Raw genomic sequence first — 52,751 nt, forward strand, 5'->3', positions numbered from 1 at the left:
GACCTCCGCGGTGCTGCTGGCGTATGCGGGGCTGAAAGAGCGGTTCGGACAGGCGAGACAGTTCGCGGCGTTCGCGGGACTGACGCCGCGGCAGCACGACTCGGGGAGCAGTGTGCACAGGGCGAGCCGGATGAGTAAGGCGGGTCATGTGTCGCTGCGCAGGGCGCTGTATATGCCGGCGATGGTGGCGCTGTACAAAACGGCGTGGGGAAAAACGTTCAGGGAGCGTCTGGAGAAGAACGGCAAGGGAGCGAAGCTGATAATCGGGGCGATGATGCGTAAGCTTGCCCAGGTGGCGTATGGCGTCCTGAAATCAGGACGCCCGTTCGATGCCACGCTGCATGAGGAAAATGCTTGCATGGCATAACAGTATCTACATCCGGGCATGTGTCGGGTGGCGGCTGCGCCTTACCCGGCCTACACTCGGGTATGTGCCGGGTGGCGGCTATGCGCGTCATTCCCGGCCTACGTAACATGCCGTTGTAGGCCCGGCAAGCACAGCGCCGCCGGGCACACCGTTACTTCAATAAATGCTGCGCATGGAAGCGCAGATGATCTTCAATAAAGGACGCAATAAAGTAGTAGCTGTGATCATGACCTGGCTGCACGCGCAGGGTCAGCGGCCAGCCGGTCTGGCGTGCCGCTTCCGCGAGGCGTGCAGGCTGGAGCTGATCGGCCAGAAACTGATCGCTGTCACCTTGATCGATAAGCGTCGGGATTGCCTCATCCGGCTTGCTGTTTAACATCAGCGCACAACTGTCCCATGCCAGCCAGTCGGCAACATTATCGCCCAGATAAGCGCTAAAGGCTTTCTGCCCCCACGGCACCTGGCATGGATTCACGATTGGGGCAAACGCCGACACGCTGGTATAGCGGCCCGGATTTTTCAGCGCCATGATCAGCGCGCCGTGACCGCCCATCGAATGTCCGCTGATGGCGCAACGATCGCTGACGTTAAATTGCGCGCGGATCAACGCCGGCAGCTCATCGCGCAGATAATCATACATCCGGTAATGCGCCGCCCACGGCTGCTGGGTGGCGTTCAGGTAAAAGCCTGCGCCTTTGCCCAGATCATAGCTTTCGCTGTCGGCGACATCATCGCCGCGCGGACTGGTATCCGGCATCACCAGCACAATGCCCAGCTCTGCCGCCACGCGCTGCGCCCCGGCTTTGGTGGTAAAGTTCTCGTCATTACAGGTCAGGCCGGAGAGCCAGTAGAGCACTGGCGGCGGCGTTTCCCGGCGTTCTGGCGGTAAAAACACGCTGAACGTCATCGTACAGTTCAGTACGGCGGAGTCATGACGCCAGCGCTGCTGCCAGCCGTCAAAACAACGGTGTTCTTCAAGCATTTCCATGCGAAATTCCTCTACTCGTCATACGCAAAAAGAAGGGGTTATCATACAGACATTCACTTTGCCGTGAGTAACTTTCACTTCCGCATATCTGCAACATACTGCATCATAAACACAACTTTACATTAACTTATGGGATGCAGATGGCGCTCAGAATTGCGCTCAGTGGATTTGTGGCGTTGATTGTGGCGATGGGGATTGGTCGTTTCGCTTTTACCCCGCAGGTACCGCTGATGATCCGCGACGCTCAGCTCACCCTGACCAGCGCCGGGCTGGTGGCCGCCATGAACTACCTCGGTTATCTGCTGGGGGCGTGGGATGCCATGCGCGCGCACCGGCACGTGGAAAGCCGTCTGTACGCCGGTGTTTTTGGTGCCGTGGCGCTGACGTTTCTTTCGGCGTTGGCGGATAACGCCATTGCCCACGGCCTGCTGCGGCTGGTGATCGGCATGATGAGCGGCTGGGCGATGGTGCTGACCGCTGCGTGGATCACCGACCAGCTGGCCCACGCGGGTAAGCCTGGCCTGAACGCCGCCGTGTTTGCCGGGCCGGGGGCGGGCATCGCCCTGAGCGGCCTGCTGGCGATCGGCATTCAGTCTGAAGCGTTATCCGCGGCGGCGGGCTGGCAGGTCTATGGCGTACTGGCGCTGGTATTGATCGCACTTATCGCTCGCTGGCTACCGCGACCGGGACAGCTTCACCGCAGCGGCGAAAAGCCGCAGCCGTTGCAGCTCACCCGTGACATTAAACGGCTGGTCTGGAGCTACAGCCTCGCGGGCTTTGGCTACATCCTTCCGGCCACCTTCTTATCGCAGATGGCGGCCCAGCGCTTCCCTGGCAGCGTTTTCGCCCAGTTTGTCTGGCCGGTATTTGGCGCGGCGGCGGTGCTTGGCATTGCGCTGAGCATCGCCTTACGCCACGTTGGACGCAGCCATCAGCGGCTGGCCGTCGTGCTCTGGCTACAGGGGGCAGGGGTGATTGCCGCCTGGCTGCTGCCGGGGATGGCCGGGCTGGTGAGCGGGGCGCTGCTGGTGGGCGGCGGTTTTCTTTGTGCGGTGCAGCTGTCGCTGGTGTGTGGACGTGAGCTGGCCCCGACGCACGCGCGCTATATGGCCGGACTGTTGACCACCGGTTACGCGATCGGGCAATTAGTGGGGCCGATGACCTCCGCGCTCTCTACCTGGCTGACCCGGCAACTGGAGCCGGCGCTGGGTCTGGCGGGGATGGCGCTGTTTATCGGCGGCGGGCTGGTGTGGAAACGTCAGCAAGAAAGGTCGTAACGATTTCAATAATTATCGCGGTGAATACACTGGATTATGTGCGTGACCTCACGCACAATGACTGCGCACTTTGTCTGCTAAGCGGCAAAGGATAGCGACACCTGCAGGAGAATAAAGAGATGCCATCACTGAGTAAAGAAGCCGCACTGGTGCATGAAGCCCTGGTCGCCCGCGGCCTGGAAACCCCGTTGCGCGCACCGGCCGACATCGACAACGAAACCCGTAAGCGTCTGATTGCCGGGCATATGACCGAGATCATGCAACTGTTAAATCTCGATCTAAGCGACGATAGCCTGATGGAAACCCCGCAGCGTATCGCCAAAATGTACGTGGATGAGATCTTCTCCGGCCTTGATTACGCCAATTTCCCGAAGATCACCGTTATCGAAAACAAAATGAAAGTCGACGAGATGGTGACGGTACGTGACATCACGCTGACCAGTACCTGTGAACACCATTTTGTGATCATCGACGGCAAAGCGACCGTGGCCTATATCCCGAAAGATGCGGTGATCGGCCTGTCGAAAATTAACCGCATTGTGCAGTTTTTCGCCCAGCGCCCGCAGGTGCAGGAGCGCTTAACGCAGCAGATCCTCACCGCCCTGCAAACGCTGCTTGGCACTAACAATGTGGCCGTTTCTATTGATGCGGTGCATTACTGCGTCAAAGCGCGCGGCATTCGTGATGCCACCAGCGCCACCACCACCACCTCGCTGGGCGGATTATTCAAATCCAGCCAGAACACCCGCCAGGAGTTCCTGCGCGCGGTACGTCATCACAACTAATTGAGGCAGGCAACATTCATGGAACGTCATGTCACGCTGGATTTTATTCGTGGCGTTGCCATTCTGGGGATTTTGCTGCTGAATATTAACGCCTTCGGTTTACCGAAGGCGGCTTACCTTAATCCGGCGTGGTACGGCGACATCACCTTGCGGGATGCCTGGAGCTGGGCGCTGCTCGATGTCTTCGCACAGGCTAAATTCCTTTCGTTATTTGCCATTCTGTTTGGCGCCGGGCTGCAATTATTGCAGGGGCGGGGCAAACGCTGGATCCAGTGCCGCTTAACGCTGTTAGTGCTGTTGGGTTTTATGCACGGTCTGCTGTTGTGGGACGGCGATATTTTGCTGGCCTATGGTCTCGTCGGGCTGGTGTGCTGGCGCATGATCCGCGATGCGTCATCACTGAAAACGCTGTTTAACACCGGCGTCGCGCTGTATCTCATCGGAATAGCGGTGTTGTTGCTGCTGGGGGGTATCGCCGGGAATGAGCCGAACCGCTCGTGGATCCCGGATGCCGCTAATCTGCAATATGAAAACTGGTGGAAAACCACCGGCGGGCTTGAAGCCATCAGTAACCGGGCAGACATGTTGTCCGACACGCTGCTCGCCATCGGTGCGCAATATGGCTGGCAGCTGGCAGGATTGATGCTGGTGGGCGCGGCGCTGATGCGCAGCGGCTGGTTGAAAGGGCAGTTCAGCCTTAGCCACTACCGCCGTAGCGGGTTGCTGCTGATCGCCGTCGGCCTGCTGATCAATATTCCGTCCGTGATCGCCCAGTGGCAGCTTGGCTGGGATTATCGCTGGTGTGCTTTTTTACTGCAGGCCCCCCGCGAACTGAGCGCGCCGCTGCAAACCCTGGGCTATGCTGCGCTGGCTTACGGCTACTGGCCGACGTTAAGCCGCCTGAAGCTGGTTAATGCGGTGGTGTGTGTCGGACGCATGGCGCTCAGCAACTATCTGCTGCAAACCCTTATCTGCACCACGCTGTTCTATCACTTCAATCTGTTTATGAAATTCGACCGCCTGCAACTGCTGGCTTTTGTGCCCGTTATCTGGGTGGTGAATCTGTTGTTCTCGGTGTGGTGGTTGCGCCGTTTCCGCCAGGGCCCGGTTGAATGGCTGTGGCGACAGCTTACCGCGCGTGCGTCAGGCGTTTCATTGTCCCATACATCCAGATAACGATCTGGATCACAATCATTAACAAAACGGATGTAACCGTTTCCATCTGTGTGATGTTCTTCACGCTGGATCCCGCCGCCGACTGACAGAATACCCCTCTTGCTAAACACAGGGGGTGTCTGTGAGCTGTTGCAACCTGAGAAAAGAAAATGTCTATGATCACCATTCGTGACGTGGCTCGCCTCGCGGCCGTTTCCGTCGCGACGGTATCCCGTGTGCTCAATAACAGCGCGCTGGTCAGCCCGGAAACGCGGGAAACCGTGATGAAGGCTGTGGCGCAGCTGGGTTATCGTCCGAATGCCAACGCCCAGGCGCTGGCGACGCAGGTCAGCGATACCATTGGCGTGGTGGTGATGGATGTCTCCGATGCCTTCTTCGGCGCGCTGGTTAAAGCGGTGGATATGGTCGCCCAGCAGCATCAGAAATATGTGCTGATCGGTAACAGTTATCACGAAGCGGAAAAAGAGCGCCATGCCATTGAGGTACTGATACGTCAGCGCTGTAACGCCCTGATTGTGCACTCAAAAGCCCTCAGCGATGAGGAGCTGGCGGGCTTTATGGAGCAGATCCCCGGCATGGTATTGATCAACCGCGTCGTGCCCGGTTATGCCCATCGTTGCGTGGCGCTGGACAACGTCAGCGGCGCGATGATGGCGACGCGCATGATGCTGAGTCACGGCCATCAGCGCATCGGCTATCTGGCGTCCAGTCATCACATTGAAGATAACGATCTGCGCCGCGAAGGCTGGCAACGGGCGCTGGCAGAGCAGGGGATTGTCGCCCCGGAAAGCTGGACCGGCACTGGTGAGCCAGATATGCAGGGCGGGGAGGCGGCGATGGTTGAATTGCTGGGCCGCAACCTGCAACTGACCGCGGTATTTGCCTATAACGACAGCATGGCCGCCGGCGCGCTGACGGCGCTGAAAGACAACGGCATTGCGGTGCCACAGCATTTATCACTCATCGGCTTCGATGATATTCCCATTGCCCGCTACACCGATCCCCAGCTCACCACGGTGCGTTATCCCATCGCTTCCATGGCGAAACTGGCGACGGAACTGGCGTTGCAGGGGGCGGCAGGAATGCTGGATCCTGCTGATTCTCATTGCTTTATGCCGACGCTGGTGCGGCGGCATTCAGTGGCGGCGAGGCAAACTGTGTCGTCGATCACTAACTTATAACGATCTTGTATGTAACCGTTTTCAATCTGTGAGTAAATTCACAGTATCTTAACATCGCCATGACTATGATGTCAGCGTTCCAGGGGCTGAAACAGAATGTAACGGTAAGGAAGCTGATTCGTCGTACCGTTGCCCCACAAACGGCGAACAGATCGAACACTGGAGCGTTACCGAACACGGAAGACAATAATTTTAAGTGACCTTCGGCGACAGTAACGTTTCACCAACCTGCTGCCCTGCCGATCATTATTCACAAGAACTACCCTGCATAAACCCGGAGATACCATGAATAAGAAGGTTTTGACTCTGTCTGCTGTTATGGCAAGCATGCTTTTTGGCGCGGCTGCAAATGCTGCGGATACCCGTATTGGTGTGACCATTTATAAATACGACGACAACTTTATGTCTGTTGTGCGTAAAGCCATTGAGAAAGATGCTAAAGAAGCGCAGGGCGTTGAACTGCTGATGAACGACTCGCAGAACGACCAGTCCAAACAGAACGACCAGATCGACGTTCTGCTGGCGAAAGGCGTGAAAGCCCTGGCCATTAACCTCGTTGACCCGGCAGCGGCGGGCACGGTTATCGAAAAAGCACGTGGTCAAAACGTTCCTATCGTTTTCTACAACAAAGAACCTTCACGTAAAGCGCTGGACAGCTACGACAAAGCGTATTACGTCGGTACTGACTCTAAAGAGTCCGGTATTATCCAGGGCGATCTGATTGCCAAACATTGGGCAGCAAACCAGGGCTGGGATCTGAACAAAGACGGCCAGATCCAGTTCGTCCTGTTGAAAGGCGAGCCGGGCCACCCGGATGCTGAAGCACGTACTACCTACGTTATCAAAGAGCTGAACGACAAGGGCATCAAAACCCAGCAGCTGCAAATGGATACCGCCATGTGGGATACCGCAATGGCGAAAGACAAAATGGACGCCTGGCTCTCTGGCCCGAACGCTAACAAAATCGAAGTGGTTATCGCCAACAACGATGCGATGGCAATGGGTGCGGTAGAAGCACTGAAAGCTCACAACAAATCCGCTGTTCCGGTATTTGGTGTGGATGCCCTGCCAGAAGCGCTGGCACTGGTTAAATCTGGCGCACTGGCCGGTACCGTGCTGAACGATGCCAACAACCAGGCGAAAGCGACCTTCGATCTGGCGAAAAACCTCGCCGACGGTAAAGAAGCCACTGCCGGCACTGACTGGAAACTCGACAACAAAGTTGTTCGTATTCCTTACGTCGGTGTTGATAAAGAAAACCTGTCTCAGTTCAGCAACAAATAAGAACGTTCCACTGGGCGCATTCATTTGCGCCCTTTTATAACGCGATGTGCCAGGCCAACAAGGTATAAATATGGTCAGCAATAATACTCAGTCGTCAGGCGAATTCTTGTTGGAAATGAGCGGTATCAACAAGTCGTTTCCTGGCGTTAAGGCGCTCGATAATGTGAATTTAAAAGTTCGTCCACATTCCATCCATGCATTAATGGGTGAGAACGGGGCGGGCAAATCCACATTATTAAAATGCCTTTTTGGGATCTATCAAAAAGATTCCGGCAGCATACTTTTTCAGGGGAAAGAGATCGATTTCCATTCCACCAAGGAAGCACTGGAAAATGGTATCTCAATGGTTCACCAGGAATTAAACCTGGTATTACAACGTTCTGTAATGGACAACATGTGGCTGGGGCGTTATCCCACCAAAGGCGTGTTTGTCGATCAGGACAAAATGTATAAAGACACCAAAGATATTTTCGACGAACTGGATATTGATATTGACCCGAAAGCGCGCGTCGGTACGTTATCTGTTTCGCAAATGCAGATGATTGAAATCGCGAAAGCGTTCTCCTACGACGCTAAAATCGTCATCATGGATGAACCCACTTCATCGCTGACGGAAAAAGAAGTTAATCATCTGTTCAAAATTATCCGTAAGCTGAAAGATCGTGGCTGCGGCATTGTCTATATCTCGCACAAAATGGAAGAAATATTCCAGCTGTGTGATGAAATCACTATTCTGCGCGACGGACAGTGGATTGCCACCCAGCCGCTGGAAGGGCTGGATATGGACAAAATCATCGCCATGATGGTGGGTCGCTCGCTGAACCAGCGTTTCCCGGACAAGCAAAACGTACCGGGCGAAACCATTCTGGAAGTGCGCAACCTGACCTCACTGCGTCAGCCGTCCATTCGCGATGTGTCCTTCGACCTGCGCAAAGGCGAAATTCTCGGTATTGCCGGGCTGGTAGGGGCGAAGCGTACCGATATTGTGGAAACCTTGTTTGGTATTCGCGAAAAATCATCCGGTACGATCAAGCTGCACAATAAGTCGATTAATAACCATAATGCCAACGAAGCCATTAATAACGGCTTTGCGCTGGTTACCGAAGAGCGCCGCTCAACGGGGATTTACGCCTATCTGGACATCGGATTCAACTCACTGATTTCCAATATTCAGAACTACAAAAATAAAGTCGGCTTGCTGGATAATTCCCGCATGAAGAGTGATACCCAGTGGGTTATTGACGCTATGCGCGTTAAAACGCCGGGTCATCGCACGCAAATTGGTTCTCTGTCGGGTGGTAACCAGCAAAAAGTGATTATCGGCCGTTGGTTGTTGACCCAGCCGGAAATACTGATGCTTGATGAACCGACGCGCGGTATCGACGTAGGTGCGAAATTCGAAATTTATCAGCTCATTGCAGAGCTGGCTAAAAAAGGCAAAGGGATCATTATCATTTCGTCTGAAATGCCGGAATTGTTAGGGATCACAGACCGTATTCTGGTAATGAGCAATGGCCTCGTTTCCGGAATTGTTGACACTAAAACGACAACGCAAAACGAAATTTTGCGTCTTGCGTCTTTGCACCTTTAAGATCAGGGGCTCCTCATGAGTGCGTTAAATAAAAAAAGCTTTCTCACTTATCTGAAAGAGGGCGGTATTTACGTCGTTCTTTTAGTGTTACTGGCCATTATTATTTTCCAGGATCCAACATTTTTAAGCCTGCTGAACTTAAGTAACATTCTTACCCAGTCATCGGTGCGTATTATTATCGCGCTGGGTGTGGCAGGGCTGATTGTCACCCAGGGTACTGACCTGTCAGCGGGGCGTCAGGTGGGTCTGGCGGCGGTGGTGGCGGCAACGCTTCTGCAGTCGATGGAAAACGCCAACAAGGTGTTCCCGGAGATGGCGACCATGCCGATTATTGTGGTCGTGGCTATTGTCTGCGTCATTGGCGCGATCATTGGCCTTATCAACGGCATTATCATTGCGTACCTGAACGTAACGCCGTTTATCACCACCCTTGGCACCATGATCATCGTTTACGGTATCAACTCCCTGTACTACGACTTCGTGGGCGCGTCGCCGATTTCCGGCTTTGATTCCGGCTTCTCGACCTTTACCCAGGGCTTTGTGGCACTTGGCACATTCCGGTTGTCGTACATCACCTTCTACGCGCTGATTGCGGTGGCGTTCGTCTGGGTGCTGTGGAACAAAACCCGCTTCGGCAAAAACATTTTTGCTATCGGGGGTAACCCGGAAGCGGCGAAAGTGTCTGGTGTGAACGTGGCGCTGAACCTGCTGATGATCTATGCGCTGTCCGGCGTGTTCTATGCCTTCGGCGGTATGCTGGAAGCGGGCCGTATCGGTTCGGCAACCAACAACCTCGGCTTCATGTACGAGCTGGACGCCATCGCAGCCTGCGTAGTGGGCGGCGTTTCCTTTAGCGGCGGTGTGGGTACCGTGTTCGGTGTGGTGACCGGTGTGATCATCTTCACCGTTATCAACTACGGTCTGACCTATATCGGCGTGAACCCGTACTGGCAGTACATTATCAAAGGCGGCATCATCATCTTCGCCGTGGCGCTGGACTCCCTGAAGTACGCGCGCAAAAAATAAGTATCGTCACAAACAAAAAACCCACGGTAACGTGGGTTTTTTTATGGCTGGATTGCCCGGCGGCACGAGGCTTGTCGGGCCTGCAGGCAGTACCATGCAGGCCGGGTAAGCGCAGTACCGCCCGGCACCTTAATGTTTGGCTTCAAGGGTTTTATACAGCTGGATGGCTTCGTTAATATTATTCGTTTCGAGAGAAGCGATCTTTTCTTCGTTGGTGTACACGTCATACTTCTCGCCGTTCAGGCGGAATAACACCGACTGACCGCGATAGCGAACAACTTTTTCTCTGACGCCAATGCCCCGGCGACGCAGCGCGATTTTGGCTATTCTGTCGATGGTGATCCCCTTCCTGCTTTCCTGAACGTGGTGGCTCGGTGTAAAAATAATGTTAAAGCCATAGAGAGTATAGTGCTTATCAGCTTAAAGTAACCTTAAGAATTCGCCTCCCGGCTCATGAAACTCAGACAGCGAAAGCGTCAATATGTGCCCACGTCAAACGAGAATAGCGCATTTTCCCCCTGGGTTGTGAAGATGAAAAAGACCACCCCCTGCACAGGCGCGATTAACCCCGCCAGGCTATGCTTATTAATTATGAAGGCGCGTCACAGCGCCTGCCGGGAATAAATTGCAAAATCATGTTATAAGATTAAGCAAGTTTTAGAGGGCGGATCGCGACAGTCATTTCCGTCAATGCGCATACGCCATGGAGGCTGTTTCATGTATTCATTCATCGCCCGGCAACCGGTATTTGACAAGAGCATGTCGACCGTCGCCTATGAGTTGCTTTTTCGCGACGGCATGACGAATCGTTTTCCGGATGTTTCGCCGGAATATGCGACTAAACAGATCATCGCCGATCTGTTTCTTTCAACCTCGTTGCCCAAACTGGTCGGCAATAACAACTGTTTTATCAACTTCCCACCCGAGATGATCGTCCAGGGTTTTGCGGATACGCTGCCGCACGACAAAGTGGTGATTGAAATCCTCGAAACGGCGAAACCCACTGATGAACTGCATGATGCGGTGCGTCGGTTGTATGGCTGGGGCTTTAAAATTGCCCTCGATGACTTCACGCTGGAGAACGGCTGGGAACGTTTTATGCCGTACATCAGCATTGTGAAGTTCGACATCCGTGCCTATTCCTTCGAGGAAATAACCCAGTACATTAACCAGCATAAGAAATACCTTAGCAAAGTAAAATTACTGGCGGAAAAAGTCGAAACCGCGGAAGAATTCGAGCGCTACAAAGCTTTTGGCTTCGATTTATATCAGGGCTATTTTTACAGCAAGCCGGAAATTATAAAAAATAAACGCCTGTCCCCTGGTAAAGTATTACAGCTACAGCTTATTCAGGAAGTAAACACCCCCGATCCGGATCTGTCTAAGGTTGAGAATTACCTCAAGCGTGATTTGACCCTCTCCTATACCCTGATGCGCTACACCAAAAACGTTCTGTTCAATAATCGCGGTATCGTGCTGGGTAAAAACGCTACCCTCCGGGACACGCTGCTTTATTTAGGCATCAACGAAGTGCGGCGCTTTGTCTCGATCTCCTGCCTGACCAACATGGCGGATGTGAAAACCGATCAGCTTTACCATATGAGCCTGGTGCGCGGCATGTTTTGTGAACTGATGGCGAAAAAAACCGGCAACGCCAGGCTGGCCAGCGATGCCTTCTTCTGTGGACTGTTCTCGCTGCTCGACACCATCCTGGGTATTTCGATGGAAGATCTGTTCCTGCAAATTCTGTTGCCTGAAAATGTGATGGATGCGCTGACGAAGCAGGAAGGGGTCAGCTGGCAATTCCTGATGCTCGCCCGTTTCTATGAGGAGCAGGACTGGGACAACGCCACGGCGCTGATGGACAGTTTCAGGCTGGATCAGGCGACCGTCATTGACGCGATGAAACAATCCATCGCGTGGGCCGATAAAATTTCCGCTTAACGTCCTTTGGGTTTGCTCAGCTGGTCGCTGAGCTGCTCCGGTGTCACCGCCGGATAACCCTGGGCGTCATCGGAGGGTTCACTGATATTTGGGATCGGCACCAGCGGGCCGAGAAAACGCGGCTCGCGTTTGAAAATATACAGATCCGCCAGCGCGCCGAGCCGCGCACCGAATTCACGCACGCGCACGGTCAGCATATCTTTTGGCGATGGCACCGCATAACACTGCGCCTGGATCCCCATATGCAGCGCGATAAACAGCGCCCGTTCGCAGTGAAAACGCTGGGTGATGATGATGAAGTCGTTGGTATCGAAGACTTTACGCGTGCGCACAATAGAATCCAGCGTACGGAACCCGGCATAATCCAGCACGATGTCCTGCGGATCGACGCCGCCGCCCATCAAATCCTTACGCATCGTCACCGGTTCGTTATAGCTCTGCTGGGCATTATCGCCGCTCAGCAACAGGTAATTCACCTTGCCGCTGTTATAGGCGTTGAGCGCCCCCTGAATACGGTAACGGTAATACTGGTTGATGACGCCGGTGCGGTAATATTTGGCGGTGCCGAGCACCACCCCCACCTGGCGGTAAGGCAAATCTTGCAGATCGTCGTAGATATAAGGCGCGGTTTTCCAGCTTATCCAGCGGTCCAGTCCAAGCGCAGTAAACACCAGTAAGCCGATGAAGACTAACAGGCTGTAAAACAAACGCTTCAACATGCAGATAGCTCAATAATGGGGGAAATTTCACTCAGGCTACTTTACGCGTCGGTTTTGCGCAAGAAACGGTGATTCGATTGCGGGGATTTTCATCACTGCGGACCTGAACGCCCGCAGTGAAAGGGAATCAGGCAAGCAGTACGCGCTCGATATTCTGGCAGCCAAGGGCTTTCAGCGTGGCGGCGGTTGCATCCCATTGGGTGAGTGTCGCTTCGGCTTTTTCCGCCAGCACCGCGCGCTGAATGTCCGGGTAATCATACCCGTTCAGGCTGAGCAGGTTCAGCGCACTCTGTAGCGGTGGCAGAGACGGGTTAAAGGCGGCGTTCTCGGCGTAACGACCGGCAAACAGCGTACCGTCGCGGCACTCCAGCGCCAGCCCGGCCGGGGCCTGACTGTACGGCGCATGGCTCTTGTTCGCCGCGGCGATCGCCGCCTGCGTCAGCGCATCGCCGGTAACCGCAAAGCCGTGATTTTCGTCGTCCATCAGCAGCGTTTTAATATCCAGATCTTTCGGTCCGAACGCGTCCGGCAGGTAATCTGCCAGCGTATGCGGATCGCGACCCGGCAGATTAATACGCAGCGACAGGCCGCTGTTCAGTTCGTTCATAAACTGACGGCAATGGCCGCAAGGCGTGTAATTAACGGTGACGGAGGCGAGGGATTTCTCCCCGCGCAGCCACGCGTGGCTGATGGCGCTCTGCTCGGCATGCACCGTTTGCTGCATGGTCGCGCCGATAAATTCCATATTGCCGCCAAAATACCAGGTACCGCTGACGCCGCGCGCAATGGCACCGACGTTAAAGTGCGACACCGGCGTGCGGGCGCAGGCTGCGGCAAGGGGTAACAGCGCGAACGCCAGTGCGTCTTCGTCCAGTCGCGTTGCATTTTTAAGCATGGCGACCTGTTCCGCGGTCAGCAGGGCAGGGAAGTGCTCATCCGCCAGAAGGGGGGCCAGGGCGGATTGCAGATCCGCCGCGAGACTTGCGAAAGCAGCGTGAAAACGTGAATGCATGGCATTGCCTCATAACAGTGTAATGGGAGCGTAGTTTACGGGCCGTTAAGGCCTTTATATGTGATTATTATCACACTGTGTATGCAACTTATGAAATTCAAATGAAAATTGCGCGACGCATCGCAAATTTTAGCCCATTACCGCGAGGATCAACGGGAAGATAAATGGCGCTAATAGCGACGTGATAATGCCGCAGATCACCAGTGCCAGCGAACTGAATGCGCCTTCCTGATAATCCAGCTCCGCACAGCGGGCGGTACCCAGCGCATGCGAGGCTGTACCCATCGCCAGACCGCGCGACGCTTTGGTGCGAATACGCATCACATTGAGAAGGGAGTGGCCGAATACCGCACCCAGAATGCCGACAAAAATCACGCACATGGCGCTGATGGCGGGAATACCGCCGAGGCTGCCGCCCACCGCCATCGCAATCGGCGTGGTCACAGATTTTGGCAGAATAGAGGCGGCGATTTCCGGCGTCGCCCCCATTAACAGCGCAATAGAGGTGCCGGTCACCATCGCCACCAGGCTGCCGACAAAGCAGATGGTAATAATGGATTTCCAGCGGGCGCGGATCTGATGCAGCTGCTCGTAGAGCGGATAGGCCAGCGCGACGACCGCCGGTTGCAGTAGATCATTGAGGATTTTACTGCCCTGAAAATAGCGTTCGTAAGGAATGCCGGTCAGCAGCAGGAACGGAATGATCACCACCATCGAAACCAGCAGTGGGTTCAGCAGCGCAATACGCACGCGGGTCGCCAGTTTGCGCGCGGCGAAAAATACCGCCAGCGTCAGCGGCAAAGACCACCAGATGGAAGCCATCATTGTTTCTGCTCCTCCTCGCCGACGATTTTGCGTTCACCATGCACAATGTGCGAACTCCAGCTGACCACCAGAAACACCACCAGCGTACTGACGGCGCAGGAGACCACCACCGGGCCAAACTGGGCGATCAGCACGTCATAATATTGCATCACCCCGACGCCAATCGGCACGAACAGCAGCGCCATATAACGGATCAGCACATAGCAGCCGGGGTTCACCCATTTTGCCGGCAGAATTTGCAACGCCAGCAGCAGGAACATAATTAGCATGCCAATAATACTGCCGGGAATGGTGATCGGCAGCAGCGAGGCGATAAAGATACCGGCATACAAGCAGGCATAAATCAGGACAAACGCACGCAGATATTGCCAGACAACAGTGAGTGATTTATTCATGGTGACTACCTTTGATGAGACGCATTCATCATACAATTAAATTCTGAAATGTGCTACCGGTCACAACCTGCAGCCGAGCATAACAAACAAACCCGTGATTAACGTTATGCATTCACACAAGATTAGGCGTAAAACGGCCGTTCATCCGGCGGCTTGACCCTTTCATCACCGGCCCGGAGACGCTACCATACGCGCCTCTTAATCATTGGGTATTGTTATGCGTGTATTACTGGCTCCGATGGAAGGCGTGCTCGATTCGCTGGTGCGCGAGCTGCTGACCGGGGTAAACGACTACGATCACTGCATCACCGAATTTTTGCGCGTGGTCGATCAACTGTTGCCGGTAAAATCGTTTTATAAAATCTGCCCGGAATTACAGCATCAAAGCCGCACTCCCAGCGGCACACCGGTGCGCGTGCAGCTACTGGGACAATACCCACACTGGCTGGCAGAGAACGCTGCCCGCGCCGTCGAGCTTGGCTCCTGGGGCGTCGATCTCAACTGCGGCTGCCCGTCCAGGCTGGTCAACGGTAGCGGCGGCGGCGCCACCTTACTCAAAGATCCCGATCTGATTTACCGTGGCGCAAAAGCGATGCGTGAAGCGGTGCCTGCGCATCTGCCGGTGACGGTAAAAATCCGCCTCGGCTGGGATTCCGGCGATCGCCAGTTCGAAATCGCCGATGCGGTCCAGCAGGCCGGGGCCAGCGAGCTGGTGGTGCATGGCCGTACTAAAGAAGATGGTTATAAAGCCGAGCGCATCAACTGGGCGGCGATTGGCGAGATCCGCAAACGCCTGCGTATTCCGGTAGTAGCCAATGGCGAGATCTGGGACTGGCAAAGCGCGCAGGATTGCATGGCGGTCACCGGCTGCGATGCGGTGATGATTGGTCGGGGCGCACTCAACGTACCGAACTTAAGCCGCGTGGTGAAATACAACGCACCGCGCATGCCGTGGCCGGAAGTAGTGCAGCTGTTACAGCGCTACAGCCAGCTTGAGAAGCAGGGCGACACCGGGATGTATCACGTGGCGCGTATCAAACAGTGGTTAGGCTATTTACGCAAAGAATATGTTGAGGCCACTGCGCTGTTTGAACAGGTGCGTACCCTGAAGCACTCATCCGCCATTGCGGCGGCGATTGATTCGGTAGCCCTGTAAATGACTTGCCCCCATAACGGGGGCAATTTTTAGAAAATCATTTTAAACACGCCGGTCACCACCAACAGCCCAATCAGAAAAATAATCAAAACCGCCCATAATAAAATTTTCATCGTCCTTTCCTTTTAAGAGTCATATGCCTGCACGCATTAGTGTAGGCAAACATTTCCGGCTTTGCCTGGTCAGCGGGCAAGATCGTTTGTGCATCAGGCTTTTACCCTTCGCGAACCTCCTATACTTACCTCTTTGCCGTTCCCGGCATATTTCCCCGGAGGAGTTCCACATGGTTTCGACGAACAAAGTAGCCATTGTTACGGCGTCAGATTCAGGTATTGGCAAACAATGCGCGCTGGTGCTGGCTAAACAGGGCTTCGATATTGGTATTACCTGGCATTCCGATGAGGAAGGGGCAAAAGCCACGGCGAGGGAAGTAGAAGCCCTGGGGCGTCGCGCAGAGCATGTGCATCTTGATCTGGGGCATCTGCCGGAAGGCGCTGAGGCCATCAACACGCTGATCGAACGTTTCGGACGTATTGATGCGCTGGTAAACAACGCCGGGGCGATGAGCAAAGCGCCGTTTCTCGACGTGGAGTTTAACGACTGGCGTGCGGTCTTTACCGTTGATGTGGATGGTGCGTTTTTGTGCTCGCAAATTGCCGCGCGGAAAATGGCGCAGCAGGGGCAGGGCGGGCGCATTGTGAATATCACTTCGGTGCACGAGCACACGCCGCTACCGGAGGCCAGCGCCTATACCGCCGCTAAACACGCGCTGGGCGGGCTGACCAAATCTATGGCGCTGGAGCTGGTGGATCACCGTATTCTGGTCAACGCCGTCGCGCCTGGTGCCATCGCCACCCCGATGAATGACATGGACGATGAGGACGCCAAAGACGGTTCGCTGCCGATTGTGCCGCTCACCCGTCCAGGTAAAACCCAGGAGATCGCAAGCCTGGTGGGGTGGCTGTGCTCGGAAGATGCGAGCTACACCACGGGCCAGTCGTTTATCGTCGATGGCGGCTTTATGCTGGCAAACCCGCAATTTAACGCGAAATAACGTTACCGCGCCGGGCCGTTGCCCGGCTTAGTCGTCCTCATCCTTAGCGTGGCGGTGCGTGAACCAGTAACGCAGCGCCAGCGCAATCGCCACCGCCAGCACGATCCACACCCCATGCTTAAGATGCTGATTCAGGTTATGCAGCCACGGGCTTATCACCTCACCACCAACATAGCCCAGCGTGGTGAAAATCAGCGCCCAGACAATGGCACCGAGAATATTAAGCGGCAGAAAGAGTTTCGGCGGCAAATGACTTGCGCCAATCAGCAGCGGGCCAATGATGCGAAAGCCGTACATAAACCGCGATCCAATCACAAACAGGTAGGGCCGATGCTGGATCAACTTCTGCGCGCGGCGGATTTTTTTCTGATGGCGGGAAAAGCGCCGTAAAATGCGCTCGCCATAACGCCGCCCCAGCAGGTACAACAGCTGGTCGCCAATCGTGCCGCCGAGCGCCACCGATACCACTACCAGCCAGAAACGAAGCAATCCCTGATGCGCCGCCACACCGCCGAGCAGGGTAATGGTTTCACCTTCCGCCACGCTGCCAATCACCAGCGCCGCATAGCCGTACTGCGTTATCAGACCGTTTATATCCACGACAAACTCAACTCATTGTTTATATCCATTATTTAAAGCATACACCTTCAAAAGCGAATGGGATCGCCACGAGGGGCCTCAGATTATTTATCAGACTTATCGGTTCGCTCAAAAAATAACCAATATCTGCATTATACTTACAGGGTCGACGTTCGGCTGACTGTGAGGGGGCGTTATGAACCATGTCTGGGGACTCTTTTCCCATCCCGATCGTGAAATGCAGGTCATTAAACGCGAAAACGAAACGGTTTCGCACCATTACACGCACCACGTATTACTGATGGCCGCCATTCCGGTGATTTGCGCCTTTATCGGTACCACGCAGATCGGCTGGGATTTCGGTGATGGCAATGTCATGCAGCTTTCGCTGTTCAGCGGTTTGTATCTCGGCATTCTGTTTTATGCCCTGATGCTGGCGGGCGTGGCGATCATGGGCAGGGTCATTTACTGGATGGCGCGCGGTATACCGCAGCGACCGTCGCTGGCGCGCTGTATGGTGTTTGCCGGTTACGTCGCCACGCCGCTATTTTTAAGCGGCATCGTCGCACTGTATCCGCTGGTCTGGCTGTGCGCGCTGGTGGGCACGGCGGCGCTGGTGTGGACCGGTTATCTGCTGTATCTCGGCATCCCCACCTTCCTGAATATCAGTCGTGAAGAAAGCCTCAACTTTTCCGGCTCGACGCTCGCCATTGGCGTGCTGGTGCTGGAAGTGCTGCTGGCGCTCACGGTGATCCTCTGGGGCTACGGCTATCGGCTGTTCTGAGGCGCTCCTCCGCTGATTGCATTGCTGGTGTGAATGCCAGCAATGCAAACTTATGCAACGATTCTTCTCTGGCGACAACCGGGGCGGGCGGCTATCATGCCTTTGCCAGCTTTTGTCATTATTTTATTGCCGACAACAGCGGTGCGCCTTATTACGCGCGTGAATCATTATCAGAAGCCTCACCATGCTGAAATTTCGTGTTTCCTTATTAAGCCTTGCGTTATTACTGAGCGTGCCTGTGGTTCCCCAGGCGCTGGCAAAAGCGTCTGCTGTCGCGACCGCAGCCCAGCCCGAGATCGCCTCCGGCAGCGCGATGATTGTCGATCTGAACACCAATAAGGTGATCTACTCCAGCCATCCCGATCTAGTGCGACCGATTGCGTCTATTACCAAGCTGATGACGGCGATGGTGGTGCTGGATGCCAGCCTGCCGCTGGATGAAAAACTGAAAGTCGATATTAGCCATACGCCGGAGATGAAAGGTATCTATTCCCGCGTGCGGTTAAACAGTGAAATCAGCCGCAAGAACATGCTGCTGCTGGCGCTGATGTCCTCGGAAAACCGGGCGGCAGCGAGCCTCGCGCACCATTATCCGGGGGGATATGACGCGTTTATCCGTGCGATGAACGCCAAAGCGAAAGCCTTAGGTATGCGCAACACGCGCTTTGTGGAGCCGACGGGGCTGTCGATCCATAACGTCTCTACGGCGCGGGATCTGACACGTCTGCTGGTGGCGACAAAACAGTATCCGCTGCTCGGTCAGTTAAGTACCACGCGGGAAGAGATGGCGACCTTTAGTAATCCGCCGTACACGCTGCCGTTTCGCAACACCAACCATCTGGTCTATCGCGATAACTGGAACATCCAGCTGACGAAAACCGGCTTTACCAATGCTGCCGGTCACTGTCTGGTGATGCGTACCGTGATTAACGGCAAATCGGTGGCGCTGGTGGTGATGGATGCGTTCGGCAAATACACCCACTTTGCGGATGCCAGCCGTCTGCGTACCTGGATCGAAACCGGTAAAGCCCAGCCTGTACCGGCAGCGGCGCTGGCCTACAAGCGCCAGAAAGCGGCGCAAATGGTGAGCAGTGGCGGCAGTGCCGCAGGCGAGCAAACCGCGCAGAACGATTAATTATTCCGGCAGCGTCCAGTCACCGTCGTTGAGTGGGCGCTGCATAATCAACGTATCCCGCCAGTCACCCATTTTATATCCCACGCTGCGCAGCTGACCGGCAACGGTGAAACCGTGCTTTTCATGCAGACGCAGGGAACCGGCATTGTTATGGCCGTCGCCGACCACGGCGATCATCTGCCGCCACGGGCCTTCCTCGCAGCGGGCGATCAGCGCATCCATTAGCGCCCCGCCGATGCCATGACCGGTCATGCTGGCATCAACATAAATCGATTCTTCAAGAGTAAAACGGTAAGCGTGGCGCGGGCGGTAGGGTTTGGCATAGCAGTAGCCGACCACAATGCCGCGATACAGCGCCAGCAGCCATGGCAACCCTTCAGCGGTGACGGCCTCAATACGTTCACGCATCTCCTCCACGGTGGGCGGGATTTCTTCAAAAGAGGCGCGCCCGTGCAGCACATGCCATGCGTAGATGGCGGCCACGGCATGCGCATCGTCAGGCCCTGCGTCGCGGATCTCCACTTCGGTTCCCGTTAAAACATCAATAACAGACATGGGTATAGGCTCCAGAGTGGCAGGCCATAGAAACGTTTCTATGGCGTAGTGGCGCTACTCTAGTACGAAAAAGGAACACAGAATACCCTGTGCATCACAGTGCGACACACAGCGCCAGGCCTGCGCTGTGTGGTTCAGCTTTCGGTTTGCATTACACCCAGTTTTTCAGCTTGGAAGTCTTGCCGATGCCGGGGTTCATGCTGTTTGTCGGGTCATTGCTGCGATAAAATTGTTTTAGACTTTCTGCTGCTTCATACAGGTGACCGACGTTGTGTTCCGCCGGGTACTGCGCCCCACGGGCGTGCAGCAGCGCCAGCATCTGATCTTTCAGCGCATGGGCATCGACGCCCTTTTTCACGATGTAATCTTGATGGAAGACGTAGCACAGGAAATGCCCGTAATAGAGCTTATGCACCAGCTGGCTGTCGATCTCCGGCGGCAGCGTTTCAAACCACTGCTCGTCATTGCGGCGCAGGGCAATATCCAGCGCCAGAATATCTTCCACTTCCTCCGCATGTACCGCCTGATACCGGATCGCCGCCCCCGCCGCCGCAAAGCGGTGCAGGAAGGCTTTATTCCCTTCTTCGGTGGTACAGGCGAAGAAATCGCCTTCTGCATCAGCGAAATAGGATTTCAGCCAGCTTTGCGCTTCGGCAATGCCATCGCCGGACATTTTCAGCAGCAGATGATGTTCATATTTATCCCGCCAGGTTTTCATACGCGGCGGCAGATGGTTCGGGAACAGGTTGCCAAGCTTCTGCATCGCCCGGTCAGTGAAGTGGGGTTTCACCAGCGGCACTTTTTCCAGCATCGCATCGGTGCGACCTTTCAGGGTAAAGAACAGCGGCATTTTGTCGGTGCCGAGTTTATCGATCATCAGGAAGGTATCTTTCCCGTAGCGCTCGGCGATGTCGTAAATATCGCGATGCATATACTCGCCAGCCACCGGCAAATGGGTGAAGTTGGCCAGAATATGACGGCGGATCTCCGTCAGCACCGCCGGCTGATTGGTGCCGATATAAAACACCTGCTGGCGTTTTTCTGCCGGGAAGGTGTCCAGACGCACAGCAAACACCGCGAGCTTGCCCGCGCAGCCGGAGGACTCAAACAGGCGATCCGGATCGGCGTTATAGCGCGCCGGGGTGTCTGCGGTGATGTCGCGCACGCGGGTAATGTAATCGTGGTCATGGGCATGGCGACCGTCATGACGCACCTCGGCGTCGCTGATGCGATCATCGTCCAGCTTGCTGAGGATCTGCTCCGGCGTGGTGCCCAGATCAATGCCCAGATGGTTCACCAGCTGTAACTGACCCTCTTCATTAATACGCGCAAACAGCGACATTTCGGTGTAGGCCGGGCCGCGCTGCACCAGCGAGCCGCCGGAGTTATTACAGATGCCGCCGATCACCGACGCGCCGATGCACGATGACCCTATGACCGAATGGGGTTCGCGCCCCAGCGGCTTGAGCGCTTTTTCCAGCGAATACAGCGTGGTACCCGGATACGCCAGCACCTGCTCGCCTTTTTCCAGCAGATGCAGCTTATCAAGACGCAGCGTACTGATGATCACAATCTCGCGGTCATAATCATTGCCGTCCGGCGTTGAACCGGCGGTCAGGCCGGTATTGGCCGCCTGCATCAGAATAATTTTATCGGCGCGCACGCAGGCGCTCAGCACGTGCCACAGCTCCAGCAGCGAGCCGGGGAACACCACCGCCAGCGCATCGCCCTGGCCTGAGCGGAAGCCTTTACGGTAGCGGGCGGTTTTCGCCGGTTCAGTCAGCAGATGGGCATGGCCCACGAGGCGGGTAAGTTCTTGCAGAAAAGCAGCGTTATGATCAGCATGATGACCAGACATGATCCACTCCTTGTGGCGGGGCAAAATTGACGCTTTAAAGCATAGCGCGGGAAAATGCATCACGCGGAACTAATCGTCAGAAAAATAAGAGAATAACCCTGCAACAGCTACTACGATTATGGCACACTGCGTTTTTCGCACGCTCTGCCGCCGGTATGGCGGTAATTACGAGAGATATACGACATGAAATGGCTATGTTCTGTAGGTGTCGCTGTGAGCCTGGCGCTGCATCCCGCGCTGGCGGAAGAAACGACCGGCAATCATCCCCTTACGCCGGAAGCGCGTGATGCCTTTGTCACCCAATTACTCGGCAAAATGACCACCGATGAAAAAATCGGTCAGCTGCGTCTTATCAGCGTCGGGCCGGATAACCCGAAAGAAGCCATCCGCGACATGATCAAAGCAAGCCAGGTAGGGGCGATTTTTAACACCGTCACCCGCCAGGATATTCGTGCCATGCAGGATCAGGCGATGCAGCTTAGCCGCCTGAAAATCCCGCTGTTCTTTGCCTACGACGTGGTCCACGGTCAACGTACCGTCTTCCCGATTAGCCTTGGCCTGGCGTCCTCGTTTAACCTCGACGCGGTGAAAACCGTCGGCCGCATTTCCGCTTATGAAGCGGCGGACGATGGTCTGAACATGACCTGGGCGCCGATGGTTGACGTCTCGCGCGACCCGCGCTGGGGCCGGGGTTCCGAAGGCTTCGGAGAAGATACCTATCTCACCGCCAGCATGGGCAAAACCATGGTGGAATCCATGCAGGGCAAAAGCCCGGCGGATCGCTATTCGGTGATGACCAGCGTGAAACACTTCGCCGCTTATGGCGCGGTGGAAGGCGGCAAAGAGTACAACAGCGTCGACATGAGCTCACAGCGCCTGTTCAACGACTATATGCCGCCGTACAAAGCGGCGCTGGATGCGGGCAGCGGCGGGGTGATGATCGCCCTGAACTCCCTCAACGGTACGCCTGCGGCCTCCGATACCTGGCTGTTAAAAGATCTGCTGCGCAAGGAGTGGGGCTTTAAGGGCATCACGATTTCCGATCACGGCGCCATTAAAGAGTTGATCAAACACGGCACCGCCGCCGATCCGGCTGACGCGGTGCGTGTGGCCCTGAAATCCGGCGTCGATATGAGCATGGCCGATGAGTACTACAGTAAATACCTGCCGGATCTGATCAAAAACGGCAAGGTGACGATGGCCGAGCTGGACGACGCCACCCGTCACGTGCTGAACGTGAAATATGATATGGGGCTGTTTAACGATCCGTACAGTCACCTCGGCGCGAAAGAGACCGATCCGCAGGACACCAACGCCGAAAGCCGTCTGCATCGCAAAGAAGCCCGCGAAGTGGCGCGCGAAAGCCTGGTGCTGCTGAAAAACCGCCTCGATGCGCTGCCGCTGAAAAAGAATGCGACCATCGCGGTGGTGGGGCCGCTGGCTGACAGCAAGCGTGACGTGATGGGCAGCTGGTCTGCGGCAGGCGTGGCGGATCAGTCCGTGACTGTGCTGACCGGCATCAAAAATGCCCTCGGCGATCAGGGCAAGGTGATCGTCGCTAAAGGCGCGAACATCACCGACGACAAAGACATCGTGACGTTCCTGAATCAGTACGAACCGGCGGTGCAGGTGGATGAACGCACCCCGCAGGCGATGATCGACGAAGCGGTGAAAGCGGCGAATCAGTCTGACGTCGTGGTGGCGGTGGTCGGGGAAGCCCAGGGCATGGCTCATGAAGCGTCCAGCCGTACCGATCTGACGCTGCCGCAGAGTCAACGCGATCTGATCGCGGCGCTGAAAGCCACCGGCAAACCGCTGGTGCTGGTGTTGATGAACGGCCGCCCGCTGGCGCTGGTGAAAGAAGACCAGCAGGCTGATGCGATCCTGGAAACCTGGTTTGCGGGCACCGAAGGCGGTAACGCCATCGCCGATGTGCTGTTTGGCGATTACAACCCGTCCGGTAAGCTGCCGATGTCCTTCCCGCGCTCTGTGGGGCAGATCCCGGTGTACTACAGCCATCTGAACACCGGTCGCCCGTATAACGCCGATAAGCCGAACAAGTACACCTCACGCTACTTCGACGAAGCAAACGGCCCGCTGTATCCGTTCGGCTATGGCCTGAGCTACACCACGTTCAGCGTGTCGGACGTGAAACTCTCTGCGCCGACCATGAAGCGCGATGGCACGGTGACGGCTAGCGTTGAGGTGACCAACACCGGCAAACGCGAAGGCGCAACGGTGTTGCAGATGTATCTTCAGGACGTGACCGCCTCAATGAGCCGTCCGGTGAAACAGCTGAAGGGCTTTGAGAAAATTACCCTGAAACCGGGTGAAACGCAGACCGTCAGCTTCCCGATCGACATTGAGGCGCTGAAGTTCTGGAACCAGCAGATGAAATACGACGCGGAACCGGGCAAATTTAACGTCTTTATCGGTACCGATTCGGCCCGCGTGAAGCAGGGCGAGTTCGAACTGCTGTAACCGATTTATCGCGATACCCAACGCCACCCTCCGGTGGCGTTTTTTTTGCCTGCGCTGCATCGCGCATTCTGCCGGGTGGCGGCATTTAACCTGGTCCGGGAGTGGTAAGTCTGTTTTGTAGGCCCGGCAAGCTTGCGCCGCCGGGCAATGCATTGCTCGCGCTGAACAGCCTATCCTGCCGGCTACTCGCTCACCCGTGCCATGATCCTTTCCAGGTACTCACTTAACTGGTGCTTTTGCAAATAAGTCCCCAACTCCCGCGCCCAGCCCGTACCCTCGCCGAGGATCGCCCGGCTGTGGGTGGACGCGTACAGATAGCGGGTATCATAAAGATTAATTAACGTCTGATTGATCCCCTCAACGTTAAACCCCGGATTACGCCGCTGCTGCATTTCTAATGCCTTAACCACCCGCGCCTGCTGGTCCGGATCCGGCGTAAACGTCCGCTCATTCAGCTCACTGAGCACCACAAATTGCGGAGGAATACCCTCATCAATGGCGGCCTGCAGGCGATAATGCCCGTCGAGGATCACAAAGGAGGCCAGCCCGGCAATGTACCAGACCAGCACCGGCGGCAACGTCCCTTCACGGCTTTTTTTACGCCACCATTTCAGGCGTCCCGCGTCACGGTCGATCGGGTAGCGTCCCAGCAATAAATTGCCTCCCCACCACCAGTCCACCAGCCTGACTTTTAGCGGATCCGCTAACTCAGGGAAATCTTCGCCATAGAGCACCCAGTCGCAGCCGATATTTCCGGCGCTTGCCGGGGACTCGAAACGCCAGTCGGCGACGGGCTGTGGCTGCGCCAGCGCGCGCGGAACTGCGCTTACCGGCATCATGGGTCTTAACAACCAGCGACGCGCAGGCAGCAACGGCGTGGGGGCGTCCATGAGCTGGCGGGCGAAATAGCGACACCATTCGCTTAGCGGATCCTGTACGGCGTGCTTCTGGACCGACTCCACATCCGCGGAGGTCACCGGCGGCAACATATTTTTCTGGCCTGGATGATCGGCATTAAACACCAGCCAGACGCCGGAGTGATCCGCAAGCATGCTGGCCCAGAATAGCGTTTCTCCCTGGAGCTGAAGCGCCATACGACCATGATGGCCGCTCAACATTTCCATGGCCTGAACAGGGGCGTCTCCTTCCTGCACCCGCAGTTCCAGCCCCTGCCAGCTGCCATTGCGGTCGAGTAAATCCTTCCACCAGTACTGTGACATTTGATGCTCGCTTACCTGTCTTAAAAAGATTTATCGGCACACTGTAGTACGTTTTCGCCAGACTCAGAAAGCGCGTCACAAAAATGGTCGACGGTAATCCGCATAATGCGGCCTTCACCCCTCAGGGACGAACATTTTGTTAAGGATAACCTTATGGATCAAAGCCTTTTTATACAGCAGGGCGTCTGGGCGCGCCTCGGCTTACCACGCGAACTGTGCTGGGGATTTGTCGGTGTTTTTCTGTTTATCACCGGGGCGACTATCGAACAGAGCTGGCTGGCGTCGATGCTGCAGCAACGCGGTTTCGCGGCGTTTGACATCAGCCTGCTGTCCTCGGTTTTCGGGATCTGCGTGGCGGCCGTGTCATGGTTTTCCGGTATCGGCGCAGGCGTGCTCGGCGTGCGGCGGCTGATGTGGATGGCGACGCTGCTCTATTTCGCCGGATCGGTGCCCTTTATTTTTGTCGCCCTGCCGGACAACAACTACCCGATGATGATGGTTAGCTACGCCCTGCGCGGCGTGGCTTATCCGCTGTTTGCCTACTCCTTTCTGGTGTGGATCAACCAGCGCTGCGAAGCGGCCATCTTAGGCCGCGCGGTGGCGTGGTTCTGGATCGCGTTTGGCGTCGGCATGACCATCGTCGGACCCTGGTATTCCGGGCTGATGCTGCACGTCGTCGGAGAAACCGTCACGCTGCTGAGTGGTTTTATCTTTGTCGCCCTGGGCGCAGTCTGTGCGCTGATCGTTAATCGGGATGCGCCTCGGGTAGTGCGCGGGCAGAGCATCCGTCAGGCGATGGGCGAGGGGATCATGGTGCTGGTGCGCGAGCCGAAAATGCGTCTCGCGGTGATCGTCAAAACCATTAATGACATCGGCAAATTTTCACTGGTGATCCTGATGCCCGTGTACCTGCCGCGCTTCGGCTTTAGCATCGCCGAATGGCTCACCATCTGGGGGCTGGTCAACGTGGTCAACATTTTTGCCAGTTATCTGTTCGGCTGGCTGGGGGATCGTATCGGCTGGCGCACGACCGTGATGTGGTTTTCCGGCACGCTGTGCGGGCTGGCGTCGCTGGCCGTGTGCTACGCACCGGTAATTTTTGGTCACAGCAACGCCGCGCTGTTCATTGCGCTGGCGCTCTATGCCATCGGCCTGGGTGCCTTTGGGCCGCTCAGTGCGCTCATCCCCTCGCTGCTGCCGCAAAACAAAGGTGCCGCCATCTCCTGTCTTAATCTGGGTTCCGGGATGAGTAACTTTGCCGGGCCATTTATTGTGACGCTGTGCGTCGGACCGCTGGGCGTGGAGGGCACGCTGTGGGTGATTGCGCTGCTCTATTTTGCCGCCAGCGTGATGACCGTGCCGTTAAAGCTGCCAGAGAACACCGCAGAATAGCGATATATCGTCTACGCTGTTTACTCAAGCTGCTGAAAGCAGACGGCAAATAACGGGGAACAGACGATGAGAATGACCAGGGGAATGCTTGGTTCACTGGCGTTAATCGCGGCGGTAAGCCTGCCTGCGCAGGCAGCCGGGCCGATTAAAGTCGGCTCAAAAATTGATACTGAAGGCGCGCTGCTGGGCAATATCATTTTGCAGGTGCTGGAAAGTCACGGTGTGAAAACCGTCAATAAAGTGCAGCTTGGCACCACGCCGGTGGTGCGCGGGGCGATCACCTCCGGCGAGCTGGATATTTATCCGGAATACACCGGCAACGGCGCGTTCTTCTTTAAAGACGAAAACGATGCGGCGTGGAAAAACGCGCAGCAGGGCTATGAAAAAGTCAAAAAGCTCGATGCCGAACAGAACAAGCTGGTGTGGCTGACGCCTGCGCCTGCCAACAACACCTGGACCATCGCCGTGCGCAAAGACGTGGCGGAGAAGGGCAAGCTGACCTCTCTTGACGATCTCAGCCGCTATCTGAAAGAGGGCGGCACGTTCAAACTGGCGGCGTCGGCTGAATTTATCGAACGCGCTGATGCGCTGCCAGCCTTTGAAAAAGCCTACAGCTTCAAACTGAGCCAGGATCAACTGCTGTCGCTGGCGGGCGGCGATACCGCAGTGACCATAAAAGCTGCGGCGCAGCAAACTTCCGGTGTGAATGCCGCGATGGCCTACGGCACCGACGGCCCGGTGGCGGCGCTGGGCCTGCAAACTCTGAGCGATCCAAAAGGCGTGCAGCCAATTTATGCCCCGACGCCGGTGGTGCGTGAAGCGGTACTGAAAGACTACCCACAACTGGATGAATGGCTGAAGCCGGTCTTCGCCAGCCTTGATGAAAAAACGCTGCAACAGCTGAATGCCAGTATCGCGGTGGAAGGCCTGGATGCGAAGAAAGTTGCCGCTGACTACCTGAAGCAAAAAGGACTGGTGAAGTAACCACAGGATGGGATGGTGTTGATCCGTTGTCATAATCGCGTGGTGTTGCTGCTGGTGCTGATCGCGCTGGCAGCCTCGCTGCTGCCGTTTGTAAATTATGCCCCGAACCGGCTGGTGTCCGGCGAATCGCGTCTGTTGTGGCAACTGTGGCCACAGGCGTCATTACTGTGGCTGGCCGCGCCTGTGCTTTTGATTGCGCTCTGTTTTATGCCGCGCAGGTGGCCGCTGGCCGCCACGCTGATCCTCGCCGAGGGGCTGTTTATTGCGCTGGTGTGGGCTGCGGGCCGGGCGGCGACAGACCTGGCGCAGGAGGGGAGTGCGCTGGCGCGTACCTCGATGGGCAGCGGGCTGTGGTTATGGATGGCGCTGGCGCTGCTTGCCGCCAGCGACGCCATTCGTCGCCTCACCGCAGGACCGGTCTGGCGCTGGCTGTTACATGCGCAAATCTGGATCCTGCCGCTGCTTTTGCTGCACTACGGCTACCTCAACGATCTCTCCCTGCTGAAAGAGTACGCCAACCGTCAGGATGTTTTTGACGATGCCCTGTCGCGTCATTTGCTGTTGCTGATGGGCACACTGCTGCCTACGCTGGTGGTGGGCGTACTGCTGGGGCTGTGGTGTTATCGCCATCCGTCGCGGCAGGGGCCGGTGTTTACCGTCCTCAATGTTATCCAGACGGTGCCGTCAGTGGCGCTGTTTGGTCTGCTGATCGCGCCCCTTGCCGGTCTGGTAAAAAGTTTTCCGTTGTTAGGGCAGCTGGGCATTGCCGGAACCGGCCTGACGCCCGCGCTGATCGCGCTCATTCTCTATGCGCTGCTGCCGCTGGTACGCGGTGTGGTGGCGGGATTAAATCAGGTGCCGCGCGAGGTGCTGGAAAGTGCCGCTGGTATGGGCATGAGCGCCCGACAGCGCTTTTTGCAGGTGCGTCTGCCGCTGGCGTTGCCCTTACTGCTGCGCAGTCTGCGCGTGGTAACGGTGCAGACGATCGGCATGGCGGTGATCGCCGCGCTCATTGGCGCCGGCGGGTTTGGCGCGCTGGTCTTCCAGGGGTTGTTGAGTAGCGCGCTCGATCTGGTGCTGCTCGGCGTGATCCCGGTGATTGCGCTGGCGGTGGTGGTCGATGCGTTATTTGGTTTGTGGCTCGCGCTGCTGAAGGTAAAACAGGCATGATTGAATTTCGACAGGTCAGCAAAGCATTTAACGGTCAGGATGCGGTCAGCGATCTGAATCTGCATTTCAAAACCGGCGCGTTTTCGGTGCTGATCGGCACGTCCGGCTCCGGTAAATCCACCACGCTGAAAATGATCAACCGGCTGGTGGAGCATGATAGCGGCACGATTTTGTTTGCCGGTGAGGAGATCCGCTCCTTTCCGATGCTGACGCTGCGCAGGCGCATGGGCTACGCCATTCAGTCCATAGGCCTGTTTCCCCACTGGACGGTGGCGGAAAACATTGCCACCGTGCCGCAGTTGCAGAAGTGGCCGCGGGCGCGCATTGCCGCGCGAGTGGATGAACTGATGGCGTTACTGGGGCTGGATCCTGGGCTGCGTTCGCGGTATCCCCATGAACTGTCCGGCGGGCAGCAGCAGAGGGTCGGCGTGGCACGCGCGCTGGCGGCGGATCCGGAAGTGCTGCTGATGGATGAGCCTTTTGGTGCGCTCGATCCGGTAACCCGTGCCGCGCTGCAACAGGAGATGCGCCGCATTCACCAGCTGCTTGGACGTACCATTGTGCTGGTGACGCACGACATCGATGAAGCCTTACAGCTGGCGGATCATCTGGTGCTGATGGACAACGGCAGCGTAGTGCAACAGGGCACGCCGCTGGAGATGCTGACCCGTCCCGCGACGCCCTTTGTACGCGAATTCTTTGGCCGCAGCGAGCTGGGCGTGCGTCTGCTCTCCTTGCGCCGCGTCGGGGATTACCAGCGGTCTGGCGAGGCGGTCGGCGGCGATCCTCTCCATGAAAACCTGACGCTGCGTGATGCGCTGTCGGCGTTTGTGGCGCAGCAGCGCGACGTATTGCCGGTGGTGGATGCGCAGGGCATGGCTTGCGGCAACCTGCATTTTCGCGATCTGCTCAGTACGGAGGCCAACGGTGAAGATCGTCCGTGATCCGCTGCTGTGGCTTATTGCCCTGTTTATCGCCTTACTGGTGGCCCTGCCACAGAGCGCCGCGCTGTTCAGCGCCTGGTTTCCCGAGCTACCGCGCCCGGTGTACCAACAGGAATCCTTTATCAGCTTAACGCTGGCGCATTTGTGGCTGGTGGGCGTATCCAGTGTTATCGCGGTGATGGTCGGTGTCGGGGCGGGGATCGTGGTAACACGTCCGGCAGGGCTGGAATTTCGTTCAATGGTAGAAACCATTGCCGCGGTCGGGCAGACGTTTCCGCCGGTGGCGGTGCTGGCCATCGCCGTGCCGGTGATGGGCTTTGGCCGGGATCCGGCGATTATTGCGCTGATCCTCTACGGCGTGCTGCCGATTTTACAAGGGACGCTGGCAGGGCTGAGTGCGGTCCCGACCGGGGTGATTAGCGTGGCGGAAGGTATGGGGATGAGTGCCTGGCAGCGACTGATAAAAGTGGAGTTACCGCTGGCAGCGCCGGTCATTTTAGCCGGGGTGCGCACCTCGGTGATCATCAATATTGGTACCGCGGCGATTGCCTCGACCGTCGGTGCAAACACGCTCGGTACGCCGATTATTATCGGGCTGTCCGGTTTCAATACGGCGTATGTGATCCAGGGCGCGCTACTGGTGGCGCTGGCGGCCATTATTGTCGATCGCGGATTCGAGCGCCTGACGCGCGCGATGACTAAGCACGCAGAATAAAGAAGTAACCCGCCAGCATCACGCCGCCCGTGCCGCCGATAGCCATAAGTAGAAAGAGGGTGGTGACGAGGATTTTTGACGCGTTCATGTTCTGCTCCTGATGATTAACGCAAAGAGTATAACGTGAAGCGCAAGTGTTAACGAACCATTAAATTCCGAGCATCTGGATCGCATGTCCGGCATCGCGCCAGCTGGCCATCTGCTGTAACTGCGCCACCGTCGGCACCTCGCCACACCACACCATTAAGGTTTGCCCCTCGAACAACTCCGGACGCAACTGCGTCAGCGAATGGGCCAGCACCCCGGCTCGCCACCCCTGTTCGCTGGCGATCCAGGCTTCCAGCCACAGCCGGGTCGTGTCATGAATATTCCAGCCGACCACCAGCGCATCGCTGCTGTTTTTCTTACGGGTTGAGGCAAGGCACACGGAAATATGGTTGATTAACACGCCGTCCAGCAGGCTTAGCATGGCGAGCAGCGTCGGCTCCTGGCTGCGCAAGCGCAGGCGCAGGGGAATAAGTAATTGGGTGATAATAGTGTGCGCTGAGTACTCGCGCCCCTGCTCTTTGATCCACAGGCGCAGGCGGGGCAGGTTGCCGCTTTGCAGGTAGCCCAGCAGGCGCTCCTGCTGCGCCCGCCAGTCGTATTCGCTGTCGGCGGCACCATTCCACAGCAGGGTTTTGACTTTGCCGACCTGCACGCCGCTGTCGATCCAGCGTTTGATCTCCCGGATACGATCAATGTCTGCGTCATTAAATAAACGGTGTCCGCCATCGGTACGCTGGGGCGTCAGTAAATTGTAACGGCGTTGCCAGGCCCGCAGGGTGACAGGATTGACATCGCACAGCTGAGCCACTTCACCAATGGTGTATAACGCCATAGTTTCACCTTTGCCCGGATCCCAGTCTAACTGTAGTCGCAGTTAGCCGAACGGGTCAGATTTGCTCGCTTTTTGTTCGCTACCTGTACGAAAGGGGGACGATGTGGCACGATATTGTGATTTTGGGCACGTTTTTTGATTTTTTCCGGCGGTTTCACAGCAAGAACCGCGCGCGCCCTGTATGTTACGCGCTTTATGTGGTTTCGGTGTTCAGCTATGTACGAGTTTACTCTGGTGTTACTGCTGCTACAGCAGATGTGTGTGTTTCTGGTCATCGCCTGGCTGATGAGTAAAACGCGCCTGTTTATTCCGCTGATGCAGGTCACCGTCCGGTTGCCGCATAAACTGCTGTGCTACGTGACCTTCTCAATTTTCTGCATCCTCGGCACCTATCTTGGCCTGCACATTGAAGATTCCATTGCTAACACGCGCGCCATCGGCGCGGTGATGGGCGGCCTGCTTGGCGGCCCGGTTGTCGGTGGACTGGTAGGGCTGACCGGCGGTTTGCACCGTTATTCCATGGGCGGCATGACGGCGCTCAGTTGCATGGTGTCCACTATTGTCGAAGGGCTGCTGGGCGGCCTGGTACACAGCTTTATGATCAAGCGCGGGCGTACCGATAAAGTATTCAGCCCGCTGACGGCCGGCGCTATCACGCTGGTGGCGGAACTGGTGCAGATGCTGATCATCCTGCTGATCGCGCGCCCGTTTGAAGATGCGCTGCATCTGGTGAGCAGCATTGCCGCGCCGATGATGGTCACCAACACCGTCGGGGCGGCGCTCTTTATGCGCATCCTGCTCGATAAACGGGCGATGTTTGAAAAATACACCTCGGCGTTTTCCGCGACCGCCCTGAAAGTGGCGGCCTCCACCGAGGGCATTTTGCGGCAGGGCTTTAACGAAGAAAACAGCATGAAAGTGGCGCAGGTGCTGTATCAGGAGCTGGAGATTGGCGCGGTGGCGATCACCGACCGCGAAAAGCTGCTGGCGTTTAAAGGCATTGGCGATGATCACCACTTGTCCGGGCGGCCTATCTCCTCGCGCTGGACGCAAAAAGCGCTGGAAACCGGCGAAGTGGTGTATGCGGACGGCAATGAAGTGCCGTACCGTTGTTCACTGCATCCCCAGTGCAAGCTCGGATCGACGCTGGTGATCCCCCTGCGCGGCGAAAATCAGCGGGTGATGGGCACCATCAAACTGTATGAAGCGAAAAACCGCCTGTTCAGTTCGATCAACCGCACGCTGGGGGAGGGCATCGCGCAACTGCTGTCGGCGCAGATCCTCGCCGGGCAGTATGAGCGGCAAAAAGCGCTGCTCACCCAGTCGGAAATCAAACTGCTGCATGCGCAGGTGAATCCCCATTTTCTGTTTAACGCGCTCAACACGCTGATGGCAGTGATCCGCCGCGACAGCGATCAGGCCGGGCAACTGGTGCAGTACCTGTCGACTTTTTTCCGCAAAAATTTAAAGCGGCCATCGGAAGTGGTGACGCTGGCGGATGAAATTGAGCACGTGAATGCTTATCTGCAAATCGAGCAGGCGCGTTTCCAGTCACGTCTGCAGGTGCAGTTGAGTGTGCCGGAGGCGCTCGGCTGGCAAAAATTGCCCGCCTTCACGCTGCAACCCATCGTAGAAAACGCCATTAAGCACGGCACCTCGCAGCTGCTGGGCGTCGGTGAAATCACCATCCGGGCGAGCCTCGACGGGCAGTATATGGTGCTGGATATTGAAGATAATGCCGGCCTGTACCAGCCGAAACCCAACGCCAGCGGGCTGGGCATGAGTCTGGTAGATAAGCGCCTGCGGGCGCGATTTGGCGATGACTGCGGGATCGCCGTGGCCTGCGAGCCGGATAGCTTTACCCGTATTACCCTACGTTTGCCTGTGGAGGAAAGCGCATGTTGAAAGTGCTGATTGTCGATGACGAACCTTTAGCGCGGGAAAATCTGCGCATTCTTCTGGAAGATGAAAGCGATCTTGAGATCGTCGGCGAGTGCGCCAATGCGGTGGAAGCGATTGGCGCGGTGCATAAATTGCGCCCGGACGTGCTGTTTCTGGATATTCAGATGCCGCGCATCAGCGGGCTGGAGATGGTCGGTATGCTCGATCCGGAACATCGCCCTTATATTGTCTTTCTCACCGCCTTTGATGAGTACGCGGTGAAAGCCTTCGAAGAGCATGCCTTTGATTATCTGCTCAAACCCATTGCCACGGCACGACTGGCTAAAACGCTGGCGCGTTTGCGCCAGGAGCGCGCGGTGCAGGACGTTTCGGTGCTGCCGGAAAATCAGGAGCCGCTGAAGTTTATCCCCTGCGCCGGTCACAGTCGCATTTATCTGTTGCAGATGGACGATGTGGCATACGTCAGCAGCCGCCTGAGTGGGGTGTACGTGACCAGCCACGAAGGCAAAGAGGGGTTTACCGAGCTGACGCTACGCACGCTGGAAAGCCGCACGCCGCTGATGCGCTGTCACCGGCAATATCTGGTGAATATGGCGCACTTAAAAGAGATCCGCTTTGAGGATAATGGCCAGGCGGAACTGCTGCTGCGCGAAGGGCACACTGTGCCGGTCAGCCGCCGCTATCTGAAAAATCTAAAAGAAGCGCTGGGTCTGTAAAACGCGGGGATCGTGGTAAACTGCGTTTTTGTATTTTTCTCCACCGAAGGCACTATGATCAGTAACGATATTTTACGAAGCATCCGCTACATCTCTAAATTCAACAATCAAGATCTGCTGCGTATTTTCGCGCTGGGTGAAGCGGATGTGACCGCAGAACAGCTGGTGCCGTGGCTGCGTAAAGAAGATGAAGAGGGCTTTGTACGTTGCCCGGATATTCTTCTCGCCTGCTTCCTGAATGGTCTGATTTACGAGAAGCGTGGCCGGGATGAGTCTTCCCCTGCGCTGGCAGTGGAACGTCGCGTGAATAACAATATCGTGCTGAAAAAGCTGCGCATCGCCTATAACCTGAAGACCGACGATATTCTTGCTATCTTAACCGAGCAGCAGTTCCGCGTGTCGATGCCGGAGATCACCGCGATGATGCGCGCCGCGGATCATAAAAATTTCCGTGAATGTGGGGATCAGTTCCTGCGTTATTTCCTGCGCGGTCTGGCGACCCGTGTACACGCCGCGAAATAACGGTCTGTTGCCGGGTGGCGCTACGCTTACACCGGCCTACGAAATATTGTGAATTGGCGTGGAGTTTTGCCGGGTGGCGTTACGTTTACACCGGCCTAGGAAATATTGTGAATTAGCGTGGGATTTTGTCGGGTGGCGCTGCGCTTACTCCGGCCTACGGAATGATATGGAATTTGCGTTTATGTAGGCCCGGCAAGCTTGCGCCGCCGGGCACTGTCACACTTACTCTTTAACTTCTTTAAAACCACGTGACTTCAGCAGGGCTTCAGATTTAGACATGCTGACGCCTTCTTTAACATCACCGGTAAACTCAGCACCCTGAATTTTCTGCAGCGCGTCACGATCGACTTTGCTGTAATCCACGGTCAGCGTTTCGGTTGCAGAAGTATCGCCATAATCCAGGCTCTCTTCCACGCCGTTAATATTTTTATACTTCTCGCTTACAGGTCCCAGACGTTGCATCGCTTCTTCTTTATTCGCTACGCCCAGACCGGCATAGTGCAGCGTATTTTTAGCGGTCTGACGCAGCACCACGTCGTTTTTGTAGTAATAGGTCAGGGATAAATCGGTTTTACCGTCTGACCAGGTAAAGGTTTTGCTTTCTTCTTTATCGCCACAGCCGCTCAGGGCAACAACCACAAACGCTGTGAATACGAGTGCGCCCAATTTTTTTAAGATGTTCATACTGCTCCTTTAAATTAGAAATAATCACCATCCCTGAAATCATAGTGCAATAAAAAAAGGGCGCTGTATAAACAGCGCCCAATTAAACGTATTTGGGATTATTTCACCTGTTGGCCAGGTTTTGCACCGTCATCTGGGCTTAACAGGAAGATGTCGCTGCCGCCAGGACCGGCGGCCATCACCATACCTTCAGAAATACCGAAGCGCATTTTACGTGGCGCGAGGTTGGCGACCATCACCGTCAGGCGGCCGATCAGCGGCTGCGGATCCGGGTACGCAGAGCGGATGCCGGAGAAGACGTTACGTTTCTCGCCACCCAGATCCAGCGTCAGACGCAGCAGCTTGTCGGAACCTTCCACGAATTCTGCGTTTTCAATCAGCGCCACGCGCAGGTCGATTTTCGCGAAATCATCAAAGGTGATGGTGTCCTGGATCGGATCGTCAGCCAGCGGGCCGGAAACCGGGGCGCTGGCGGTTTTCACATCTTCCTTCGATGCTTCAACGAGCGCTTCAACCTGTTTCATCTCGATACGGTTGTACAGTGCTTTGAAAGTGTTGACCTTGTGCGCCAGCAGCGGCTGGTTGATGGCATCCCATTCAAAGGTGGTGTTCAGGAACGCTTCGGCGCGGGCGCTCAGTTCCGGCAGTACCGGCTTGAGCCAGGTCATCAGCACACGGAACAGGTTAAGCCCCATGGTGCAGATCGCCTGCAGGTCAGCATCGCGACCTTCCTGTTTCGCCACCACCCACGGTGCCTGCTCGTCAACATAGCGATTCGCCACGTCAGCCAGCGCCATGATTTCACGTACCGCTTTGCCGAACTCACGGCTCTCCCAGGCTTCGCCAATGCTCTGTGCGGCATCGGTGAAGGTTTTATAGAGTGCCGGATCCGCCAGCTCAGACGCCAGCACGCCGTCAAAGCGTTTAGCGATAAAGCCCGCGTTGCGTGACGCCAGGTTGACCACTTTGTTGACGATGTCAGCGTTAACGCGCTGCACGAAATCTTCCAGATTGAGGTCGATGTCGTCGATACGTGACGACAGCTTGGCGGTGTAGTAATAGCGCAGGCTGTCGGCGTCAAAGTGGTTCAGCCAGGTGCTGGCTTTAATGAAGGTGCCGCGGGATTTGGACATCTTCGCGCCGTTCACCGTCACATAGCCGTGGACGAACAGGTTGGTCGGCTTGCGGAAACCGCTGCCTTCCAGCATCGCCGGCCAGAACAGGCTGTGGAAATAAACAATGTCTTTGCCGATGAAGTGGTACAGCTCGGCTTCGCTGTCTTCTTTCCAGTACGCATCAAAGCTGTCGGTATCGCCACGCTTGTCGCACAGGTTCTTGAAGGAACCCATGTAACCAATGGGCGCATCCAGCCAGACATAGAAATATTTGCCCGGCGCGTCGGGAATTTCGAAGCCAAAATAGGGCGCATCGCGGGAGATGTCCCACTGTTGCAGGCCGGATTCAAACCACTCCTGCATTTTGTTCGCCACCTGCTCCTGCAGCGCGCCGCTGCGGGTCCACGCCTGCAGCATTTCGCTGAACGACGGCAGATCGAAGAAGAAGTGCTCAGAATCACGCATCACGGGCGTTGCGCCGGAGACCACGGATTTCGGCTCGATAAGCTCGGTCGGGCTGTAGGTCGCGCCGCACACTTCGCAGTTATCGCCGTACTGATCCGGGGATTTACACTTCGGACAGGTGCCTTTCACAAAACGGTCCGGCAGGAACATGCCTTTTTCCGGATCGTAAAGCTGAGAGATGGTGCGGTTCTTAATAAAACCGTTCTCTTTCAGGCGACCGTAAATCACCCCCGCCAGCTCGCGGTTCTCGTCGCTATGAGTGGAGTGATAGTTGTCGTAGCTGATGTTAAAGCCCGCAAAATCAGTCTGATGTTCCTGACTCATTTCGGTAATCATCTGCTCCGGGGTAATGCCGAGCTGCTGAGCTTTCAGCATTATTGGCGTGCCGTGAGCATCGTCCGCGCAGATGAAGTTTACCTCGTGGCCGCGCATTCGCTGGTAACGGACCCAGACATCAGCCTGGATGTGCTCCAGCATATGGCCGAGGTGGATGGAGCCGTTGGCGTACGGCAGCGCGCACGTTACCAGAATTTTCTTCGCGACTTGAGTCATAGTGAACATTACTTCTTCTGTGAAAAAAGGGGTTTTGATATTACCAAAACGGCCATTATTAAGTAAGCACAAACCCGCCTCTTTCAGGTAAACTTGCATAACGAGCTAATCATACAAATACAAAGGAGTCGGGATGAACTCGCAATCCCAGGCCAAATCCCCGGAAGCCTTGCGCGCAATAGTTGTCGGAACCCTGGCAAATTTCCAGCACCCCACGCTGACGCATAATCTCACTGCCCTGAAGGCCGTTCACCACGTCGCCTGGCTTGATGACACCCTGCACATCGAACTGCTGATGCCGTTCCCGTGGCGCAGCGCGTTTGAAGAGCTGAAAGAGCAGTGCAGCGCCGAACTGCTGCGCATCACCAGCGCGAAAGCCATCGACTGGAAACTGTCGCACAACATCGCCACGCTGAAACGCGTGAAAAATCAGCCGGGCATTAACGGCGTGAAAAATATCATCGCCATCAGTTCCGGTAAGGGCGGGGTAGGGAAATCCTCTACCGCGGTCAATCTGGCGCTGGCACTGGCGGCGGAAGGATCGAAAGTCGGTATTCTCGACGCGGATATTTACGGCCCGTCGATCCCGACGATGCTGGGTGCCGAAGGTGAACGTCCGACATCGCCGGACGGCACGCACATGGCACCGATCATGGCGCATGGCCTTGCCACCAACTCCATTGGCTATCTGGTCACTGACGAGAACGCGATGGTGTGGCGCGGGCCGATGGCCAGCAAAGCGCTGCTGCAACTGCTCCAGGAATCCTTGTGGCCGGATCTCGATTATCTGGTGCTGGATATGCCGCCGGGCACCGGTGACATTCAGCTGACGCTGGCGCAGAACGTGCCGGTGACCGGCGCGGTGGTGGTCACCACGCCACAGGATATTGCGCTGATCGATGCGAAAAAAGGCATCGTGATGTTCGAGAAAGTGGAAGTGCCGGTGCTGGGCATTGTGGAAAACATGAGCGTACATATTTGCAGCAACTGCGGTCACCACGAACCGATTTTCGGTACCGGTGGCGCAGAGAAGCTGGCGGAGCAGTATCACACCCAGCTTCTGGGTCAGATGCCGCTGCACATCAGCCTGCGTGAAGATCTGGATAATGGCACGCCGACCGTGGTCAGCCGCCCGGACAGCGAATTTACGGCGATGTACCGTAAGCTGGCAGGCCGCGTGGCCGCGCAGCTGTACTGGCAGGGTGAAGTTATCCCTGCCGAGATCGCCTTCCGCGCGCTATAAAAACAAAACCCCTCGCCGTGCGGTGAGGGGTTCTTTTTGTCCATCAGCGTAGCCGGTAGTGCAGCAGCACATATTCCCCTTCCGGTGATTCGCCTTTCGCTTCAACATGCCAGCCGTGACGCTGATAAAACGCCAGCGCCGCCTTGTTCTGCGCCAGACATTTCAGCGCGCCGGTGCTGGTAAATTCCGACTGCACCTTTTCCAGCAACGCGCTGCCGACGCCTTTTCCCTGCCACGCGGGATCCACAAACAGGTTGTGCAGAAAATTATTGCTCACCGAAACCGATGCAAAGCCCAGCCGGTGCCCGTCCTCTTCCGCAACCCAGATGTGCTCGTCCAGGGTGGCGGCATCGAAATCTTCCAGTTGCCACGCTTCCCCTTCAAGCCATGTCCAGCTATGGCGGCGGGCCTGCAAATAAAGCGTGCGTAGAAAAGGGCGATCGCTCTCTGTCCAGTTGCGTATGTGCATGTCTTATCCCGGCACGGTCGATCAGCGGTGGTAGAAAATCTCGCCGTCGTAGGCTTTCAGGATCTTCCCGTCGGCATCGGTGATCAGCACATAGTTGCCGCCCATATAGGTCCAGTGGCTTCCGGCATCCGGTGCCGGCAGGTTACGTGCCTGCCACTGCTTAATGTTGTACTCCTCGGTACGGTACATTTCCGGCACCGTATCGCCGGGTTTAAATTTGGTAAAGTCGGCAATAAATTCCTGAATTTCATATTTCTGAATACCGGTTCCCTGCGGTGCGGCAAGCACCGCGCCGGACGTCATCAGCAGCGCGCCCAGAAGTAACATTTTCGTCTTACCCATAATCTCTCCGTTTTTGACAGGCGTTTTATTTTTATACCGCCCTCTGGTAAATCATGCGCGCTAACATTGCTGCGATTTATGATTGAAAGCAACAGCGCTTTGCTAAAAAGTGTAAGCAAAGGCGGGGCAAAGCAGAAGCCGCGAAGCGCGTTAACCGCGCTTCGCTTTCATCGGGAAAGGCTTTTGGGATGATTCCTGGCTCAGAAACCTTCGAGGACAATCTTGCCGACCGCGCGCTGTGTCTCGATAAGCTTATGCGCCTTGCGCAGATTTTCGGCGTTGATCACCCCGCCATGCTCGCCGAGCGTGGTTTTAATCACGCCGCTGTCGATAAGTGACGCCACGCGAGTCAGCAGGTGATGCTGCGCGATCATGTCCGGCGTTTCAAACATTGAGCGGGTGAACATAAATTCCCAGTGCAGAGAGAGACTTTTGGCTTTCAGCGGACGGGCATCCAGGCTGTCGGGATCGTCGATCAGCGCCAGCTTACCCTGCGGGATCAGCGCATCAATCAGCTGCTGATAGTGATCGCGGGTATTGGTCAGGCTGGCAACATGAGTGACCTGTTGAATGCCGATACGCGCCAGCTCCTCGCCGAGCGGTTTGCTGTGGTCAATCACATGGTGCGCGCCACGATCCCGCACCCACAGCTGGCTTTCCGGGCGTGAAGCCGTGCCAATCACCGTCATTTTCGTCAGCTTACGTGCCAGCTGGGTGAGGATAGAACCCACGCCGCCCGCCGCGCCGACGATCAGCAGCACATCGCCCTCGTTGCCGTTTTCCGCCACGCCGAGGCGATCGAACAACATCTCCCACGCGGTTATGGCGGTCAGCGGCAGCGCCGCCGCAGAGGCGTTATCCAGCGAGGTAGGCTTGTGCGCCACGATGCGTTCGTCAACTAACTGATATTCTGCGTTGCTGCCCGGACGGGTCAGCGCCCCGGCGTACCAGACGGTATCCCCAGGCGCAAACAGCGTCACTGCGTCGCCCACCTCCGTGACAACGCCTACCGCATCCCAGCCGAGAATGCGCGGTTCGTCGGCGTTGAATCCGGCACGCACTTTGGTATCCACCGGGTTTACGGAAACGGCGTTAACCTGCACCAGCAGATCGTGGCCCCGGGCGACGGGCTTATCGACGTCAATGTCACGCAGAAAATCGAGGTTGCTGCCGTTCTGCGCAGCGGCGGTGATGGCGATTGCTTTCATAACTACTCCAGTACGTTGTGCGAATAGCCTAAGCATAGCCGTCCCCCGGCGCATGAAACACCCGATGCAAAAAGCAGGACTTATCCTCCGGGAGTGAAAATCAGCCGGGCATTACCCCTTTTCCGTGCCAATAAGTTGTTGACTGATTTTCGCCTCCGGCATCATCGCCTTAAGCCCGGCGATCAATGCGTCTCCGGCCTCATGCAGCGCCGCCAGCGGCATCTCCGGCAGGCTTTCGAGGATGAACCACATCTGCGTGGCGCTGGCGTCCAGACGGGTACGCACGCCCTGACGCCAGTTCCAGCGTCGGCAGGTTACGCCAGTATCGTCCCGCCAGATCGCTTCCCCCGGCTCAGGATGTTCCAGTACGGTTTCACCTTCTTTAACGGTATCGAAAGTCTCGCTGCCATCGGCGATGACCAGCCGCGGCTGCCCCCGGTAGGCCGCGATATTTTCGCCCCCTACCGGGATCGCATACTGAATGCTGATGGCGTTATAGAGATCGACTACCGGATCGATGGCGGGCAGGGTGCCATCGCGCAGCACGCGCTTACGCAGGGCTTCCGCCGAACAGGGGGTCCGTTTTGGTTTCGCGCCGAAGGCTTTAAAAACCGTTCCCCAGGCGGCAAGGTGCGCCTCGGCCCAGGGAACATCCTGCGCGTTGACGGCCAGGCAAGCCTGTGTAAGCGCCTGAGCGCCCACTTCCGGATGAACCAGTGCGCCAGCTTCAACCACGATGCTCAGGGCGCGGAAACCGGGCGCAAGGGCTGCCACGGCGGGATCGATTGACGGTGTCACAGTTAACATTGGATAATCCTTTAATGACTATTTCAGACCATGGTAATGACCAGTGACCAATAAAGTCAATATACTGACCGTTGAGGGTGCCGACGTTGACCGCGTGAGCGAAGCGCTCGCCGGACGTATCCGCGCCTTTCGGCAGCAGCAAAAACTGACGTTAGACACTCTGGCCCAGCGGGCGGGGATCAGCAAAGGTATGCTGGTGGAGATCGAAAAAGGCGCGGCCAACCCCAGCATCGCCATTCTCTGCAAAGTATCCGCCGCGATGGGCGTGTCGGTGGCAGACATTGTTGATGTCGCCAGCAAGCCCAGCGTACATGTGATCGCCGAAGACGACATCCCGACACTGTGGACGGGGAAAAAGGGCGGTTCCGCGCGCCTGCTGGCGGGTACCAGTGGGGCGGATATGGTGGAACTCTGGCGCTGGGAGATGTTCCCCGGCGAACGCTTTACTTCGCCGGGCCATCCGCAGGGCACGTTTGAGCTGTTTCACGTGGAGCAGGGGCGGTTAACGTTAAAAATAGAGGAACATGAATTTGTGCTGCCAAAAGGTCATTCGGCGGTGGCAAAAACCGACGTGCCACACCATTATGCGAATGAGACAAAGACTAAGGTGATATTTACCATGACGGTCGCTGAGCTGGCGCGTAAGCAGAACGTGGGTTAATCACGCCCCTTTAAATAACCGCGACATCTGGCCCGGCGTAACAGTAAACATTTCTTTAAAGCTATGGGTGAAATAATGCTGATTGGCAAAGTGAAGACTGGCGGCAATATCCGATAAGCGCAGCCCGCGCAAGATAAGATTTTTCGCTATCTTAAGCTGTCGGGAGCAAATAAAGAGAGACATCGTGCCAGTTCCTGCATAGCTAAAATAGACGTCTCTTTTAAGATTAAATGCTGATCATAGGTCTGTGGACGATATGATAAAAGATAGTCCCCCGGGATCGCCGCATTGCTTTGAATATGAACGCAGCGCCAGCCTTTTTTCTCGAAAATAGGGGCCAGCTCTGCGCCTGTTGAATAGCCATCAACAATACAGATTGTTTTCGACATGTTATTTCCCACTATTGTGAGCGTCCACGACTGGTCATCGTGATTTACAACCTTACCCCCTGTCAGTATCCTGTGCGGGATGGCTTACACAGCCATCAACAAATGATTTATCGATGACTCGGGGTGCCCTTCTTTGTGAAGGCTGAGAAATACCCGTACCACCTGATCTGGATAATGCCAGCGTAGGGGGCCGAAATTCGGCCTACTTATCATAAGATTGACTCTCTTTTTGTCCGTGCGTAATGCACTTGAGGTACAAAAAGGGCTTGTCTATGAGGTTAAAATTACTTCCGTACACCTTCAAGAGATACGGTAACTACTACATCCAGATCCGCTTATCGGATGGACGTTCGTATAAAAAATCACTATCTACTGACAGCTACCGCGAAGCATCTGCTTTGATGGTTAGCATCATTCCTCACATCCCTTTTGTTAAATCATTAGTTACGCCGCTCCCAGTGTTCGAATCATTCTTGTCAAATCTGGTTGCATCAGAACGCAAGGCTGCAAGAAACCCACTTTTACCTCACCAGCCGATAGTTGTTCCTGCTGAAATAGTGGAATCTCAATCGCAAGTTGAACCAGAAAAAGTGCTAACCCTTTCGGATGCGTGGGCGATGTACAAAGACGAAAAGGGGCGCGACTGGACGAAATCGATCTCAATGGCAAATAAGCGTTACATGGAAGTGTTGCTAACCGTCCTGGGAGGAGAAACTGATGTCGCGGCGATCACCAAACAGGACATTAAACAGGTCATGGAAGTCGTTGAAAATCTCCCTAAGCGCGTTGTTCAGCCTTATCGCTCAATGTCCATTCAGCAATTGATAGAATGTGATGATGTGCCACCGGATGATCTTGTTGGTGTTGAGGCCATCCATAAGCATCTCAAGATTTATAAATCACTGTTCAAAACCTTCCTCACAGAAAACAAAGACATTTTATCTAAGTCGCCAACTGATGGCGTAGTGGCTGCACCTTCTAAAGCAAGATTTGGCGCATACAGCACAACAGAAATGAAAAAGTTTGTGGGGTGGGCGCTTATACAGCCTGATAATTGGCAAAAGTGGATCACATTGCTTTTGGCATACACCGGAGCCAGAAGAGGCGAGATTGCCAAACTGGAGAAGTCACAGATTAAATTCGATGAAGACAGCCAACGGCATTACTTCCTGATTGCAGAGGGAGGGCAGGGGAAAACAGAAAATGCAACGCGGCAAGTGGTAATCCACCCTAAGCTGATCGAATGGGGATTTATGGATTATGTTGATCGCCAGTGGAAAGAGCGGATTTTCTCAGAAGTTGCTGGTACGAACATGACAAAGATAGGCAAAATGTTTGCTGATCTCCGTGATCAACTTGGGATTGCGTATCTGGATGATTACGGACAACGGAGGTTGCTGCATTCCATTCGACACTCGGTTTGCTCTGCTGCGATGGCTGGATGGGTGACGAATATTCTTCACCTACAGCAGACGGTAGGTCATGAGAAGAGCGGCGGGATCACCAAACGTTATCTGCATAAGTTCCCGCTTTTCTCAGTTTCTTATGTGATTGATGGCCTTAACTGGGAATCCTAACTGACAATCATCCCTGATTCTGTCGCTCCGCGCGTATCTTACCACCAACGGGCTTTATGGCTTCTATTCCCTCAATTTAAGTATGGTATCATGCAGGGACAATCTTAAAGAAGGGTGGTTTATGGGCTGGTCTTCGTTGGTTAGGATAACCATTGGTACATTTCTATTAGCTGGGTTGTCGTTCTCTGCATACGCGAAGAACTGCAAGAAAGGTATACCATGCGGTAATTCGTGCATTGCGGTTGGAAAAACATGCCGGATTGGATCAAGTACCTCTTCTGCGTATAAAAATTATTCTTACCCGTCATCTTCTCTTCATAGTTCAATCCCTGAAACCTCGTCACATTACCTATCTGCTAAGGTTGACGGAAAAAACACAGCTTCAACCGTGAAAACCTATCTCTGTCAGTATGCTATTGCAGCAATACAGAATGGCAGAATTGGTGCTTTACGCGTGCTGGGTCGGGCCGAGGTAACGTTGCATGTCGATAGCTTCAAAGCTAACCGTTTAAACGGTACATACCTACTCTCGCCAAAGCTGAAAACTAACGGTAAGTTGATGATGGCTGATGATAAAAGTAAAGTGTACGCCTATGATTCGTCGCTGATGAACTTTGCAATTAGTGACCGCATCGCAAGAAGCACTGAGCAATGGGAACATTGTAAACGGGTTCACAATTAATAAACTCAATTCGTGGGGATGGAATGAAAAAATTACTAATGGCTTTCGTGATTCTAACTTTACCTCTGCTCTCATTCGCTAAGGGTATTGGTTATGGAAATACTAAATGGGACATGAATCCGTCAGAAGTTGTTGCGGCTCAGGGCAATGGCGCGCATCTGATCTCACCAGAAAAGTATAAGGATAATTTTGGGAAAGTGCGGATTGATAATGTATCGATCGGTAGCGGTCTTTATACTGTCACATTCCTTTTTAATAGTGCTGATCGTCTTGTACAAACGAACGTAGCCAGTAATGAGAAAAAAAATGAAGGTATCGTTACGAGTCAATTTGGCACATTGAGTCAATTGCTAACTCAGAAGTATGGGAAACCTGAGTTTTCAGATTCAGATAAAGCAACGTGGAAACTTCCTGACACTACGGTTGAGTTAAGCAAGATGGTCATTTCTGGGATCATGGCCCAAACAGTAGTTCGTTACATTCCAAACAGTAGGGTAGCAAGCGATACTTCTAATCTTTAAGCCATTGCACCAGAAACGCGCATTCAACAGCACAAATCCAAAGGGTGCAATACCCCTTTGGATTATGATTTCAATGCTTGTATGTAATCGAGTAGTTTATTCAGATGACTTACTTAAATAGCTGGATACTTAGAAAATTTAACCTGCGTCATCTCTCTTACGTTGCATAAATTGGAACGCAAGACCATAATTAATGCGAATGTTTTGGATGATTGCTCATAAGATAATGTTTTATTTCGGAAAAATGGATACAGCTATGCTAAAGGTTATTGCTTCAATCTCCGTTTTTATATTTTTTACCGTCATTGGCTCCCTGTTTTCTGGATGTAATGATGGTTGGATGTCTGCATCAATAGGAAGTAGAGGAGCTTGTTCCCATCATGGTGGTGTAAGCGGTATGCCCGGATTGTTTATGTTTGTCGGGTTTGTAGCAGGTGTGTTTCTATTCCTTAAATTATCATCAAAAAATAGTATTCATCACGACGATAGCAATGCCATTGATACTAGCATTAGAAATGTTGAGAATGTTAATAGTAGAGGGCTAAAAAAAACCACTATAAAAGATGATGAAAAAAAAGAACTTATCGCATCATTTGAAAAGTATTCCGAAAAAAATAAAAATCCTGTCTTGAAAGTCTTTGTTTACTCTAACGGTCTATTGCTGTGTGAGTTAATAAATAAAAATAATGGTTATGACTGTTTTACAAGAAAATTAAACATGACAAGAATGAATGACCTTCAAACTACATTGGAGAATGTTTTTCTGCATGATGGTACTGAATTTTTAACGGGCGTAAATCTGCGGTATTTTAAGTTAAGATTTTTCAGTGACAATGCTCGAAGGCACTCTGAAATCGTGGTTGGAAATTTTAATAAGCCAAAACTTCTAAGATTAAAAAACATAATAATTGATGCCTTTCCTGTTGTAGCGAGAAAAATGTAACCTTTATAAAACATTAATCCCAAATGTTTGCAAGGGCAGCGCCCACGCTCTTAACGTCAATCTTCAAATAGTTCATGGTCACTTTAGGATCTGAATGGTTCAGCGCTTTCATTGCTAACGCCAAATTCCCGTTAGATTTTTCCCACACCTGTGTGGCAGAAAATTTTCTGAACGAGTGACACCCTACCGTTCCTTTAATCCCGACATTCTCCGCAGCCTGTTTGATCTCACGGTTCACTTGCTCACGACTCACAGGAGATTTTCCTGATGCACGGTTGCTGTGTGACGTGAAAACGTATTCGTCTTTCGGGAAGGCCTGGCGGCGACGTTCTACAATCTCCCACACCTTCGCAGGGACGATGATTTCTTTCTTCTTGCCCGTCTTACTCTCCAGCACTTCCAGCGTGTTTCCCTCCTTGAACTGGCTGAACTTCAAATTCACCGTGTCACCTACCCGTAAACATAAAGAGGCCATAGTGATCGCTACATCTGCGAATAGCTGTTTGTTATGACTCTCAAGCCAGCTTATCAGCTTAAATGCCTCTGCTTGGGTGATTATCTTCGTGGTCGCCATCAACTTATCTCCGTCAATCCTGAAACTGTGAAATAAGATTATGATCATTTTCAGTAAGTTACAATCTTCTAATCTCACATTTCTTTGGTGGGGCGGTGGAAGGTTGCGCCATTTCCAGCACTATCGAACACGACCAGTACGCACTCCCTGTATAAAATTTGGACAAATATAAAATATCCTGAGAGAAATCAATATTTTGGAAAGTCTAAACAGATGTTTGCACGTTGCCAAATACTGGTGGGACTATGCACGGTCTATTCACATTCATTGCATACCATAGAGAGAAAGGAGAAGTGTGACGGTGTGTGTGTTAACTAAATCAATAGGTTAGGTGCTCTATCTCACATTACTTTAGAACATTGAGGTAGAGCTATTGTACGTTAGATGATAGCTATTCTCATCCGTAACGATGTGATCTGAGTTGTTGAGAACTATTATCAATAATGTGGTTTTGGCATGAAAATAAACCGATGTTTCATTTTATAAACAGTCGTTAAGCAAATTGCACCTATCATGAAAGTTTCCATTGTGGACAATGATCGCTGCAAGCCGCAAGGTACAAGGCTTCAACAAAGTTAAGTGATTCTGAAATGAAAGGTCACTTGTTAAGTTTGGCTACATTCACCCCTGATCTTTACCTGCCATTTACCAGCGGATTACATGCCGGTTTGATGGGAATTATCCCAAGGTTGTTGCATGTACGATTCGGAGTGAGCAGGGTCGGTCATTGTGACGTAGGGGGTCGGTCAGAGTGAAAGAGGGGGTATGTCAGGCTGACGTAGGGGGTCGGTCACAGCGACTGACAATAAGATTAGCTATAATACTAATAATAAGATCAGTTATTAGATCAGTATCTTTTGCGCTGACTTAGGTCAGGCTACGCCGCGCAAGAATGATCTTCTTCATTATTTCTTTTGCTGGCGGCTCTTCGCCGTCACTCCTGGCAAGCAGCCTTACTTCGCTACCTTTCGGGCTTCGTTGGCTGGCCTCGTTCCGCTCAGGAACCAGCGCAAGCTACACTCTTTACCTTCTGGACTCGTGCAAACTTCGTTTCTGACGAGAGTCAGGCACGAACAATTATTTGCCATCGGCAAGAGATCGCTTTCGCCGTGGGCGAATACCATTGCGCTGTGCGCGGTATGTAACCATGTACCCAACCATCTAACGATGATTGACCACATGCTAACTCTACCTAACGACAATTAACCCTCCTACGTCCGTTGTCCGTAGTCGTGCTAATTCTCGAAGGTAGAGCGGCTAAAGTTCACTTTCACCGTGCTAAGGTTCAGTTCACTAAGCCTCAATCCAATACCAACGCCTACCATCCTGATAACTAACGTTATCCGTCTGTAGTTGTGCTATTGGTTTCGGGAGTAAGTGCCAGAGGTGCGCCATACGTCACCAGAACGCACAGGAAGCCCGTAGAGCGATTTTTATAGGGTGGGTGGTAAAAGGTAGCATGAAAGCGTCAGAACGTCGCAGAGAGCGTTACAGGATGCTTTGTGTGTTTCTTGTGGCTGTCTTCTCTGGTGGCAATTTCTACCACAGATTTCCATTGATAGCAACTATCTGTTTTTTGTATAAAGCACGTAATGCGCTTGACTTTTTTGAAGTTATTGAAAAATAACTTGACAGCAAGTGTGCTTTTAGTGTATTATTAAAAGTATGGTGATAATCATTATCATCTACCCCATCTAACAACATTCCATCACGCATACATTGCAGCCTCCACCAGGTTTTGGTGCGGGGGCTTTTTTGCGTCTGGAGAAAACCGAAACAGGAGCAAAACACATGCGTTATTTCAACGTTGACCAAATCTACGCGGATTTGATCACAGGCCGAACAACACGAGGACTGGTTTACAGTTCACTTGTCCGAGCGCGTAAGCGTGAACAGCCCGACAGAGTGGAGATGTTTGAAGAAGCGATCCGACGCTTTGACGAATGGCGAGCAACGCCAAACTTCACACCCTTGACCAGCTAACCCAGGAGGGAACCAGAATGAACGAGAAGAAAACCAAACTACCGCCGTCCACATCGTTAATGATCCCTGATGAGACATTTCAGATTCTGTTCAAAGAAGCAAAGCGCCGAAAAATGAGCGTAAGCGCACTCCTTCTTGAAGAATGCCAAAGTCTGGCGGTCAAATACTCGAAAGCTGGCGCGTAATCACCACCACCAGCATTAACAACAATCCACGAATGAGAAGCGGAGAAAACCCAAATGAAGAGCATTCGTATTTTACTGAGCATACATAGGAGCAAACAACAATGGCAAAAACCCTCGCCCAGATTAAGGCAAAACACGAGCACACGTATCAAGATGAAGACGGAAAAACTGTAACATCGCAAACCTTCAAAAAGGACTTCACCTTCTTCGAAGACATTGAATACCTTTATTCAAAAGATTGCCCCGATGGTATAAAGATCGACAGCTTTCACGTTGGTTTGTATTGCCGCTTTCAGAGTTATCAAGCGAATGGCAAAACCTGCTACGAGAGCCAAGGGACATTAGCGAGAAAGCACAAAACATCTGTTTCAACGATAGGCAGACGAATTAGCGACCTGAAAAAACTGGGACTGGTGACAACAGAATCTAATCCCGATTCTAAGTATGACACTCTTCTGTACACTGCATTACCGCTTACTGATGCTCACGTTATCCCACCAGATCAACTACCAGCAGCGCCTAATCCTGATGAGACAGCAGCGGAACATGCCGTTCCTGATTTTGATGATCTTCCGTTTGTCTGGGATGCTCCACAGTATCAACCAACACCAACGATCCCCACTCAGCAGGACAAGCCAGAGCTTCCCTGGGGCGGTGTGGCTATCTGCAAACCGAATGGCGATCCCATCGATGCCGCTTGGAAATGGGCGCTAACAGAGACAATGGGCGATGAGGAAGCAGCCTACCAACTTATTTCACAGACAGCGACCAAACATCTTGGACGTGAGATTATTTTAACCGCACCAACGAATGAAACCTTCGATCAACGCGAAGATCTACCATTTTAACCTGGAGGATTATGAACAACCTTTACTTACTGAACGAAGATACAAAGTTTCAACTCGGATGCAACGAAGTATGCAGACGAATCTATAACCACCTTGCAAGCCTTGGCCGTGAGAACGGAACATACCGTTCCAGCGTCAAAACCCTGGCATCTGCCCTGGGCTACTCGGAAAGCGGAATCCGTTATTGGTTGTCCCTGATGAAAGATGCCAAAGTGATCACCATCACTCGGAGAGGCGGGTATTACGATTTTGACGTTAATCACAACGTTTCTTTCATCACCTCGAACCACTAAGACGAGGTGCAATGAGTAAGAAGGAACGTAGCACCCTCACCCGCATTGAACGGGAAAATGTCAACAGGATCGGCAAAGCAGCACAAAAACAGCAACAGCGATTATTAATCACTTCTCTCGAAAAAATCCCAGGCACATTGATAGAACACGTTGAATTAGTGGATTCACCCCCGCCAGACAGTGAAACGTGGGCGGCGATGAATGACATTCTTTCTTCGTGTCCGAGCGTTTATTACAAACCACGAAAACGCAAAGTTTACACCTGGGATGATAGCCAGCTTCGCCGCTGGCAATGCCTCGGCTTTGAATCACTAAACCACTACCTAACATACAACGCAATGAACAATACCGTGGCGGGAGCCAGGGATTTTGATGAACTTTTTAACATTGGAGACAAGTACAAAGAATGATTATGGAAATAACAAAACAAGATTACTTTCAAGACCGCATGCAATACGTGCAGGATTTAGTTAAACAGGCTGAATGGGCAGAACAGGCACAAGATGTTAATAAAATAGAGTACCTTCTCGATGTGCTGGCAACTGAGATTGCCCCGTTTCAAGTGGCATTGAACATCGTCAAGTTGATCAAAACACGGATGACACAATGACTAAAACCCAGTTAGAAGATTTTCTTCAAGAATTCCACGATGAACTTCACATTCCACTACTTGATGCGGTAAATGCTGTATACAAAGCTCTCCCTGAGAGCAAGCCTGAGAGACTCTCTGACGCTGTAAGGCTGATCCAATTGTCAGCGGTGGCGTTGGAGGGGATTATCCTCTCAGTGGAAGGTACAGAGAGCCTATGTGAGGAGCAGGAACTGATAGGAGAGGTGACACAGGCGGCGCTGTCTCTGGCAGCGTGTAAAGATGAACTGAACGATCTGTTACAAAACCAATCTGCATAAAAATGCACTTAAAGTGAATAAAAAGATTGACTTTGTAACGGAAATGCTGTACTATAAGAATAGGATCTGAATAAACGTATCAAATCACGTTTCTCTCCCTTGTATGTCAATACGATTTGCAAACATTATTCCATAGTGTGGGCACTCCTGAGAATGCCGTTTCCCATAGCGGCGCTCTCTCCAATGTTTTTCCGTAAAGAATGGGTTATGTTCTTTAGCCACGGTTATTTCTTCTTTGTCGTTCCAAAGGTAATGCACGGTCACATTATTATTTTGTGGTAGTAGTGTGAACAATCACCGTGCATCTCCTTTCTTTACGAAAAAAGCATTGTGCTTTTTACTCATTCATTCCGTTAGGGTGAATGTTGTCAGACTGCTTTAAACGTCGATGATGTTTCTTTGTTACGTCTGGCTTCTCCTATTATTGTTTCCAGCAATGATAGTGAGGTTCCAATCTCCCATTTCTTGCCATGACAGAAGGGCTTCTGTTTTGAAATGGGCGCAAAGCTGCCCCTGATCTTTTAATCTCCTAAGATAACAGCAGGGGCAATTTATTCCAGAAGGTATTCTTCAAGATAGTATTCTTAACTTCATTACTCTTTAAAAATGACGTTAATAATGCTTTCTCTAGCAAGGGGCATTCTCTCCTGGGGCTACTTCGGTAGCCCTTTTCTTACCCTGTGTACAACATAAATGCTGTAAGCAGACACAACGCGAAGGAACAACACAATGTTCTTATTAAACAATCGCGACCGAATCCTAAAATACAAATCCGAAGTGATCGAAGTTAATCCTGAATTAATAGCTAAAGTGGCTGAGATGGCAGGATGTACCGTAGAAGAAATTGAAAAAGCTGTAGACCAGTATTTCCCTTCTGAGGGCACACCTCAATTAAGTATGCAGGAACGGATCGCAATCAAATCAAAGGAAATAAAACAACAATGATTGACCTAACCGAGCTTTTCCCAATTCGAAAAAGTTTCACGGACGTAGTGAGCTACGCAACGGATTGTTTTGCAGCCGTCGAGGGTCGTGTTTTCGACCTGCCAGCGGATGTGCAATGCGGCGACGTTATCGGCGCTGATGGGGCGCTCTATGCCTCCGGCGATGATGCCTTTGTGGTGGTGTCCGATTTCGTCAGCGCTGGCGACGTTAAAACCGTGAATGTCGTACGTGCGCCTAATGTTGGTAGCTTCGTAGCGCTTAAAGCCGACAACCTGAACGCAGCGAATCACGCCGCAGCTATCACCACGCTCGAATCCAAAGGATTCGTATGCCGTCCATTCTTCACCTCTTAATCAAGGATGACTAACAAATGAGTAAAATCGCAATTGGGCGTGAGATGGTCGATTTAGCGCCAATCTTCCAGGCCCTACCTGAACGTAACTATTTGATGAATGCCCTCGACCTCTTCGACGGGGTAGGCGTCCAGAATCCAAAAGTGGTGGTGACACAGCTTCTTGATGATAACTACAGCCTGTTTAACACCCCGCAGAGCCGTTATTCATCAAACCACGACACAACCGCGCGTCAGAATGGTAAAGAATACCTGATCGAGTATGAAGTGGTTTACTGAATTTGGCCACCTGAACAGAGGTGATATGCTCACCTCAGAACAACACAGGTGCTCCAATGAAAAGAAGAAATTTCAGTCCTGAATTCAAACGCGAATCCGCTCAACTGG

The 52,751-nt window shown here is 53.9% G+C and carries 59 protein-coding genes and 1 riboswitch; of the genes, 37 read left to right on the forward strand and 22 right to left on the reverse strand.

Features of this window, described 5'->3' with window-relative positions; translation table 11 throughout:
- Positions 1–367 (forward strand): transposase (locus tag KW828_RS19515; RefSeq protein WP_218336403.1); only part of this gene is annotated, 367 nt, incomplete at its 5' end.
- Between the two features lie 151 nt (positions 368–518).
- Here KW828_RS19515 and fghA read toward each other — a convergent pair.
- Positions 519–1,355: an S-formylglutathione hydrolase gene (gene fghA / locus KW828_RS19520; RefSeq protein ID WP_218337916.1), complete on the reverse strand. Its 837-nt coding sequence runs from the start codon at positions 1,353–1,355 to the stop codon at positions 519–521.
- 140 nt (positions 1,356–1,495) lie between these two features.
- Between fghA and KW828_RS19525 the strand changes: the two genes are divergently transcribed.
- The 7 genes from KW828_RS19525 to mglC all read left to right on the forward strand — a co-directional run bounded on the left by KW828_RS19525 (position 1,496) and on the right by mglC (position 9,675).
- The gene (locus KW828_RS19525; protein WP_218337917.1) at positions 1,496–2,632 is read left to right on the forward strand and encodes a YbfB/YjiJ family MFS transporter; all 1,137 of its coding nucleotides are present in this window, start codon (positions 1,496–1,498) and stop codon (positions 2,630–2,632) included.
- 119 nt (positions 2,633–2,751) lie between these two features.
- Positions 2,752–3,417: a GTP cyclohydrolase I FolE gene (gene folE, locus KW828_RS19530; protein WP_218337918.1), complete on the forward strand. Its 666-nt coding sequence runs from the start codon at positions 2,752–2,754 to the stop codon at positions 3,415–3,417.
- Positions 3,418–3,435: 18 nt separating this feature from the next.
- Positions 3,436–4,593, forward strand: a complete 1,158-nt coding sequence (gene yeiB, locus KW828_RS19535) for a DUF418 domain-containing protein YeiB (RefSeq protein WP_218337919.1) — start codon at positions 3,436–3,438, stop codon at positions 4,591–4,593.
- A 155-nt stretch (positions 4,594–4,748) separates the two neighbouring features.
- Positions 4,749–5,774: an HTH-type transcriptional regulator GalS gene (gene galS, locus KW828_RS19540; RefSeq protein ID WP_218337967.1), complete on the forward strand. Its 1,026-nt coding sequence runs from the start codon at positions 4,749–4,751 to the stop codon at positions 5,772–5,774.
- 285 nt (positions 5,775–6,059) lie between these two features.
- Complete coding sequence (gene mglB, locus KW828_RS19545; protein ID WP_218337920.1) at positions 6,060–7,058, forward strand: galactose/glucose ABC transporter substrate-binding protein MglB; 999 nt, start codon at positions 6,060–6,062, stop codon at positions 7,056–7,058.
- 70 nt (positions 7,059–7,128) lie between these two features.
- The gene (mglA, locus tag KW828_RS19550) at positions 7,129–8,649 is read left to right on the forward strand and encodes a galactose/methyl galactoside ABC transporter ATP-binding protein MglA (protein WP_218337921.1); all 1,521 of its coding nucleotides are present in this window, start codon (positions 7,129–7,131) and stop codon (positions 8,647–8,649) included.
- A 15-nt stretch (positions 8,650–8,664) separates the two neighbouring features.
- Positions 8,665–9,675, forward strand: coding sequence for a galactose/methyl galactoside ABC transporter permease MglC (mglC, locus tag KW828_RS19555; RefSeq protein ID WP_218337922.1), 1,011 nt, complete (start codon positions 8,665–8,667; stop codon positions 9,673–9,675).
- A gap of 129 nt (positions 9,676–9,804) precedes the next feature.
- Here the strand turns inward: mglC and KW828_RS21985 are convergent, their stop codons facing one another.
- Entirely contained in the window at positions 9,805–9,930 is a 126-nt protein-coding gene (locus KW828_RS21985; RefSeq protein ID WP_256350287.1) for a hypothetical protein, read from the reverse strand.
- Between the two features lie 462 nt (positions 9,931–10,392).
- Between KW828_RS21985 and KW828_RS19565 the strand changes: the two genes are divergently transcribed.
- Positions 10,393–11,619 carry an EAL and HDOD domain-containing protein gene (locus KW828_RS19565; RefSeq protein WP_218337923.1) on the forward strand — a complete coding sequence of 409 codons (1,227 nt, stop codon included), beginning with the start codon at positions 10,393–10,395 and terminating at the stop codon, positions 11,617–11,619.
- Here KW828_RS19565 and sanA read toward each other — a convergent pair.
- The 4 genes from sanA to KW828_RS19585 form a co-directional block, all read right to left on the reverse strand.
- On the reverse strand, positions 11,616–12,338 hold the full coding sequence (sanA, locus tag KW828_RS19570; protein WP_218337924.1) for an outer membrane permeability protein SanA: 723 nt from the start codon (positions 12,336–12,338) through the stop codon (positions 11,616–11,618). The genes KW828_RS19565 and sanA overlap by 4 nt on opposite strands.
- A 127-nt stretch (positions 12,339–12,465) precedes the next feature.
- Complete coding sequence (gene cdd / locus KW828_RS19575) at positions 12,466–13,350, reverse strand: cytidine deaminase (protein WP_218337925.1); 885 nt, start codon at positions 13,348–13,350, stop codon at positions 12,466–12,468.
- A 129-nt stretch (positions 13,351–13,479) separates the two neighbouring features.
- On the reverse strand, positions 13,480–14,175 hold the full coding sequence (locus KW828_RS19580) for a CidB/LrgB family autolysis modulator (RefSeq protein ID WP_218337926.1): 696 nt from the start codon (positions 14,173–14,175) through the stop codon (positions 13,480–13,482).
- Entirely contained in the window at positions 14,172–14,570 is a 399-nt protein-coding gene (locus KW828_RS19585; RefSeq protein WP_218337927.1) for a CidA/LrgA family protein, read from the reverse strand. Before KW828_RS19585 ends, KW828_RS19580 begins: the two co-directional genes overlap by 4 nt.
- Before the next feature lie 217 nt (positions 14,571–14,787).
- Here KW828_RS19585 and dusC point away from each other — a divergent pair, with 217 nt between their 5' ends.
- Positions 14,788–15,726: a tRNA dihydrouridine(16) synthase DusC gene (gene dusC, locus KW828_RS19590; protein WP_218337928.1), complete on the forward strand. Its 939-nt coding sequence runs from the start codon at positions 14,788–14,790 to the stop codon at positions 15,724–15,726.
- Between the two features lie 29 nt (positions 15,727–15,755).
- On the opposite strand, the gene yohP is transcribed toward dusC, so the two are convergent.
- The gene (gene yohP, locus KW828_RS22165) at positions 15,756–15,839 is read right to left on the reverse strand and encodes a small membrane protein YohP (protein ID WP_071785213.1); all 84 of its coding nucleotides are present in this window, start codon (positions 15,837–15,839) and stop codon (positions 15,756–15,758) included.
- Between the two features lie 170 nt (positions 15,840–16,009).
- On the opposite strand from yohP, the gene KW828_RS19600 reads away from it, so the two are divergent.
- On the forward strand, positions 16,010–16,780 hold the full coding sequence (locus tag KW828_RS19600; RefSeq protein ID WP_218337929.1) for an SDR family oxidoreductase: 771 nt from the start codon (positions 16,010–16,012) through the stop codon (positions 16,778–16,780).
- A 27-nt stretch (positions 16,781–16,807) separates the two neighbouring features.
- On the opposite strand, the gene KW828_RS19605 is transcribed toward KW828_RS19600, so the two are convergent.
- The gene (locus tag KW828_RS19605; RefSeq protein ID WP_218337930.1) at positions 16,808–17,380 is read right to left on the reverse strand and encodes a DedA family protein; all 573 of its coding nucleotides are present in this window, start codon (positions 17,378–17,380) and stop codon (positions 16,808–16,810) included.
- Between the two features lie 175 nt (positions 17,381–17,555).
- On the opposite strand from KW828_RS19605, the gene KW828_RS19610 reads away from it, so the two are divergent.
- Positions 17,556–18,143: a Yip1 family protein gene (locus tag KW828_RS19610; protein ID WP_218337931.1), complete on the forward strand. Its 588-nt coding sequence runs from the start codon at positions 17,556–17,558 to the stop codon at positions 18,141–18,143.
- A 184-nt stretch (positions 18,144–18,327) separates the two neighbouring features.
- Positions 18,328–19,278, forward strand: a complete 951-nt coding sequence (pbpG, locus tag KW828_RS19615) for a D-alanyl-D-alanine endopeptidase (RefSeq protein ID WP_218337932.1) — start codon at positions 18,328–18,330, stop codon at positions 19,276–19,278.
- Here the strand turns inward: pbpG and KW828_RS19620 are convergent, their stop codons facing one another.
- Both KW828_RS19620 and dld read right to left on the reverse strand, forming a co-directional pair.
- Complete coding sequence (locus KW828_RS19620; protein ID WP_218337933.1) at positions 19,279–19,833, reverse strand: GNAT family N-acetyltransferase; 555 nt, start codon at positions 19,831–19,833, stop codon at positions 19,279–19,281. It abuts the gene before it with no gap.
- Between the two features lie 151 nt (positions 19,834–19,984).
- Positions 19,985–21,691: a D-lactate dehydrogenase gene (gene dld, locus KW828_RS19625; RefSeq protein ID WP_218337934.1), complete on the reverse strand. Its 1,707-nt coding sequence runs from the start codon at positions 21,689–21,691 to the stop codon at positions 19,985–19,987.
- A 183-nt stretch (positions 21,692–21,874) separates the two neighbouring features.
- Between dld and bglX the strand changes: the two genes are divergently transcribed.
- The gene (gene bglX, locus KW828_RS19630; RefSeq protein WP_218337935.1) at positions 21,875–24,172 is read left to right on the forward strand and encodes a beta-glucosidase BglX; all 2,298 of its coding nucleotides are present in this window, start codon (positions 21,875–21,877) and stop codon (positions 24,170–24,172) included.
- Between the two features lie 182 nt (positions 24,173–24,354).
- Here the strand turns inward: bglX and KW828_RS19635 are convergent, their stop codons facing one another.
- Positions 24,355–25,392, reverse strand: a complete 1,038-nt coding sequence (locus KW828_RS19635) for a hypothetical protein (protein ID WP_218337936.1) — start codon at positions 25,390–25,392, stop codon at positions 24,355–24,357.
- 153 nt (positions 25,393–25,545) lie between these two features.
- Between KW828_RS19635 and KW828_RS19640 the strand changes: the two genes are divergently transcribed.
- The 5 genes from KW828_RS19640 (at position 25,546) to KW828_RS19660 (ending at position 30,597) form a co-directional block, all read left to right on the forward strand.
- Positions 25,546–26,784, forward strand: a complete 1,239-nt coding sequence (locus KW828_RS19640; protein WP_218337937.1) for an MFS transporter — start codon at positions 25,546–25,548, stop codon at positions 26,782–26,784.
- 66 nt (positions 26,785–26,850) lie between these two features.
- On the forward strand, positions 26,851–27,768 hold the full coding sequence (locus KW828_RS19645) for an ABC transporter substrate-binding protein (protein ID WP_218337938.1): 918 nt from the start codon (positions 26,851–26,853) through the stop codon (positions 27,766–27,768).
- A gap of 12 nt (positions 27,769–27,780) precedes the next feature.
- Positions 27,781–28,938, forward strand: a complete 1,158-nt coding sequence (locus KW828_RS19650) for an ABC transporter permease (RefSeq protein WP_218337939.1) — start codon at positions 27,781–27,783, stop codon at positions 28,936–28,938.
- Positions 28,935–29,882, forward strand: a complete 948-nt coding sequence (locus KW828_RS19655) for an ABC transporter ATP-binding protein (RefSeq protein ID WP_218337940.1) — start codon at positions 28,935–28,937, stop codon at positions 29,880–29,882. The genes KW828_RS19650 and KW828_RS19655 overlap by 4 nt, the downstream gene beginning before the upstream one ends.
- Positions 29,866–30,597 (forward strand): ABC transporter permease, encoded by a 732-nt coding sequence (locus KW828_RS19660; protein ID WP_218337941.1) that lies wholly within the window; start codon positions 29,866–29,868, stop codon positions 30,595–30,597. Before KW828_RS19655 ends, KW828_RS19660 begins: the two co-directional genes overlap by 17 nt.
- Here KW828_RS19660 and KW828_RS19665 read toward each other — a convergent pair.
- Both KW828_RS19665 and mlrA read right to left on the reverse strand, forming a co-directional pair.
- A complete protein-coding gene (locus KW828_RS19665; RefSeq protein ID WP_088219165.1) occupies positions 30,581–30,685 on the reverse strand; it encodes a protein YohO in 105 nt (34 codons plus the stop codon). The two genes, KW828_RS19660 and KW828_RS19665, sit on opposite strands and share 17 nt — an antisense overlap.
- 60 nt (positions 30,686–30,745) lie before the next feature.
- On the reverse strand, positions 30,746–31,477 hold the full coding sequence (mlrA, locus tag KW828_RS19670) for an HTH-type transcriptional regulator MlrA (protein WP_218337942.1): 732 nt from the start codon (positions 31,475–31,477) through the stop codon (positions 30,746–30,748).
- Positions 31,478–31,693: 216 nt separating this feature from the next.
- On the opposite strand from mlrA, the gene KW828_RS19675 reads away from it, so the two are divergent.
- From KW828_RS19675 to KW828_RS19685, 3 genes are read left to right on the forward strand one after another with little or no spacing between them, the layout of a single operon-like run.
- A complete protein-coding gene (locus KW828_RS19675) occupies positions 31,694–33,382 on the forward strand; it encodes a sensor histidine kinase (RefSeq protein WP_218337943.1) in 1,689 nt (562 codons plus the stop codon).
- Entirely contained in the window at positions 33,376–34,095 is a 720-nt protein-coding gene (gene btsR, locus KW828_RS19680) for a two-component system response regulator BtsR (protein WP_218337944.1), read from the forward strand. The genes KW828_RS19675 and btsR overlap by 7 nt, the downstream gene beginning before the upstream one ends.
- Positions 34,096–34,149: 54 nt before the next feature.
- Complete coding sequence (locus KW828_RS19685) at positions 34,150–34,617, forward strand: DUF1456 family protein (protein ID WP_218337945.1); 468 nt, start codon at positions 34,150–34,152, stop codon at positions 34,615–34,617.
- Between the two features lie 222 nt (positions 34,618–34,839).
- Here the strand turns inward: KW828_RS19685 and KW828_RS19690 are convergent, their stop codons facing one another.
- Together KW828_RS19690 and metG are read right to left on the reverse strand one after the other, a co-directional pair.
- Positions 34,840–35,301 carry a YehR family lipoprotein gene (locus tag KW828_RS19690; protein ID WP_218337946.1) on the reverse strand — a complete coding sequence of 154 codons (462 nt, stop codon included), beginning with the start codon at positions 35,299–35,301 and terminating at the stop codon, positions 34,840–34,842.
- A gap of 98 nt (positions 35,302–35,399) precedes the next feature.
- On the reverse strand, positions 35,400–37,433 hold the full coding sequence (gene metG, locus KW828_RS19695) for a methionine--tRNA ligase (protein WP_218337947.1): 2,034 nt from the start codon (positions 37,431–37,433) through the stop codon (positions 35,400–35,402).
- A gap of 133 nt (positions 37,434–37,566) precedes the next feature.
- Here metG and apbC point away from each other — a divergent pair, with 133 nt between their 5' ends.
- The gene (gene apbC, locus KW828_RS19700) at positions 37,567–38,676 is read left to right on the forward strand and encodes an iron-sulfur cluster carrier protein ApbC (RefSeq protein ID WP_218337948.1); all 1,110 of its coding nucleotides are present in this window, start codon (positions 37,567–37,569) and stop codon (positions 38,674–38,676) included.
- A gap of 43 nt (positions 38,677–38,719) precedes the next feature.
- Here apbC and KW828_RS19705 read toward each other — a convergent pair whose 3' ends face one another.
- The 4 genes from KW828_RS19705 to KW828_RS19720 all read right to left on the reverse strand — a co-directional run bounded on the left by KW828_RS19705 (position 38,720) and on the right by KW828_RS19720 (position 41,502).
- The gene (locus KW828_RS19705) at positions 38,720–39,145 is read right to left on the reverse strand and encodes a GNAT family N-acetyltransferase (RefSeq protein WP_218337949.1); all 426 of its coding nucleotides are present in this window, start codon (positions 39,143–39,145) and stop codon (positions 38,720–38,722) included.
- Positions 39,146–39,166: 21 nt separating this feature from the next.
- Positions 39,167–39,487 carry an RcnB family protein gene (locus KW828_RS19710; RefSeq protein ID WP_072569095.1) on the reverse strand — a complete coding sequence of 107 codons (321 nt, stop codon included), beginning with the start codon at positions 39,485–39,487 and terminating at the stop codon, positions 39,167–39,169.
- A gap of 200 nt (positions 39,488–39,687) precedes the next feature.
- Positions 39,688–40,695 carry a zinc-binding alcohol dehydrogenase family protein gene (locus KW828_RS19715; protein ID WP_218337950.1) on the reverse strand — a complete coding sequence of 336 codons (1,008 nt, stop codon included), beginning with the start codon at positions 40,693–40,695 and terminating at the stop codon, positions 39,688–39,690.
- 111 nt (positions 40,696–40,806) lie between these two features.
- Positions 40,807–41,502 (reverse strand): B3/4 domain-containing protein, encoded by a 696-nt coding sequence (locus KW828_RS19720; RefSeq protein WP_218337951.1) that lies wholly within the window; start codon positions 41,500–41,502, stop codon positions 40,807–40,809.
- Between the two features lie 43 nt (positions 41,503–41,545).
- Between KW828_RS19720 and KW828_RS19725 the strand changes: the two genes are divergently transcribed.
- The gene (locus KW828_RS19725; RefSeq protein WP_218337952.1) at positions 41,546–42,163 is read left to right on the forward strand and encodes a helix-turn-helix transcriptional regulator; all 618 of its coding nucleotides are present in this window, start codon (positions 41,546–41,548) and stop codon (positions 42,161–42,163) included.
- Here the strand turns inward: KW828_RS19725 and KW828_RS22170 are convergent, their stop codons facing one another.
- Together KW828_RS22170 and KW828_RS19735 are read right to left on the reverse strand one after the other, a co-directional pair.
- Positions 42,164–42,346 (reverse strand): helix-turn-helix domain-containing protein, encoded by a 183-nt coding sequence (locus tag KW828_RS22170; RefSeq protein WP_218337953.1) that lies wholly within the window; start codon positions 42,344–42,346, stop codon positions 42,164–42,166.
- Positions 42,310–42,552, reverse strand: coding sequence for a hypothetical protein (locus KW828_RS19735; protein WP_218337969.1), 243 nt, complete (start codon positions 42,550–42,552; stop codon positions 42,310–42,312). Before KW828_RS19735 ends, KW828_RS22170 begins: the two co-directional genes overlap by 37 nt.
- 109 nt (positions 42,553–42,661) lie before the next feature.
- Positions 42,662–42,757, forward strand: a riboswitch (TPP riboswitch).
- Positions 42,758–42,824: 67 nt separating this feature from the next.
- On the opposite strand from KW828_RS19735, the gene KW828_RS19740 reads away from it, so the two are divergent.
- The 4 genes from KW828_RS19740 (at position 42,825) to KW828_RS19755 (ending at position 46,275) form a co-directional block, all read left to right on the forward strand.
- The gene (locus tag KW828_RS19740; protein WP_218337954.1) at positions 42,825–44,129 is read left to right on the forward strand and encodes a tyrosine-type recombinase/integrase; all 1,305 of its coding nucleotides are present in this window, start codon (positions 42,825–42,827) and stop codon (positions 44,127–44,129) included.
- Positions 44,130–44,517: 388 nt separating this feature from the next.
- Positions 44,518–44,811, forward strand: a complete 294-nt coding sequence (locus KW828_RS21990; RefSeq protein WP_245004266.1) for a hypothetical protein — start codon at positions 44,518–44,520, stop codon at positions 44,809–44,811.
- 23 nt (positions 44,812–44,834) lie between these two features.
- Positions 44,835–45,332: a hypothetical protein gene (locus KW828_RS19750; protein ID WP_218337956.1), complete on the forward strand. Its 498-nt coding sequence runs from the start codon at positions 44,835–44,837 to the stop codon at positions 45,330–45,332.
- Positions 45,333–45,588: 256 nt separating this feature from the next.
- On the forward strand, positions 45,589–46,275 hold the full coding sequence (locus KW828_RS19755; RefSeq protein ID WP_218337957.1) for a hypothetical protein: 687 nt from the start codon (positions 45,589–45,591) through the stop codon (positions 46,273–46,275).
- Positions 46,276–46,288: 13 nt separating this feature from the next.
- Here the strand turns inward: KW828_RS19755 and KW828_RS19760 are convergent, their stop codons facing one another.
- Positions 46,289–46,849 (reverse strand): tyrosine-type recombinase/integrase, encoded by a 561-nt coding sequence (locus tag KW828_RS19760; protein WP_218337958.1) that lies wholly within the window; start codon positions 46,847–46,849, stop codon positions 46,289–46,291.
- A 2,000-nt stretch (positions 46,850–48,849) separates the two neighbouring features.
- Between KW828_RS19760 and KW828_RS19765 the strand changes: the two genes are divergently transcribed.
- The 9 genes from KW828_RS19765 to KW828_RS19805 all read left to right on the forward strand — a co-directional run bounded on the left by KW828_RS19765 (position 48,850) and on the right by KW828_RS19805 (position 52,643).
- On the forward strand, positions 48,850–49,017 hold the full coding sequence (locus KW828_RS19765) for a hypothetical protein (RefSeq protein ID WP_218337959.1): 168 nt from the start codon (positions 48,850–48,852) through the stop codon (positions 49,015–49,017).
- Positions 49,018–49,118: 101 nt separating this feature from the next.
- Positions 49,119–49,865 carry a helix-turn-helix domain-containing protein gene (locus KW828_RS19770; protein WP_218337960.1) on the forward strand — a complete coding sequence of 249 codons (747 nt, stop codon included), beginning with the start codon at positions 49,119–49,121 and terminating at the stop codon, positions 49,863–49,865.
- 11 nt (positions 49,866–49,876) lie between these two features.
- The gene (locus KW828_RS19775; RefSeq protein WP_218337961.1) at positions 49,877–50,158 is read left to right on the forward strand and encodes a hypothetical protein; all 282 of its coding nucleotides are present in this window, start codon (positions 49,877–49,879) and stop codon (positions 50,156–50,158) included.
- A gap of 11 nt (positions 50,159–50,169) precedes the next feature.
- Complete coding sequence (locus tag KW828_RS19780; RefSeq protein WP_218337962.1) at positions 50,170–50,568, forward strand: hypothetical protein; 399 nt, start codon at positions 50,170–50,172, stop codon at positions 50,566–50,568.
- A 2-nt stretch (positions 50,569–50,570) separates the two neighbouring features.
- Positions 50,571–50,768, forward strand: coding sequence for a hypothetical protein (locus tag KW828_RS19785; protein WP_218337963.1), 198 nt, complete (start codon positions 50,571–50,573; stop codon positions 50,766–50,768).
- Positions 50,765–51,067: a hypothetical protein gene (locus tag KW828_RS19790; protein WP_218337964.1), complete on the forward strand. Its 303-nt coding sequence runs from the start codon at positions 50,765–50,767 to the stop codon at positions 51,065–51,067. The genes KW828_RS19785 and KW828_RS19790 overlap by 4 nt, the downstream gene beginning before the upstream one ends.
- Positions 51,068–51,796: 729 nt before the next feature.
- On the forward strand, positions 51,797–52,012 hold the full coding sequence (locus KW828_RS19795; RefSeq protein ID WP_218337965.1) for a hypothetical protein: 216 nt from the start codon (positions 51,797–51,799) through the stop codon (positions 52,010–52,012).
- Positions 52,009–52,365, forward strand: a complete 357-nt coding sequence (locus tag KW828_RS19800) for a hypothetical protein (RefSeq protein WP_218337966.1) — start codon at positions 52,009–52,011, stop codon at positions 52,363–52,365. Before KW828_RS19795 ends, KW828_RS19800 begins: the two co-directional genes overlap by 4 nt.
- Positions 52,366–52,382: 17 nt before the next feature.
- Entirely contained in the window at positions 52,383–52,643 is a 261-nt protein-coding gene (locus KW828_RS19805) for a hypothetical protein (RefSeq protein ID WP_256350293.1), read from the forward strand.
- Positions 52,644–52,751: the final 108 nt, after the last annotated feature.

Source organism: Enterobacter sp. ENT03, from assembly GCF_019218745.1.
In the GTDB taxonomy this organism is placed as follows: Bacteria; Pseudomonadota; Gammaproteobacteria; order Enterobacterales; family Enterobacteriaceae; genus Enterobacter_D.

Bases quoted from the DNA above. Each gene is read 5' to 3' on its own strand.
- mglB (WP_218337920.1), top strand. From the start codon at position 6,060: ATGAATAAGAAGGTTTTGACTCTGTCTGCTGTTATGGCAAGCATGCTT.
- KW828_RS19805 (WP_256350293.1), top strand. From the start codon at position 52,383: ATGAGTAAAATCGCAATTGGGCGTGAGATGGTCGATTTAGCGCCAATC.
- KW828_RS19720 (WP_218337951.1), bottom strand. From the start codon at position 41,502: ATGTTAACTGTGACACCGTCAATCGATCCCGCCGTGGCAGCCCTTGCG.
- KW828_RS19645 (WP_218337938.1), top strand. From the start codon at position 26,851: ATGAGAATGACCAGGGGAATGCTTGGTTCACTGGCGTTAATCGCGGCG.
- KW828_RS19795 (WP_218337965.1), top strand. From the start codon at position 51,797: ATGTTCTTATTAAACAATCGCGACCGAATCCTAAAATACAAATCCGAA.
- bglX (WP_218337935.1), top strand. From the start codon at position 21,875: ATGAAATGGCTATGTTCTGTAGGTGTCGCTGTGAGCCTGGCGCTGCAT.
- KW828_RS19650 (WP_218337939.1), top strand. From the start codon at position 27,781: ATGGTGTTGATCCGTTGTCATAATCGCGTGGTGTTGCTGCTGGTGCTG.
- KW828_RS19740 (WP_218337954.1), top strand. From the start codon at position 42,825: ATGAGGTTAAAATTACTTCCGTACACCTTCAAGAGATACGGTAACTAC.
- pbpG (WP_218337932.1), top strand. From the start codon at position 18,328: ATGCTGAAATTTCGTGTTTCCTTATTAAGCCTTGCGTTATTACTGAGC.
- metG (WP_218337947.1), bottom strand. From the start codon at position 37,433: ATGACTCAAGTCGCGAAGAAAATTCTGGTAACGTGCGCGCTGCCGTAC.
- KW828_RS19585 (WP_218337927.1), bottom strand. From the start codon at position 14,570: ATGAATAAATCACTCACTGTTGTCTGGCAATATCTGCGTGCGTTTGTC.
- KW828_RS19775 (WP_218337961.1), top strand. From the start codon at position 49,877: ATGAACAACCTTTACTTACTGAACGAAGATACAAAGTTTCAACTCGGA.
- dld (WP_218337934.1), bottom strand. From the start codon at position 21,691: ATGTCTGGTCATCATGCTGATCATAACGCTGCTTTTCTGCAAGAACTT.
- KW828_RS19620 (WP_218337933.1), bottom strand. From the start codon at position 19,833: ATGTCTGTTATTGATGTTTTAACGGGAACCGAAGTGGAGATCCGCGAC.
- KW828_RS19780 (WP_218337962.1), top strand. From the start codon at position 50,170: ATGAGTAAGAAGGAACGTAGCACCCTCACCCGCATTGAACGGGAAAAT.
- cdd (WP_218337925.1), bottom strand. From the start codon at position 13,350: ATGCATTCACGTTTTCACGCTGCTTTCGCAAGTCTCGCGGCGGATCTG.
- KW828_RS19735 (WP_218337969.1), bottom strand. From the start codon at position 42,552: ATGTCGAAAACAATCTGTATTGTTGATGGCTATTCAACAGGCGCAGAG.
- KW828_RS19790 (WP_218337964.1), top strand. From the start codon at position 50,765: ATGACTAAAACCCAGTTAGAAGATTTTCTTCAAGAATTCCACGATGAA.
- KW828_RS19635 (WP_218337936.1), bottom strand. From the start codon at position 25,392: ATGTCACAGTACTGGTGGAAGGATTTACTCGACCGCAATGGCAGCTGG.
- mglA (WP_218337921.1), top strand. From the start codon at position 7,129: ATGGTCAGCAATAATACTCAGTCGTCAGGCGAATTCTTGTTGGAAATG.
- KW828_RS19640 (WP_218337937.1), top strand. From the start codon at position 25,546: ATGGATCAAAGCCTTTTTATACAGCAGGGCGTCTGGGCGCGCCTCGGC.
- mglC (WP_218337922.1), top strand. From the start codon at position 8,665: ATGAGTGCGTTAAATAAAAAAAGCTTTCTCACTTATCTGAAAGAGGGC.
- KW828_RS19710 (WP_072569095.1), bottom strand. From the start codon at position 39,487: ATGGGTAAGACGAAAATGTTACTTCTGGGCGCGCTGCTGATGACGTCC.
- KW828_RS19655 (WP_218337940.1), top strand. From the start codon at position 28,935: ATGATTGAATTTCGACAGGTCAGCAAAGCATTTAACGGTCAGGATGCG.
- apbC (WP_218337948.1), top strand. From the start codon at position 37,567: ATGAACTCGCAATCCCAGGCCAAATCCCCGGAAGCCTTGCGCGCAATA.
- KW828_RS19765 (WP_218337959.1), top strand. From the start codon at position 48,850: ATGAACGAGAAGAAAACCAAACTACCGCCGTCCACATCGTTAATGATC.
- sanA (WP_218337924.1), bottom strand. From the start codon at position 12,338: ATGTTGAAGCGTTTGTTTTACAGCCTGTTAGTCTTCATCGGCTTACTG.
- KW828_RS19675 (WP_218337943.1), top strand. From the start codon at position 31,694: ATGTACGAGTTTACTCTGGTGTTACTGCTGCTACAGCAGATGTGTGTG.
- KW828_RS19760 (WP_218337958.1), bottom strand. From the start codon at position 46,849: ATGGCGACCACGAAGATAATCACCCAAGCAGAGGCATTTAAGCTGATA.
- KW828_RS19580 (WP_218337926.1), bottom strand. From the start codon at position 14,175: ATGATGGCTTCCATCTGGTGGTCTTTGCCGCTGACGCTGGCGGTATTT.
- KW828_RS19565 (WP_218337923.1), top strand. From the start codon at position 10,393: ATGTATTCATTCATCGCCCGGCAACCGGTATTTGACAAGAGCATGTCG.
- KW828_RS19690 (WP_218337946.1), bottom strand. From the start codon at position 35,301: ATGAACATCTTAAAAAAATTGGGCGCACTCGTATTCACAGCGTTTGTG.
- KW828_RS19800 (WP_218337966.1), top strand. From the start codon at position 52,009: ATGATTGACCTAACCGAGCTTTTCCCAATTCGAAAAAGTTTCACGGAC.
- KW828_RS19715 (WP_218337950.1), bottom strand. From the start codon at position 40,695: ATGAAAGCAATCGCCATCACCGCCGCTGCGCAGAACGGCAGCAACCTC.
- KW828_RS19755 (WP_218337957.1), top strand. From the start codon at position 45,589: ATGCTAAAGGTTATTGCTTCAATCTCCGTTTTTATATTTTTTACCGTC.
- fghA (WP_218337916.1), bottom strand. From the start codon at position 1,355: ATGGAAATGCTTGAAGAACACCGTTGTTTTGACGGCTGGCAGCAGCGC.
- mlrA (WP_218337942.1), bottom strand. From the start codon at position 31,477: ATGGCGTTATACACCATTGGTGAAGTGGCTCAGCTGTGCGATGTCAAT.
- yeiB (WP_218337919.1), top strand. From the start codon at position 3,436: ATGGAACGTCATGTCACGCTGGATTTTATTCGTGGCGTTGCCATTCTG.
- btsR (WP_218337944.1), top strand. From the start codon at position 33,376: ATGTTGAAAGTGCTGATTGTCGATGACGAACCTTTAGCGCGGGAAAAT.
- KW828_RS19705 (WP_218337949.1), bottom strand. From the start codon at position 39,145: ATGCACATACGCAACTGGACAGAGAGCGATCGCCCTTTTCTACGCACG.
- KW828_RS19785 (WP_218337963.1), top strand. From the start codon at position 50,571: ATGGAAATAACAAAACAAGATTACTTTCAAGACCGCATGCAATACGTG.
- folE (WP_218337918.1), top strand. From the start codon at position 2,752: ATGCCATCACTGAGTAAAGAAGCCGCACTGGTGCATGAAGCCCTGGTC.
- KW828_RS19770 (WP_218337960.1), top strand. From the start codon at position 49,119: ATGGCAAAAACCCTCGCCCAGATTAAGGCAAAACACGAGCACACGTAT.
- KW828_RS19685 (WP_218337945.1), top strand. From the start codon at position 34,150: ATGATCAGTAACGATATTTTACGAAGCATCCGCTACATCTCTAAATTC.
- KW828_RS19750 (WP_218337956.1), top strand. From the start codon at position 44,835: ATGAAAAAATTACTAATGGCTTTCGTGATTCTAACTTTACCTCTGCTC.
- KW828_RS19600 (WP_218337929.1), top strand. From the start codon at position 16,010: ATGGTTTCGACGAACAAAGTAGCCATTGTTACGGCGTCAGATTCAGGT.
- dusC (WP_218337928.1), top strand. From the start codon at position 14,788: ATGCGTGTATTACTGGCTCCGATGGAAGGCGTGCTCGATTCGCTGGTG.
- KW828_RS19665 (WP_088219165.1), bottom strand. From the start codon at position 30,685: ATGAACGCGTCAAAAATCCTCGTCACCACCCTCTTTCTACTTATGGCT.
- KW828_RS19525 (WP_218337917.1), top strand. From the start codon at position 1,496: ATGGCGCTCAGAATTGCGCTCAGTGGATTTGTGGCGTTGATTGTGGCG.
- KW828_RS22170 (WP_218337953.1), bottom strand. From the start codon at position 42,346: ATGTCTCTCTTTATTTGCTCCCGACAGCTTAAGATAGCGAAAAATCTT.
- KW828_RS19610 (WP_218337931.1), top strand. From the start codon at position 17,556: ATGAACCATGTCTGGGGACTCTTTTCCCATCCCGATCGTGAAATGCAG.
- galS (WP_218337967.1), top strand. From the start codon at position 4,749: ATGATCACCATTCGTGACGTGGCTCGCCTCGCGGCCGTTTCCGTCGCG.
- yohP (WP_071785213.1), bottom strand. From the start codon at position 15,839: ATGAAAATTTTATTATGGGCGGTTTTGATTATTTTTCTGATTGGGCTG.